The following is a 56,991-nucleotide window of genomic DNA, read 5'->3' as shown; positions in this document are numbered from 1 at the left end:
GCGCGGTCGATCCTTCGGGGACGTACGGCGGGCTGTACCAGTTCGACACCCGGACCTGGCAGAGCCTCGGCGGCAAGGGGCGCCCGCAGGACGCCTCGGCGGCGGAACAGACCTTCCGGGCGAAGAAGCTGTACGTGCGGCGGGGGGCGAGCCCCTGGCCGCACTGCGGGACCCGCTTGCAGGGGTGAGCGTCGGGCGTCCCACGACCGAGCTGCGCCCACCCGTGCCGCTGGGGCGATGGGGGAGGGTGGGCGCGGCGGCACCCCGCAACGCCGGGCCGCGCGAGCCACCCCGGTCCAGCCCCGACGCCGAGCTGGGTGCCGCCCCGGCGGCACGACTGCCCGCGGCTGGGTCCGTACGTCCGCGGCTGGGCCCGCCCGTACCCTTGTCCCGTGAACAGCCCCACCTCCGACGCCCTCCTGGGCCCCGCCGACGTCCGCGAACTCGCGGCAGCGCTCGGTGTGCGTCCCACCAAGCAGCGCGGTCAGAACTTCGTGATCGATGCGAACACGGTCCGCCGCATCGTCCGCACCGCCGGGGTCCGCCCCGACGACACGGTGGTCGAGGTGGGACCGGGACTCGGCTCGCTCACGCTCGCCCTGCTGGAGGCCGCCGACCGGGTCGTCGCCGTCGAGATCGACGACGTCCTCGCCGGCGCGCTGCCCGCCACGGTCGCGGCGCGGATGCCGGACCGGGCCGACCGGTTCGCGCTGGTGAACTCCGACGCCATGCAGGTACGGGAGCTGCCGGGTCCCGCCCCGACCGCGCTGGTCGCGAACCTGCCGTACAACGTGGCCGTGCCGGTCCTGCTGCACATGCTCGACACCTTCCCGAGCATCGAGCGCACCCTCGTCATGGTCCAGGCCGAGGTCGCCGACCGGCTCGCCGCTCCGCCCGGTTCGCGGGTCTACGGCGTCCCGTCGGTCAAGGCGAACTGGTACGCCGAGGTCAAGCGGGCCGGCTCCATCGGCCGCAAGGTCTTCTGGCCCGCCCCGAACGTCGACAGCGGGCTGGTCTCGCTGGTGCGGCGGGCCGAGCCGCTCAAGACCACCGCCTCCCGGCACGAGGTCTTCGCCGTCGTCGACGCCGCGTTCGCGCAGCGGAGGAAGACCCTGCGGGCCGCGCTCGCCGGCTGGGCGGGGTCCGCGGCCGCCGCCGAGGCCGCCCTGGTCGCCGCCGGAGTCTCGCCGCAGGCACGCGGGGAGGCCCTGACGGTGGAGGAGTTCGCCCGGATCGCCGAGAACAGGGCGGACGCCGAGAACAGGGCGGACGCCGGAGACAAGACGGACGCCGCCGACAACGCGGGCAACGCCGACACCGAGGAGCAGGCCGAGCAGTGAGCGTCACCGTGCGGGTCCCCGCCAAGGTCAACGTCCAGCTCGCGGTCGGCGCCGCACGTCCCGACGGCTACCACGACCTGGCCAACGTCTTCCTCGCGGTCGGCCTCTACGACGAGGTGACGGTGACCCCGGCCGACGAACTGCGCGTGACCTGCGCGGGACCGGATGCGGGCCAGGTCCCCCTGGACCGCACGAACCTGGCGGCTCGCGCGGCCGTCGCCCTCGCCGAGCGCCACGGCCTCGATCCCGCCGTGCACCTCCACATCGCCAAGGACATCCCGGTGGCGGGAGGCATGGCGGGCGGCAGCGCGGACGGCGCCGGAGCCCTCGTCGCGTGCGACGCGCTGTGGGGCACGAACGCCTCCCGCGACGAACTCCTCGACATCTGCGCCGAGCTGGGCAGCGACGTGCCGTTCAGCCTGGTCGGCGGGGCGGCCCTCGGCACCGGGCGCGGAGAGGAACTGCGGCTCCTGGAGGTGGGCGGGACCTTCCACTGGGTGTTCGCGATGGCGGAGCGCGGACTGTCCACGCCGGCCGTCTTCCGCGAGTTCGACCGGCTGACGGAAGGGCGGGACGTCCCCGAGCCGGTCGCCTCCCAGCCGCTGCTCGACGCCCTCGCCAAGGGCGACCCCCACGCGCTCGCCGCCGCCGTCTCCAACGACCTCCAGCCCGCGGCCCTCTCCCTCTTCCCGGAACTCGCCGACACCCTCGCGGCCGGGCGGGCCGCCGGCGCCCTGGCCACCCTCGTCTCGGGCTCGGGCCCGACCACGGCGTTCCTCACCCAGGACGCCGAGTCGGCGACGAAGGTGGCTCAGGCCCTGCGCACGTCCGGCACGTGCAGGAGCGTACGGACGACTTCCGGACCGGCCCCGGGGGCGACGATCAGTCGCTGACCCCGGTGGGGTGCGCGTCCCTGGGGGCTCCGCCCCAGACCCCCGGCCCATGCCCACCCACCACCCGGCTCGGTCGGACACAACGTGACCCTCGCCCAGGTGGCGCACCTCTCGACCCACCGAGTCGGTGGTGGGTGGGCGAAGGCCGCGGGGCCTGGGGGCGGAGCCCCCAGGAGACGGGACGGGAAGGGGCGGCGGGGGCGAGAACCGGCGAGAACCCGCCCGGGGATGACCACCCGCCCCGCCGACTACTCTGGAAGGTCGATCGTCCCCCTTGTCAGGAGAGTAATGGCCGTCAATCTGGTCAATGTCGAGAACGTCACCAAGGTGTACGGCACCCGTGCCCTGCTGGACGGCGTCTCGCTCGGCGTCTCCGAGGGCGACCGCATCGGGGTGGTCGGGCGCAACGGCGACGGCAAGACGACGCTGATCCGGATGCTCGCCAAGCTGGAGGACGCCGACACCGGCCGGGTCACGCACTCGGGCGGACTGCGGACCGGGGTGCTGACCCAGCACGACTCCCTGGACCCGACGGCCACCGTCCGCCACGAGGTCATCCGGGACATGGCCGACCACGAGTGGGCCGGGAACGCGAAGATCAGGGACGTCCTCACGGGGCTGTTCGGCGGGCTCGACATGCCGGGGTTCCCGCAGGGGCTCGACACCGTCATCGCCCCGCTCTCCGGCGGTGAGCGGCGCCGCATCGCGCTCGCCAAGCTGCTCATCGAGGAGCAGGACCTGATCGTCCTGGACGAGCCCACCAACCACCTCGACGTGGAGGGCATCGCCTGGCTCGCCCGCCACCTGCGCGAGCGCCGCTCCGCGCTCGTCTGCGTGACCCACGACCGGTGGTTCCTGGACCAGGTCTGCACCCGGATGTGGGACGTGCAGAAGGGCGACGTCTACGAGTACGAGGGCGGCTACTCCGACTACGTCTTCGCGCGCGCCGAGCGTGAGCGCATCGCCGCCACGGAGGAGACCAAGCGGCAGAACCTGGTCCGCAAGGAACTGGCGTGGCTGCGGCGCGGCGCCCCGGCGCGTACGTCCAAGCCGCGCTTCCGCGTGGAGGCGGCCAACGAGCTCATCGCGGACGTGCCGCCGCCCCGCGACAGCAGCGAGCTGATGAAGTTCGCCTCGACGCGGCTCGGCAAGACCGTCTTCGACCTGGAGGACGTGACCGTCCAGGCCGGTCCCAAGGTGCTGCTCAAGCACGTGACCTGGCAGCTCGGCCCGGGCGACCGGATCGGTCTGGTCGGGGTGAACGGCGCCGGGAAGACCTCCCTGCTGCGGGCCATGGCCGAGGCCGCCCTGACGCAGGGCGAGACCCAGCCGGCCGGCGGTCGGATCGCCGTGGGCAGGACCGTCAAGCTCGCCTACCTCTCCCAGGAGGTCGCCGAACTCGACCCGACCTGGCGGGTGGTGCAGGCCGTGCAGCAGGTGCGCGAGCGCGTCGACCTCGGCAAGGGGCGCGAGATGACCGCCGGGCAGCTGTGCGAGACGTTCGGCTTCAACAAGGAGAAGCAGTGGACGCCCGTCGGCGACCTGTCCGGCGGCGAGCGGCGCCGGCTGCAACTGCTGCGTCTGCTCATGGACGAGCCCAACGTCCTCTTCCTCGACGAGCCCACCAACGACCTCGACATCGAGACGCTGACCCAGCTGGAGGACGTACTCGACGGCTGGCCCGGCTCCATGGTCGTCATCTCCCACGACCGGTTCTTCATCGAGCGCACCACCGACCGCGTCTTCGCCCTCCTCGGCGACGCCACCCTGCGGATGCTGCCGCGCGGCATCGACGAGTACCTGGAGCGGCGCCGGCGCATGGAGGAGGTGGCGGCCGCCTCGGTCCCCGCACCGGCCGCCGCCAAGGCCGTACCGGAGAAGAGCGCCGCCGACCAGCGCGTCGCGAAGAAGGAACTCCAGAAGATCGAGCGGCAGTTGGACAAGGTCTCGCAGAAGGAGGCCAGGCTGCACACGCAGATCGCGGACAACGCCACGGACTTCGAGAAGGTGGCCAAACTCGACGCCGAGCTGCGGGACTTGGCCGCCGAGCGGGACGACCTGGAGCTGCGATGGCTGGAACTCGCCGAGGACGCGTGAAGGGCGCGTGAAGGCGCATAACGAGGGCGTCACGGGCCGGTCCTCCCTTGGGAACAGGGGCAGAACCGGCCCGGTGCGTTGTCGGCCCCGAGTGATAGAAAGAGCCGTCTGAGAACTTTCTGAGTACGACTCTGGGTCCATCACGAACCTCAGGGCGTGGCTAAAAATCAGTGACTGAACGGGGGGACGCGCTGATGACTCAGCCGCCCAACCAGCCGCCGCAGGGTGGCTTCGGAGCGCCGCAGGACCAACCACCACAGCAGCAGGGGGGCGGCTTCGGAGCGCCGCCACCGCCACCGCCGCCGCAGGCTCCACCGCAGCCCGGTTACGGCTATCCGCAGCAGCCCGCGCAACCGTCCGGCCCGTACGACCAGTCCGGTCCGTACGGCGGGCAACAGCCGGGCCCCTATGGTCAGCCGGGACCGTACGGCCAGCCGCAGCAGCCGGGACCGTACGGCCAGCCGCAGCCGGGGCCGTACGCGCAGCCGCAGGGGTACGGCTATCCGCCGCAGCCGCAGTTCCCGGGCGCGCCCGGCAATCCGCCGCCCGGTTCCGGCAACCGGTTCAAGGGCAAGACGGCCGTCATCATCGGCGCCGCCGTGGCGGTGCTGCTCGTCGTCGGCGGGACCGTGTTCGCGGTCACCGGCGGCGGTGACGACGGCAAGGAGCCGATCGCCCGGAAGAGCGACGACCCCAAGCCCACCGCCTCCGACTCCCCGGTCAACCCCGGTGACGGCAGCGGTGCCGGCGGTGCGGACCCGGAGAACCTCAACGAGGGCCGGCAGGCCGGCGAGGCCAAGGTGCTCTGGTACAAGGAGGCGCCCGACGCCCCCGGTGACGGCGCCGAGGCCCCCGGCATGTGGATCACCGACAAGACCGCGGTGAAGGCGGCGTACAAGCAGCTCGTCGCGTACAACGTCGGTGATGGCGCCCCCACCTGGGACACGGTCACCTTCCCGCAGAAGATCTGCGCGGTCACCCCGCAGCAGACGTCCGACGACAAGATCGTCGTCGCGTACATGGACGGCGTCAGTGACCGCGCCGAGTGCAACCAGCTCCAGGAGATCGACCTCAACACCGGTGCGAAGGGCTGGACCGGCGAGGTCGCGGACGGCGCGCTGTTCGACAGCACCGCCTCGATCGAGCTCTCCATCACCGGCAAGACCCTGATGGTGGGCCGCTCGCAGTCCGGCACGGCCTACGACGTGACGACCGGCAAGAAGCTCTTCGACAAGAAGCGGTACGGCGACGCCTGTTTCCCGAAGGCGTTCGCGGGCGGCGCCCGGCTGGTCGTCGCCGCGTCCTGCGACGCCGGCCAGGCGACGGAGCACGACGAGGTGCAGGAACTGGATCCCACGACCGGCAAGGTCAGGTGGACCCAGAAGTTCGGCAAGGGCTGGTCCGTCGAGCACACGTACTCCCTCGACCCGCTGGTCATCTACAGCACCAACGACGACAAGGACGCGTGGAACATCTCCGCGGTCACCGCCGCCGGCAAGTTCCGCTCGCAGGTCGCCTTCGACGAGGACTTCGCCCCCGAGTGCGGCTGGGGATTCCTCGGCGGTGACCTCCAGGCCTGCGAGGGTGTGGCCGCCGACGCCGACACGCTCTACCTGCCCACCGAGGCGACCACCGGGGCGAACGAGGTCGTCGCGATCAACCTCGCCGACGGCAAGGAGAAGTGGCGCGTCAAGTCCCCCGCGGACGAGTCGATGCTGCCGCTGAAGGTCGAGGGCGGCAAGCTCATCGCGTATGTGCAGCCGTCGTACGACGCGGGCGGCCGGATCGTGTCGATCCCGACGACCGGCGCCAAGCACACCCCGTCGACGCTGCTGCAGATGCCGACGGGCACCGCGGACATCGAGAGCAGCTTCTACTCGAAGGCCATCGACTGGGTCGACGGACGCTTCTACATCTCGACCACCCGGCTGGCCGGGGACACCGACGAGAAGGAGAAGTTGATGCTCGCCTACGGCAAGTGACTCCTCCCCCTCGGTTCCCCGCCCTCCCGCCGTCCCCGCCGACTCCCGCTCCCGAGGTACTCACGTCATGACCCAACCGCCCCCTCCGCCGCCCAACCAGCCCCCGCAGCAGGACGGTTTCGGCCCGCCGCAGGACCAGCCGCCGCAGCCGGCACAGCCCGCCCAGCCAGGGCAGCCTCAGCAGCCGCCGGGCCAGCCGCAGCCGGGTTACGGCTACCCCCAGCCGCCCCAGCCGCCGCAGACCCCTGAGGGCTACGGCTATCCGCAGGCGACGGCAGCCCAGACCCCGCAGGCCCCGCCGCCGCCCCCCGGCTACGGCTACCCCGGCCAGCAGCCCAACCCGTACGGCCAGCAGCCCAACCCGTACGGGCAGCAGCCCGGTTACGGCTATCCGCAGCAGACCATGCCGCTGCAGCCGCAGCCGGGCCGGCCGGCCGGCGGCGGGCGGAAGTTCAACGCGCAGCTGGCCATCATCGTCGCGGCCGTCGTGGCGATCGCGCTGATCGTCGGCGGCGGTGTCTGGTACGCGTCGACCTCCGGTGACGAGGGCGGCAAGAAGGACGACGCCGCGAGCTCCGGCGGCGGCACCGGCGGCACCGACGACAAGGACGGCGGGAGCACCGGCGGCGGCGACACCGACGGCTCCGGCGGCACCACCGGCACCTCGACCACCCCGGTGGAGAAGGTGCCCGGCAACCCCGCCTCCAAGGTCCTCTTCCAGGTGCCGGCGCCCGAGGTCGGCAAGGACAGCACCATCTCCACGGCCGGTTCCTGGCTCACCGACAAGGTGTACGCCAAGAGCGGCGTCGCCGAGGTCGTCGGCTACGACCCCGACAAGGGCACCAAGCTGTGGACGATCAAGCTCCCCGGCCCGGTGTGCCAGGGCAGCAACCACGTCACCACCGACGGCAGGACGGCGGTCATCTACCAGCCGGAGATGCCGACCAAGGCCGAGCCCTCGCACGGCTGCAGCCAGGTCGCGGGACTCGACCTCGCCGCCGGCAAGAAGCTGTGGACGAAGACCGCCAACTCCGGTGACGAGCCGATCAGCTTCAGCAACGTCACCGTCAGCGCGAACACCGTCGCCGTGGGCAGCTCCAGCGGCGGCGCCGCCTTCGACCTCGGCTCCGGCAAGCAGCTGTGGGCCCCGAAGCCGACCGACACCTGCTACGACGCCGGGTACGGCGGCGGCGCGAAGCTGGTCGCGGTGCGCAGGTGCGGTTCGTACGACGCGCCCGAGCTGCACATCCAGACCCTCGACCCGAAGTCCGGGAAGGTGATCTCCGAGTACAAGATGGCGCAGGGCATCGCCTACGCCAGTGTCGTGTCCACCGACCCGCTGGTGGTGGCCGCCGACATCGGCGAGGCCGCCAAGGACGGCAGCGGCATCTCGGACTTCTTCTCCATCGACAACAAGACCGGCAAGCTGCGCACCCGCATCTCGGCGCCCAGCGACCAGTACGCGGCCAGCTGTGACGGCATCACCAAGATCGAGGAGTGCCACCAGATCGCGGTCGGCAACGACCGGCTCTACCTGCCGACCGAGGAGGACGACGGCGCCGAGAAGTACTCGCGGGCCAACGCGATCGTCGCGATCGACCTCGCCACCGGCAAGCCGACCGGCCAGCGCGCCGACTCGGGCGACGACTACACGATCTCCCCGCTGCGCATGGACGGCACCAACCTGATCGCGTACAAGCGCCCGCCGTACGACAAGGGCGGTCAGATCGTCAGCATCGACGGCGGCTCGTTCAAGGAGACCAAGCTGCTGGAGAACCCGGCCACGGAGTCGGTGCGGGACGTGGAGACCAGCATGTCGCCGGACTACTCGGAGTACCACTACTCGCAGGGCCGCCTGTTCATGTCCGCGATCTTCGCCAGTCAACTGTCGGGATCCGACAAGGAGTATCTGGTGATCGCGTTCGGCGCGAGCTGACCTGCCCGAACCGGCTTCGCGCACGGCCCCGCCCCTGCTCAGGGGTGGGGCCGTGCGCGTACCGCTCATCACCCTCGAATGCATGGAAAACCAGAATTTCCGTCGATCCGGGGCACTTCTCTCCCGGTAGGGGAAGCGCAACGTCGAACAAGCGTGTAGCTTCCGGGGGCATGAAGGGCGGGGGAGCCGGGAGGGGGCTTCTGTCCGTGCGGACCAGTGGGCATCCATAGTGGGGCATCCACAATGCGGATCCATTGGGGGGACTGGGGGGTTGCTCGATGGGAGTGCGGCTCATGGTGGTCGACGACCACCGTTTGCTCGCCGAGGCGCTGGCCTCGGCGCTGAAACTGAGGGGGCACCGGGTGCTCGCCGCGGCGGCGCCCGCCGCCGGCGCGGCGGAACTGGTGATCAGCCGGGCGCCGGAGGTGTGCCTGCTGGGCACGGCGACACCGGCGGAGCCGGGGATGTTCGACCCGGTGGTCCGCATCAAGCGGGAGCGTCCGCAGGTGGCGGTGCTGGTGCTGGGCCCGGTGCCCAGCCCGCGCGGGATCGCGGCGGCGTTCGCGGCGGGGGCCTCCGGCTACGTACGGCATGACGAGCGGATCGAGGGGGTCGAGCGCGCGATCATGAAGGCCCGGGCGGGGGAGGCGGCGGTGGCGCCGCAGCTCCTCCAGGGTGCGTTCAGTGAACTGCTCAACCCGGTGGCCCAGCCGGACGACGAGGGGCAGCGTCTGCTGCAGATGCTGACCCCCAGGGAGGTCGAGGTTCTGGTCCGGGTCGCCGACGGCGAGGACACCCGCCTGATCGCGGCCGGCATGGGCATCGCCCCGTCCACGGCCCGCACGCACGTCCAGCGGGTCCTGATGAAGCTGGGCGTGGGATCGAGGCTGGAGGCGGCCGCGTTGGCGGCGCGCACGGGCCTGCTGGACAGGGCGGGACCGGTGTCCCACTCGTCGCCGGGGGCGGGGGCGGGGGCGGCGGAGTTCTAGACGCCGGGCGCCTTTGAGCGCCTTTCGGCGGGGCGGGGCGTGGGGGGGGGGGGGGGGGGGGGGGGGGGGGGGGGGGGGGGGGGGGGGGGGGGAGGGGGGGGGGGACCCCCCCCCCCCCCCCCCCCCCCCCCCCCCCACCCCCATGTTGACGTTTTTTGTTTGATTGTGATGTTGACTGACCTGGGGACTCGTGTTTCGATGTGTTTGGTTCTGTTTGATGATTGAGTGGCTCGAATAGGGAGTCCGCAGTGAAGAAGACCTCGACCCGACTGGCCGACGGTCGCGAGTTGATCTACTACGACCTGCGCGACGACACCGTGCGGGACGCGGTCGACCGCCGGCCGCTGGATCCGACCGTCACCACGTCCGAGGTCCGCCGTGACGCGCTGCTCGGCGACGAGGTCGCCATCGCCTCGCACCGCCAGGGCCGCATCTACCACCCGCCGGCCGACGAGTGCCCCCTGTGCCCGTCCCAGGGCGACCGGCTGAGCGAGATCCCGGACTCCTCGTACGACGCGGTGGTCTTCGAGAACCGGTTCCCCTCGCTGGCCGGCGACTCGGGCCGCTGCGAGGTGGTCTGCTTCACCTCCGACCACAACGCGTCCTTCGCCGACCTCACCGAGGAGCAGGCCCGCCTGGTCCTGGACGCGTGGACCGACCGCACGTCGGAGCTGTCGCATCTGCCCTCGGTGGAGCAGGTGTTCTGCTTCGAGAACCGTGGCGCGGAGATCGGTGTGACACTGGGCCACCCGCACGGGCAGATATACGCCTACCCCTTCACCACGCCGCGCACCGCGCTCATGCTGCGCTCGGTGGCCGCTCACAAGGAAGCCACCGGCGGCGAGAACCTCTTCGACGCGATTCTGGAGCGCGAACTCGCCGACGCGCGGGTCGTCCTGGAGACCGGGCACTGGCTCGCCTTCGTGCCGTACGCGGCGCACTGGCCGTATGAAGTGCACCTGTACCCGAAGCGCCGGGTGCCGGATCTGCTCGGCCTCGACGAGGAGGCGCGCACAGAGTTCCCCCAGGTGTATCTGGAACTCTTGAGGCGCTTCGACCGGATCTTCGGGGAGGGTGAGCCTCCGACGCCGTACATCGCCGCCTGGCACCAGGCGCCGTTCGGCGCGCTGGAGAACTTCGAGGGCGTCAGCCGTGACGACTTCGCGCTGCACCTCGAGCTTTTCACCATCCGCCGCACGTCCGGCAAGCTGAAGTTCCTCGCGGGGTCCGAGTCCGGCATGAACGTGTTCATCAACGACATCCGGCCGGAGGCCGCGGCCGAGCGACTGCGAGAGGTAGCGAGTTCATGAGCGGTAAGTACCTGGTCACGGGCGGTGCGGGGTACGTCGGCAGCGTGGTCTGTCAGCACCTGCTGGAGGCGGGTCACGAGGTCGTCGTCCTCGACAACCTCTCCACCGGCTTCCGCGAGGGTGTCCCGGCCGGGGCCGCCTTCGTCGAGGGCGACATCCGCGACGCCGCCAAGTGGCTCGACTCCTCCTTCGACGCCGTCCTGCACTTCGCCGCCTCCTCCCAGGTCGGCGAGTCGGTCGTGAAGCCCGAGAAGTACTGGGAGAACAACGTCGGCGGCACCATGGCCCTGCTCGGCGCCATGCGCGAGGCGGGCGTGCACAAGCTCGTGTTCTCCTCCACGGCCGCCACGTACGGCGAGCCGACCGAGGTCCCGATCGTCGAGACGACGCCGACCCAGCCCACCAACCCCTACGGCGCCACGAAACTCGCGGTCGACCACATGATCACGAGTGAGGCGGCGGCCCACGGGCTCGGTGCCGTGTCGCTGCGCTACTTCAACGTGGCGGGCGCGTACGGCGCGTACGGCGAGCGGCACGACCCCGAGTCGCACCTCATCCCGCTCGTCCTCCAGGTCGCGCAGGGCAGGCGCGAGGCGATCTCCGTCTACGGCGACGACTACCCGACGCCGGACGGCACCTGCGTGCGCGACTACATCCACGTGGCGGACCTGGCCGAGGCCCACCTGCTCGCGGTCGAGGCCGCCACCCCCGGCGAACACCTGATCTGCAACCTCGGCAACGGCAACGGCTTCTCCGTCCGCGAGGTCGTCGAGACGGTCCGGCAGGTCACCGGCCACCCGATTCCCGAGATCGTGGCCCCCCGCCGCGGCGGCGACCCGGCGGTCCTGGTGGCGTCGGCCGCCACCGCCCGCGAGAAGCTGGGCTGGAACCCGTCCCGCGCGGACCTCGCGGGGATCGTCGCGGACGCGTGGGAGTTCGCACAGCGGCGCGGAAACTAGCGGCAACGCGGCAACCAGCCGCACCAGTACGTACGGAAAGGTCAGGGGTCAGGGCATGAGCGAGGCTGTCGCAGGGACTGTCGCCGAGCGGTTCGAGGAGCTTTACGGGACCGGGCCCGAGGGGGTGTGGGCGGCGCCGGGCCGGGTCAACCTCATCGGCGAACACACCGACTACAACGACGGCTTCGTCATGCCGTTCGCCCTGCCGCACGTCACCGTCGCCGCGGTGTCCCGGCGCGAGGACGGCGTCCTGCGCCTGCACTCGGCGGACGTCGACGGCGGCGTCGTCGAACTGCGCCTCGACGACCTGTCCCCGGAGTCCGACCGCGGCTGGACGGCGTACCCGGCGGGCGTGGTCTGGGCCCTGCGCGAGGCCGGCCACACGATCACCGGCGCGGACGTCCACCTGACGTCGACGGTGCCGTCCGGTGCGGGCCTGTCCTCGTCGGCGGCGCTGGAGGTCGTGGTGGCGCTCGCCCTGAACGACCTGTACGACCTCGGCCTCAAGGGCTGGCAGCTGGCCCGCCTGTGCCAGCGCGCCGAGAACGTCTACGTGGGCGCTCCCACCGGGATCATGGACCAGACCGCGTCCGCCTGCTGCGAGGCCGGCCACGCCCTGTTCCTCGACACCCGCGACCTCTCCCAGAAGCAGATCCCCTTCGACCTGGCCGCCGAGGGCATGCGCCTGCTGGTCGTCGACACCCAGGTCAAGCACGCCCACAGCGACGGCGAGTACGGCAAGCGCCGCGCCGGCTGCGAGAAGGGCGCCGGCCTGCTGGGCGTGAACGCCCTCAGGGACGTGCCGTACGACGAACTGGACGCGGCCCTTGCCCGCCTCGGCGACGAGGAGGAGGTCCGCCGCCTGGTCCGCCACGTCGTCACCGAGGACGAGCGCGTCGAGCGGGTGGTGTCCCTGCTGGAGTCGGGCGACACCCGCGCGATCGGCCCGGTGCTGGTGGAGGGCCACGCCTCGCTCCGGGACGACTTCCGCATCTCCTGCCCGGAGCTGGACCTGGTGGTGGACACGGCGCTGGGCGCGGGCGCGCTGGGCGCCCGGATGACCGGCGGCGGCTTCGGCGGCTCGGCGATCGTCCTCGCGGAGGCCGCCGACGTCGACACCATCACCAAGGCCGTCCAGGAGGCCTTCGCCGCGGCGGACTTCACCGCCCCGCGGGTGTTCGAGGCGGTGCCGGCGGCGGGGGCGCGCCGGCTCAGCTGAGCCGCTTCGTCAGCGTGTACTCCGTGATCCCCGGCGGATAGCCGGGGATCACGCACACCACCTCGTACCCCTGCTTCTGGTAGAACCGCGGCGCCTGGAAGTCCCAGGTCTCCAGGCGTACGGCGGCACAGCCCCGTTCGCGACGGGCCATCCGCTCCGCCTGCGCGAGCAACGTGGAGCCAAGGCCCGCGCCGCGGTGGCGGTCGTCGACCCACAGGGACGTCACGTGGAGCCAGGTCGCCCACGTGTGGCCGACGAGGCCGCCGGCCAGCCGGTCGGCGTCGTCCAGGATCCAGACGTGCAGCGGGGATTCGCGTTCGTCGGGGGTGCCGCGCAGGGCGCGCAGCACCGGGGAGGCCGCCGTGTTCGCCTCCCGCAGCCGGAACCGGAGAAGATCGCGCCGTTGTCTGTCGACTCCTGTCTCCATACGAAACATGCGGCTCACCATAAACGCGTCGGACAGCCAGTTCTGCAAATTGCCTTCCGCTCCCGCCCCCCGGCCGTACTCTGATGAACAGCACCGGTGGGGGCCGGTGTGCTCAGGGGGCGAGACAGTCGGGTACGACGCCCGAAGTGGGGGTAGCGGTTCTGCACGGCGGCGGCCGTGCGGTGACGGGTGCCCCTGGGCGTCGTATCCGCGCACATGTCGTCGTTCTCCGGACCTTGGGGTATCCCCTGCTCTTCAGGAGCCTGGGGAAGGGGGTTTCGTGGTTCGCATCCGAGTTCTGGTCGTCGATGACCATCGCATTTTCGCCGAGTCACTCGCCGCCGCGCTGGCGGCCGAGCCCGACGTGGACGTGTCCGCGGCGGGCAGCGGTCCCGCCGCGGTACGCAGTCTGGAGCGCGCGGCCGCCGAGGGGCGCCGCTACGACGTGCTGCTGGTCGACGCCGATCTGGGCGGCAACGTGCCCGGCGTCCGGTCCGCGACGCCGGTTCAGGAGGTGGGCGAGGACGGCCTCGTCGACGGGATATCCCTGGTCGTCGGGGTGCGTTCGTCGCAGCCCGCCGTCCGGATCGTCGTGCTCGCCGAGAAGGACGACCCGCGGCGGGCCGCGCTCGCCCTGCAGGCCGGTGCCTCCGGGTGGGTCGCCAAGGACTGCTCGCTGTCCCGGCTGCTGACGGTCATCCGAGGGGTCCTGCGCGAGGAGACGCACCTGCCGCCCGCCCTGCTCACCGGCGTCCTGCGGGAGCTGACGGCCGCGCGCAAGCACCGCACCGAGAGCGAACAGCTGGTGGAGTCCCTCACGCCGAGGGAGCGCGAAGTGCTGCGCTGCATGGTCGCGGGCCTGGGCCGCAAGGCCGTCGCCGAGCGCCTGTTCCTCTCCCCGCACACCGTCCGCACGCACATGCAGAACGTGCTCGGCAAGCTCGGGGTGCACTCCACGCTGGCAGCCGTCGCGCTGGCGCGCCGGGCGGGGGTGGGTCCGGTGGATCTGGGACCTGCCGGGCGGATCATGCCGGAGGAAAGCAGCAGCGCCTGATCAACGCCGGTGTGCGGGCCACCCCCCGCGCCTTTGGCGGGATCCGCCCGGCAGGCCCTCAGCCGGGGATGTTGTCGAACGGGGCGGTCAGCTGGCGTAGCAGACCGGCCAGTTCGCTTCGCTGGGCGCGGGACAGCTCCGCGAGGATCGCCCGCTCCTGGTCCAGGAGTCCGGCCAGGGCCTGGTCCGCTCGGTCACGGCCCTCGGCCGTGAGGCGGACCAGCACTCCGCGCCGGTCGCTGGGGTCGGGCAGCCGCTCGACCAGGCCCTTCTTGGTCAGGCGGTCGATGCGGTTCGTCATCGTGCCCGAGGTGACCAGCGTCTGGGTCAGCAGTTGCCCCGGCGAGAGCTGGTACGGCGTTCCCGCGCGCCTCAGCGCCGTCAGCACGTCGAACTCCCACGGCTCCAGGCTGTGCTCGGCGAAGGCCAGCCGGCGGGCCCGGTCCAGGTGCCGGGCCAGTCTGCTCACCCGGCTCAGTACCTCGAGCGGTTCCACGTCGAGGTCCGGGCGCTCCCGGCGCCATGCTGATACCAGCCGATCGACCTCGTCCTCCATGACGATCAGTGTAGTGGTTGTGTCGATGTGAAGTCTCTTGACGTCAACATTCTTGACGACGAGCTAAATGGGGGTCAGGCTGGGAACCCGTCAGAACGCCACGACGAGGAGGCCCCCATGTCCGCCGCCGCCCCCACCTGGGACCCCGCCCAGTACCTGCGTCACGCCGGCCACCGCGCCCGCCCCTTCGTCGACCTCCTCGCCCGCGTCCCCGACCTCCCCGGTGACCCGCCCCGCATCGCCGACCTCGGCTGCGGTCCCGGCAACGTCACGACCCTGCTCGCCGACCGCTGGCCCGCCGCCCACATCACCGGGTACGACAACTCGCCGCAGATGCTCGACAAGGCGCACGTGGACCACGCCGGGCCCACCCCGGGCGGCGGCCGCCTCGACTTCGCCCACGCCGACGTACGGAACTGGGCGCCTGCCGAGCCGTACGACCTGATCGTCAGCAACGCCACCCTCCAGTGGGTGCCGGGGCACGTGGAACGGTTCCCGGAGTGGGTGGCGGGCCTGAAGGCGGGCGGCACGTTCGCCTTCCAGGTCCCCGGCAACTTCGACGCCCCCAGCCACCGGCTGATGCGCGAACTCGCCCACTCCGCCCGCTGGAAGGACCGCCTCGCCGACACCCTGCGCCACGACGACGCCGTCCTCGCACCCGAGGCCTACCTGAGAAAGCTGACCGGCCTCGGCTGCACGGCCGACGTCTGGGAGACGACGTACGTCCATCTCATGGAGGGCGAGGACCCGGTCCTCGACTGGGTGAAGGGCACCGGCCTGCGCCCCGTCCTGGCAGCGCTCGACGACGACCCGGCGGCACGGGAGGGGTTCGTCGCCGACTACCGGGCGGCCCTGCGCGAGGCCTATCCGTCCGGCGTGCACGGCACGCCCTTCCCCTTCCGCCGCATCTTCGCGGTCGCCCGCAAGGAGGCGTGATGATCACCGCCGTGGACCACGTACAGCTCGCCGCCCCGCCCGGCTCCGAGGAGCGGCTGCGGGCGTACTACGTCGATGTCCTCGGGATGACGGAGCTCCCCGAGCCGCCGGTGCTCGCGGCGCGCGGAGGGTGCTGGTTCCAGGCGGGGGGCGTGCGGCTGCACCTGGGCGTCGAGAACGACTTCCGGGCCGCGAAGAAGGCCCATCCGGGACTGCGGGTGACGGACATCGCGGCGTTTGCGGCCCGGCTGGAGACGCGGGGCGCGACGGTCATCTGGGACGACGACCTGCCTGGTCACCGGCGCTTCTACACCGAGGATCCCGTCGGCAACCGGCTGGAGTTCCTGGAGCCGGTCACAGTTCCTTGAGGGCGTCCAGCGTGATCTCGAGGTCGAGGTCGTAGGGGACGCCGAGCTTGAGCCGGTCGTGGTGGATGCCGGTCAGCGCGTAGGTCTTCGACAGCGGGTCGAGCTCGTAGACGCGCACCACGGGGTGCCGGCTCTCTCCGGCCGTCTCGACCAGCCAGAAGTGGGGGATGCCGGCGGCGGCGTACTTGCGGGGTTTGGTGTCCCGGTCGCGGGCCTCGGAGTCGGGGGAGACGACCTCGACGGCGAGCAGCACGTCGGCGGCCTCGAACCGGGTCTGCTCCAGGCCGGTGACGGCCTCGGCGCGGACGACGGAAACGTCGGGCTCGGGGCCGTTGCGCCGGTCCAGGGCAACGGTCACCTCGCGAAGGACCTTCACCTGCTCCGGAGCCGCGCCCCGCAGCCCGGTCACCAGGAGGTCGATCATGCGGCTGTGGAAAATCCGCTGCGGAGTCACGAAGACAAGGCTCCCGTCGATCAGCTCGGTGTGCGGCGGGAGGTCAGGCAGCGTGAACAGGTCGTCCACGGTGTACCCGTCCTGCGGCGGCACCGGCCAGCGGCAGCCGTGCTCGGCGGTCGGCTCGGCGGTCATGGTTCCTCCCATGGACGGGATTCTCGGCCTGCGGCACCACGGTAGCGGGCGGAATCCGCGGGCATCATCACAAAGAGTGACCGCGTCAGCTCTTCCGGCGCCCTATCAAGTGCGGCTTCGCCTCCAGCCCGTCCAGCCCGTGCCACGCCAGGTTCACGAGATGGGCGGCCACCTCCGCCTTCTTCGGGCGGCGGACGTCCAGCCACCACTGGCCGGTCAGCGCGACCATGCCGACCAGCGCCTGCGCGTACAGCGGGGCCAGCTTGGAGTCGAAGCCGCGGTTCTTGAACTCGCGGCCGAGGATGTCCTCCACCTGGGTGGCGATGTCCGAGATCAGGGACGCGAAGGAACCCGTCGACTGGGGGATGGGGGAGTCACGGACCAGGATCCGGAAACCGTCCGTGTACTCCTCGATGTAGTCCAGGAGCGCGAAAGCCGCCTGCTCGCACAGCTCACGCGGATGACCGGCCGTCAACGAGCTGGTCACCATGTCCAGCAGGCGCCGCATCTCACGGTCGACCACCACCGCGTACAGCCCCTCCTTGCCGCCGAAGTGCTCGTACACCACCGGCTTGGACACCCCGGCCTTCGCCGCGATCTCCTCCACCGACGTGCCCTCGAAACCCTTCGAGGCGAAGAGGGTGCGACCGATCTCCAGCAGCTGCTGGCGACGCTCCGCACCGGTCATCCGGGTGCGACGCGCACGCCGCGGCTTCTCATTGCTCGGGGTGCTGCTGGAGTCGGTCGCCACGGCGTCAATCATGCCGCCTCAGCCGTCTCCCTCTCGCGTCGGGAACCGTCCTCACCCGTGTTCCGGCGGGAATCGATACGCGAGCGTGACGGCCAGCGCACGTCATAGGCCCAGCCGAGCATCTCGAACCAGCGGATGAACCGCGCCGAGGAGTCCAGCTGGCCCCGCTCCACCCCGTGCCGTGCCGACGTCGGGTCGGCGTGGTGCAGGTTGTGCCAGGACTCACCGCACGACAGGACCGCCAGCCACCACACGTTGCCCGAGCGGTCACGCGACTTGAACGGCCGCTTGCCCACCGCGTGGCAGATCGAGTTGATCGACCAGGTGACGTGGTGCAGCAGGGCCACCCGGACCAGCGAACCCCAGAAGAAGCCGGTGAACGCGCCCCACCAGGACATCGTCACCAGACCGCCGATCACCGCGGGCAGGGCCAGCGAGAGGAGCGTCCACATGATGAACTGCCGGGAGATCGTCCGGATCGCCTTGTCCTTGATCAGGTCCGGCGCGTACTTGTCCTGCGGCGTCTGCTCCTCGTCGAACATCCAGCCGATGTGCGCCCACCACAGGCCCTTCATCAGTGCCGGGAGCGTCTCCCCGAAGCGCCACGGCGAATGCGGGTCGCCCTCGGCGTCGGAGAACTTGTGGTGCTTGCGGTGGTCGGCCACCCAACGCACCAACGGTCCCTCGACGGCCATCGAGCCCATGATCGCCAGCGCGATCCGCAGGGGCCTCTTCGCCTTGAAGGAACCGTGGGTGAAGTAGCGGTGGAAACCGATCGTGATGCCGTGGCACCCCAGGTAGTAGAAGAAGACCAGCAGGCCGAGGTCCAGCCAGCTCACGCCCCAGCCCCAGGCCAGAGGCACGGCCGCCAGCAGCGCGAGAAACGGGACGGTGATGAAGAGCAGCAAGGTGATCTGCTCGATCGAGCGCTTCTGCTCGCCACCCAGGGTGGCGGAGGGCGCGGGAGTCTCGTCGGCCGGCTTCGAAGAGCCTTCGATCACGTCGGAGCTTGAGGTCATGCGTGTCCCCTGTGGGGTCTTGGACTGAGGCTGGTGCCGGGCAGCGAGAACCGTGCGGTGCTTCCTACGGTTCCGTAACCTACGGCGTCGTAAGTATGGCAGCGGGCCGCCCTACGGCAAGAGCCCGACATTCTGCGCCTCCGCATGGACACCTATCCTTGGGTCGGTCGGACAGCGCGGTCCGCTCTGATTTTCTTCCCGGATGGTCCGGTCCGTATGCGGCAGCAGCCGCCTGACCGCCATCCGGGTTCCCCTCTCGCACGAGCTTCAACACTGCAAGGAGCCGCACCTGTGAGCAGTGCCGACGACCTGACTAGAAGCACCACGTCGACCAGCAGCGAGCTGCGCGCCGACATCAGGCGCCTGGGTGACCTCCTCGGCGAGACCCTTGTCCGACAGGAGGGTCCCGAGCTGCTCGAACTGGTGGAGAAGGTCCGCCGCCTCACCCGTGAGGACGGCGAAGCCGCCGCCGAGCTGCTGCGTGGCACAGAACTGCAGACCGCGGCCAAGCTGGTCCGTGCCTTCTCCACCTATTTCCACCTGGCCAACGTCACCGAGCAGGTCCACCGCGGCCGGGAACTGCGCGCCAAGCGCGCCGCCGAGGGCAGCCTCCTGGCCCGTACGGCCGACCGCCTCAAGGACGCCGACCCCGAGCACCTGCGCCAGTCGGTCGCCAACCTGAACGTCCGCCCGGTGTTCACCGCGCACCCCACCGAGGCCGCCCGCCGCTCCGTCCTCAACAAGCTGCGGCGGATCGCCGCGCTCCTGGAGACCCCGGTCATCGAGGCCGACCGCCGCCGCTACGACACCCGCCTGGCCGAGAACATCGACCTGGTGTGGCAGACCGACGAGCTGCGCGTCGTACGCCCGGAGCCCGCCGACGAGGCCCGCAACGCCATCTACTACCTGGACGAGCTGCACGCCGGCGCGGTCGGTGACGTCCTGGAGGACCTGACGGCCGAGCTGGAGCGGGTCGGCGTCAAGCTGCCCGACAACACCCGGCCCCTCACCTTCGGCACCTGGATCGGCGGCGACCGCGACGGCAACCCGAACGTCACGCCGCAGGTCACCTGGGACGTCCTGATCCTCCAGCACGAGCACGGCATCAACGACGCCCTGGACATGATCGACGAGCTCCGGGGCTTCCTCTCCAACTCCATCCGCTACACCGGCGCCACCGACGAACTCCTCGACTCCCTCGGCACCGACCTGGAACGCCTCCCGGAGATCAGCCCCCGCTACAAGCGCCTCAACGCCGAGGAGCCCTACCGCCTCAAGGCCACCTGCATCCGGCAGAAGCTGGAGAACACCAAGACCCGCCTGGCCAAGGGCATCCCGCACGAGGAGGGCCGCGACTACCTCGGCACCGCCGAGCTGCTGCACGACCTCACCCTGATCCAGAGCTCCCTCAGGCAACACCGCGGCGGCCTCTTCGCCGACGGCCGCATGGACCGTACGATCCGCACCCTCGGCGCGTTCGGCCTCCAGCTCGCCACCATGGACGTACGCGAACACGCGGACGCCCACCACCACGCCCTCGGCCAGCTCTTCGACCGGCTCGGCGAGGAGTCCTGGCGGTACGCCGACATGCCCCGCGAGTACCGGGCCAAGCTGCTCGCCAAGGAGCTGCGCTCCCGCCGTCCGCTCGGGCCCACCCCGGCGCCCGTGGACGCCGCCGGCGAGAAGACCCTCGGTGTCTTCCAGACCGTGAAGCGGGCCCTGGAGGTCTTCGGACCCGAGGTCATCGAGTCGTACATCATCTCGATGACCCAGGGCGCCGACGACGTGTTCGCGGCGGCGGTGCTGGCCCGCGAGGCCGGCCTGCTCGACCTGCACGCCGGCTGGGCCAGGATCGGCATCGTGCCGCTGCTGGAGACCACCGACGAGCTCAAGGCCGCCGACACGATCCTCGAGGACATGCTCTCCGACCCGTCCTACCGGCGCCTGGTCGCGCTGCGGGGCGACGTCCAGGAGGTCATGCTCGGCTACTCCGACTCCTCGAAGTTCGGCGGCATCACGACCTCGCAGTGGGAGATCCACCGCGCCCAGCGGCGCCTGCGTGACGTGGCGCACCGGTACGGCGTGCGCCTGCGCCTCTTCCACGGCCGCGGCGGCACCGTCGGCCGCGGTGGCGGCCCCTCGCACGACGCGATCCTCGCCCAGCCCTGGGGCACCCTGGAGGGCGAGATCAAGGTGACCGAGCAGGGCGAGGTCATCTCCGACAAGTACCTCGTGCCGTCCCTGGCGAGGGAGAACCTGGAGCTGACCGTCGCGGCCACCCTCCAGGCCTCCGCCCTGCACACCGCCCCCCGCCAGTCCGACGAGGCGCTGGCCCGCTGGGACGCCGCGATGGACGTCGTCTCCGATGCCGCGCACGCCGCGTACCGCAGGCTCGTCGAGGACCCGGACCTGCCGACGTACTTCCTCGCGTCGACGCCGGTGGACCAGCTCGCCGACCTGCACCTCGGCTCGCGGCCCTCCCGCCGCCCCGGCTCGGGCGTCTCCCTCGACGGCCTGCGCGCCATCCCGTGGGTGTTCGGCTGGACCCAGTCCCGGCAGATCGTGCCCGGCTGGTTCGGCGTCGGCTCCGGCCTCAAGGCCCTGCGCGAGGCGGGCCTGGACACCGTGCTCGACGAGATGCACGAGCAGTGGCACTTCTTCCGCAACTTCGTCTCCAACGTCGAGATGACCCTCGCCAAGACGGACCTCAGGATCGCCGCCCACTACGTCGACACCCTCGTCCCGGACGACCTCAAGCACGTCTTCGAGACCATCAGGGCCGAGCACGAACTGACCGTGCGCGAGGTGCTGAAGGTGACCGGGGAGAAGGAACTGCTCGACGCCACCCCGGTGCTGAAGCAGACCTTCAGCATCCGCGACGCCTACCTGGACCCGATCTCCTACCTCCAGGTCACCCTCCTCAAGCGGCAGCGCGACGCGGCGGCCGCGGGCGAGCAGCCCGACCCGCTGCTGTCCCGGGCGCTGCTGCTGACGGTCAACGGCGTGGCGGCGGGCCTGCGCAACACCGGCTGACGGCCCTCCCGGACACAGGACACAAAGGTGCCCCCGGCCTCGTACCCGAGGCCGGGGGCACCTTCATATGTGCGATCAGGCCTTACGGCGACGCAACACCAGGTAACCGCCCCCCGCGACCAGCGCGGCCGCGAGGCCGGACAGCAGGCCGACCGGGGCGCCCGAGCCGGTCTCGGCGAGATCGCCGCCGGTGCCCTGGCCGGACGGGGAGGAGGAGGCCGACGGGCCCGCCGACTCACCGGCGGAGGATCCCGGGCCCGGCGACGCGGACGGGTCGGCCGACTCGCCCGCCGACGAACTCGGCGAGGCAGAGCCGGACGGCGTCGAACCGCCGCCGCCGTCCCCCTCGTCCTCGCAGTCCGTCCAGAACACCTTGTGCTTGGCGGCGCCGTTCTCGCCCTCGAAGTTCCAGAACAGCTTGTAGTGGCCGTCGGGCAGGGACAGGTCGTCCGTACGGCCGTGGCCGTCGGCGTCCAGGGTGATCTCGCCGGACTTCACCGTCTCGCCCTTGACGGCCGTCGGGGCCCACGCCTCGATGTGCCAGTCGACCTCCTGGACGGCGTCGAAGCCGAAGGCGTCGAGATAGAAGGTGCAGACGTGGGGCTCGTTCTTGCGGAGCTCCTCGCCGGTGGTGGCGTCGTGGATCTTCACGGTGCCGTTGTCGCCGGAAGGGGTGGCATGGGCGAGGGGAGCGGCCAGGAAGGCCGCCGCGACGACGGCGGACAGGACGCCGGCGCGAGGGAGGATACGCATGGGGCAGTAGTCCATCTTCGAGATGTGAGCGGGAAGATGTGGAGGGGGCGGCTCAGCTTCCAGCCCCTGCCGTGACCAGGTCAATCACGAACAGGCAACACTCGGTTCCTCCACACGACCTGACAACGGCGAAACCCCTTAGACCGTCACGAACGCGGCCGTCAGCAGCGCGATCCCCGCCCCCGCCATCACCCACGCGACGCGCGTCCGCCGCAGCCCGCCGGCCACCACGACCGAGGCGAGCAGCAGCGCGCCACCCATCGGCACCCACGAGTAGAGGATCCCGGCGGGACCGGAGCGCACCACGTCGTCGCTGCCCGGCTTCACCACCACGGAGTACGTCCGTCCCTTGCGCACGGCGACCGTGTGCTCGATGACCACGCTCCCGCGGGCGGCCGACCCCACCGACGCCGGCGTGTACGGCCCCGTACAGGTGTCCTCGCCGCACCGCGTCACCTCGACCGTGCCGCGCTCCCGCCCCTTGGTGAGCATCACGTGCTGGGCCGTCCCCCAGGACGCCCACACACCGGCGATCAGGATCAGCGCCGCGACCGTACCCATCGCCACGAGCCGCCCGAACCGCAGCGCGGTCACGGAGGCCTGACGGGAGGTGGTGGCAGTGGCAGGCATGGCGGGGATCATTGGCCATGACACTGCGGCCGGTCAACTTCGGCGGGCACCGGGCCCGGAAAAGTCGGCAGTTGTACGTACCTTTCCCCAGCCCTTCTCCCAGGCCCGCCGTCGCCTCAGGAGTTGTACGTCCCCTGCGCCCGCTCCAGTCCGTCGATCACCAGACACTCCACCGCGTCCGCCGCCCGGTCCACGAAGTAGCCCAGCTCCTTGCGCTCCGCCGACGAGAAGTCCTTCAGCACGAAGTCCGCGACCGGCATACGCCCCGGAGGCCGCCCGATCCCGAACCGCACCCGGTGATAGTCCGCACCCATCACCTTCGTCATCGACTTCAGACCGTTGTGCCCGTTGTCCCCGCCACCGAGCTTCAGCCTCAGCACCCCGTAGTCGATGTCCAGCTCGTCATGGACGGCCACGATGTTCGCCACCGGCACCTTGTAGAAGTCCCTGAGCGCGTTCACCGGCCCGCCCGACAGGTTCATGAACGACATCGGCTTGGCCAGCACCACCCGCCGGTTCGCCGGCCCGGGCGGCCCGATCCGCCCCTCCAGGACCTGCGCCTGCGCCTTCCCGGCCCGCTTGAACCGGCCCCCGATCCGCTCCGCGAGCAGATCGGCGACCATGAAGCCGACGTTGTGCCGGTTGGCGGCGTACTCGGGCCCGGGATTACCCAGCCCGACGATCAGCCAAGGGGCGCCTGCATCGGTCGTCACGTGCATGTCTCCTTGATACGCGCCGACCGCCGCCCCCGAGGGGAGCGGCGGCCGGCAGCCGGTATTCCGGGGAGGATCAGGCCTCGGTGGCCTCGGCCTCGCCCTCCGCCGGGGCCTCCTCGGCCTGGGCGGCCAGGATCTGGAGGACGACCGCGTCCTCGTCGGTCACCAGCGTGGTGCCCTCGGGCAGCGGGATGTCCTTGGCGAGGATGGAGTCGCCGGCCTCCAGGCCCGCGATGGAGACGGTGACCGACTCCGGGATGTGCGTGGCCTCGGCCTCGACGTTCAGCGTGCTCAGCACGTGCTCGAGCAGGTAGGCGCCCGGCGCGAGCTCGCCCTCGGTGTGGACGTAGACCTCGACGTTGACCTTCTCGCCGCGCGTCACCAGAAGCAGGTCGACGTGCTCGAGGAAGCCCTTGATCGCGTCGCGCTGCACGGCCTTCGGGATCGCCAGCTGGGTCTTGCCCTCGATGTCCAGCGTGAGCAGGACGTTCGGGGTGCGCAGGGCGAGCTGCAGCTCGTGGCCCGGCAGCGTGATGTGGGCCGGCTCGGCACCGTGACCGTAGACAACGGCGGGAACCTTGCTGTCACGGCGGATACGGCGGGCCGCACCCTTGCCGAACTCGGTACGGGTCTCGGCGGCGAGCTTGACGTCAGCCATGGTCACTCCTCGTAGAACAGTCGGGGAAGGTGGTCACCCGGCCAAACAATCGGCCTGCTACGAAGAGCGCGTCGATAACGGACAGCCGATCCACCGTCGTAGAAAACGGAGAACGGCCTCCCTCGCCGAGCAACTTCAGCAGTCTACTCAGAGAGGGAGGCCGCACCCAAAAGGATCTTCGACGAGAAACCGGGAACGAGCCCGGGGAACCCTTACTGCTCGTCGAACAGGCTCGTCACCGAACCGTCCTCGAACACCTCACGTACCGCGCTCGCGATCGTCGGCGCGATCGACAGCACCTTGATCTTGTCCAGGTCCGCACCCAGCTCACCCGGCGTCGGCAGCGTGTCCGTGAAGATGAACTCGCTCACCCGCGAGTTCTTCAGCCGGTCCGCCGCCGGACCCGACAGCACACCGTGCGTCGCCGTCACGATGACGTCCTCCGCACCGTGCGCGAACAGCGCGTCCGCGGCCGCGCAGATCGTGCCACCGGTGTCGATCATGTCGTCGACCAGCACACACACCCGGCCCTTGACCTCACCCACCACCTCGTGGACGGTCACCTGGTTCGCCACGTCCTTGTCGCGCCGCTTGTGCACGATGGCCAGCGGAGCGCCCAGCCGGTCACACCAGCGGTCGGCGACCCGCACCCGGCCTGCGTCCGGGGACACGACCGTCAGCTTGCCCTTGTCGACCTTCTTGCCCACATAGTCCGCGAGGAGCGGCAGGGCGAACAGATGATCCACCGGCCCGTCGAAGAAGCCCTGGATCTGATCCGTGTGCAGATCCACGGTCAGGATGCGGTGAGCACCGGCCGTCTTCATCATGTCCGCGATCAGACGCGCCGAGATCGGTTCACGCCCGCGGTGCTTCTTGTCCTGCCGCGCGTAACCGTAGAACGGCACGATGACGGTGATGGAGCGGGCCGACGCGCGCTTCAGCGCGTCGATCATGATCAACTGCTCCATGATCCACTTGTTGATCGGAGCCGTGTGGCTCTGGATCAGAAAGCAGTCCGCACCGCGAGCCGACTCCTGATAGCGCACATAGATCTCGCCGTTCGCGAAGTCGAAGGCCTTCGTCGGGACAACCCCGACACCCAGCTGCTGGGCGACCTCCTCGGCAAGCTCGGGGTGGGCGCGGCCGGAGAAGAACATCATCTTCTTCTCGCCGGTCGTCTTGATCCCGGTCACAGCACAGTCTCCTCAGAGGTGTTTCAACTGGGTACCGATAGCTTCTCCGCTGGCTGCGAGAGGCCGTCTCGGCTGGTGGGGCGTGCGGGTATGCACGTATCACGGTACGCCGTGTCCGACGCACCCGTTTCCGGTCAGCCTTCGCTCTCACCCTGCCGGGAGGCCGCCTCGGCCGCCTTCGCAGCCGCGCTCCCCGGACGCTTACGGGCCACCCAACCCTCGATATTCCGCTGCTGACCGCGGGCCACGGCCAGTGAACCGGGCGGCACGTCCTTCGTGATCACGGACCCGGCGGCGGTGTACGCACCGTCCCCGACCGTGACAGGCGCCACAAACATGTTGTCCGAACCGGTACGGCAGTGCGACCCCACGGTCGTGTGGTGCTTGTCCTGCCCGTCGTAGTTCACGAACACGCTCGCCGCACCGATGTTGGTGTGGTCACCGATCGTCGCGTCACCGACATACGAGAGATGCGGGACCTTCGTCCCCTCCCCGATGGAGGAGTTCTTCGTCTCCACGTACGTACCGACCTTCGACTTCGCGCCGAGCCGCGTACCGGGCCGCAGATAGGCGTAGGGCCCCACGGTCGCCTGCGGACCGACCTCCGCCCCGTCCGCGACCGTGTTGTCCACCCGCGCCCCCGCACCCACCCGCGTGTCCCGCAGACGGCTGTTGGGCCCCACCTCGGCACCCTCACCCAGGTGCGTCGAGCCCTGCAGCTGCGTCCCCGGATGCACGATCGCGTCCTGCTCGAAGGTGACCGTGACATCCACCCAGGTCGTGGCCGGATCGACGACGCTCACGCCGGCCAGCATCGCGCCGGTCAGCAGCCGGTCGTTCAGAATCCGCCGCGCCTCGGACAACTGCACCCGGTTGTTGATCCCGGCGATCTCCCGGTGATCACCGGCGACCGAGGCACCCACGCGATGCCCCGCCTCCCGCAGGATCCCGAGAACATCGGTCAGATACTCCTCACCCTGCGAGTTGTCCGTACGGACCTTCCCCAGCGCGTCCGCGAGAAGCTGCCCGTCGAACGCGAACACCCCCGAGTTGATCTCCCGGATCGCCCGCTGCGAGTCGGTGGCGTCCTTGTGCTCGACGATCGCCGTGACGGCCCCGGAGGCGTCGTCCCGCACGATCCGCCCGTAACCGGTCGCGTCCGGCACCTCGGCCGTCAGCACGGTCACCGCGTTGCCGTCGGCGGAGTGCGTGGCGGCGAGCTGCCGCAAGGTCGCACCGGTGAGCAAAGGAGTATCCCCGCACACGACGACCACGGTCCCCTCGACCGGCCCGCCCAGCTCCTCCAACGCCATCCGAACGGCATGCCCCGTACCGTTCTGCTGCGCCTGCACCGCGGTGCGCACCTCGGCGTCGGTCTCCGTCAGATGCGCGGTGACCTTCTCACGGGCGTGGCCCACGACCACGACAAGGTTCTCCGGCTGCAACTCACGCGCGGCGGCGAGCACGTGGCCCACGAGGGACCGGCCACAGATCTCGTGCAGAACCTTGGGTGTGGCCGACTTCATACGGGTGCCCTCACCCGCTGCGAGAACGACGACGGCTGCCGGGCGAATGGCGCTCACGGGGTTGCCCTTCGGCTTTGGATGGGTGGGGGGTCGGACATCCGCAGGATACCGGGGCGTTTCGTGGGGGACATGAGAGTGGGCCCTGACAGTGCTGTCAGGGCCCAGTTTCGAGAGGGGCTCCCGGAGAAGGACTCGAACCCTCATTCAACGGACCAAAACCGTTTGTCCTACCTTTAGACGATCCGGGATTATTGGTGCGCTATGTCCGATTTTGTTGATCGGCTTCGCGCACAGACAACACTATGCCGTACCAAGAGCCCTCGATGCGACGGTACAGCTCTGCGCTGCGGCGCACGGTGACTGCAAGGCAGCCGCGGTAGTCGTCTCCAGTGTTCTTGCGCACCGTCTTCGGGTTGTGCCGCTTGAGGACCGTCTTGCCGAAGGTGCTGCGGTCCGCCTGGACCAGGTCCGCCCAAAACGCCTCGGCTGATTCCACGTCAGCCGACTCGTGGATCATGACGTGGTACCTGAGGCGTTCTCGTTCTACTTCGAGCAAATCGAGCCAGGCCAGGAAGAGCTTGATCATGTTCGGGTCGCTATTGACGAAGATGACGCGCTCACGCCGGGCGTAGGACTTGTCCTTGGTGCCCTCGGCCCAATAGAGGGCGACCCCTGCGATGAACAGATCACGGTCGGACAGCTCACCGATGGCGGTGGCCGCAGCTTGCTTGGTCTCTTGTCGCTCTTCTTCGCGTCTATGCAGAGTTGCTTCCCAGCCCTTCCTGGCGATTGCCGAGGCCTCCTCCGGGGTCCGTTTTCGCTCGGGCTTCGGCAGATCCCGTACCCACAACGAGATCGAACTCTTGGAGCACCCCAGCTCCACCTGGATCTGGTCGTACGTCCAGCCCTGCGGGCGCAGCTCGCGCGCCTTTTCCCGGAGGTCGTCCTTCGCGTTCGGGCGCTTCGTCCACTCCGGGGGCGGTTCGCCTTCCAGGAGGCGGTTGAGGATGTCGTTGTTGTGGACGTGCAGGCGGTCGCGGATCTGGCGTCGGCTGAGGCCGGCCCGTCGCAGCGTGAGCGCCTGCTCCCGGAGTCCCTCGAAGTCCGTGGATGTGCTGTGTGGATGTGCCGTGGGCATACCGTCGGGTGGAATTCGATCTTCCGGGGTCGAACGGTGAGTGATTCAACAGTTCGAGGGATATCGGTCGGTTTCGTTCTCGTCCGATCACGGCATGTGGTGTAGGCCAGTCACGGAAACTCACCGGAAAAGGGGCCCCCGGCGCCCGTAGGCTGGGAGGCATGACCACGACGGGGGAAGAACACACCACGGCCTTGGGAGGGCCGTGGTGGTGGGCCAGGTGGCGCAGTGCGGTGCTGGACGTGGGTCTGGCCGTGGCGTCCGCGGTGGAGTGTGGAGTGGAGGGGGTTCCGTTCGCGCGGGACGCGGGGATTCCGGATGCCGCGGGGATCGTGTTCGGACTGTTGGCCGGTTCGGTGCTGGTGTTGCGGCGGCGGTGGCCGATCGCTGTCGTGCTGGTGTCGATCGCGATCACGCCCGCCCAGATGGGCTTCCTGATGGGCATCGTCGGCCTGTACACGCTGGCGGCGTCCGAGTTGCCGAGGCGGATCATCGGTTCGCTGGCGGGGATGCAGCTGGTGGGGACGTTGATCGTGACGTTCGTGCGGGTCCGGCAGGACATGGTGCGGGGGGATCTGACGCTGGGGGACTGGTTCCTCCCGTTCGCTGCGATCACCGCGTCGTTGGGGCTGACCGCGCCGCCGCTGCTGTTCGGGATGTATGTGGGGGCGCGGCGGCGGCTGATGGAGAGCTTGCGGGAGCGGGCGGACAGTTTGGAACGGGAGCTGCAGTTGCTGGCCGAGCGGGCCGAGGAGCGGGCCGAGTGGGCGCGGAACGAGGAGCGGACGCGGATCGCGCGGGAGATGCACGATGTCGTGGCGCACCGGGTGAGCCTGATGGTCGTGCATGCTGCCGCGCTGCAGGCCGTTGCTCGGAAGGACCCCGAGAAGGCTGTGAAGAATGCCGCGCTTGTGGGGGACATGGGGCGGCAGGCGTTGACCGAGTTGCGGGAGATGCTCGGGGTGTTGCGGACCGGGGACGGCCGGGCGGCCGCCGCGCGGCGCGACGAGGTGCCGTTGGCGGCAGTGGGGGCGGCCGCTGCGGTGGCGGCTTCCCGGGTCGCCGAGGACGAGGGTGCGGGCGACGGGCCCGGGCCCTCGTTGTCCGATCTGGATGTGCTGGTGGGGCAGTCGGCGGCCGCGGGGATGGTGGTCGAGCTGTCGGTGGAGGGGGAGACGCGGCTGTATGCCTCGGACATCGAGCAGACGGCGTTCCGGGTGGTGCAGGAAGCGCTGACGAACGTCCACAAGCATGCGGCGGGGGCGAAGACGCACGTGCGGCTCGCGCATCGGGTGTCGGAGATCGCGATGCAGGTGGAGAACGAGCCGCCGCCGGAGCTGACGTCGGCGTCGTCGGCGCGGTTGCCGTCCGGGGGCAACGGTCTGGTGGGGATGCGGGAGCGGGTCGTGGGGCTGGGCGGGGTGTTCGTGTCGGGGCCGACGGATGCGGGGGGTTTTCGGGTGTCGGCGGTGATTCCGGCCGGGTAGTGCGGTTGGCCGGGTGTCTCAGCCTGCCGTGAGGCGGGTCGGTTCGATGCCGGAGACGAGGGTGGCGAGGGCCTGGTCGAGGTCGGGGCCGAGGTACCAGTCGCCGGTGTGGTCGAGGGCGTAGACGCGGCCGTCGGTGTCGATGGCGAGGATGGCCTGGGTGTCGGTTTCGGCGCCGAGGGGGCAGACCTCGGTGTCGAGGGCGCGGCCGAGGTCGGCGAGGGTGCGGGCCATGTGGAGGCCGTGCAGCGGGTCGAGGTGCAGTCCGGCGGGGGCGATCTGGCGGCCGGGGCCGGTGGGTGTGAGGTGGAGGCCGCCGAATTCGGCCCAGGCCTCGACGGCGGCGGGGAACACGGCGTGCCGGTGTCCGGCGGGTGAGGCGTGTTCCCGCAGGGCGTCGGCCCAGATTTCGGCCTGCTTTATGTCCCAGCGTCCGGGTTGCCAGCCGGCGGCGCGCAGGGCGGCGTCGACGGGTACGGGGAAGCGTGTGGTGGAGGTGCGGTCGGGGTGCATCTTCCCTTGGTTCGTCGAGATCGTCGAGGTCGCGGCTGTCGGGCTGTCGGGAGTCGGGTACGTCCCGTGGTGTCCACCGGGTGACGTCTGTCCGGTGGTTGACGTCCCGGTGATGTACGTGGGGGCGTGCCTGATCGACTCAGTCGCCGGTCGTCGTCGAGTCGACGACGCGGACGCCGAAGTGGGCGCTGAGGGCGGCGCAGGCTCGGCAGGGGGCGGCGAAGCTGCCGTGCAGGGGGTCGCCGTCCTCGCGGATGCGTCTGGCGGTGAGTTTGGCCTGTTTGAGGGCTCTGCGGGCCTCGCCGTTGGTCATCGGTCTGCGGGCCGCGCGTTTGCTGCGGGCGGCGTCGATGGCGGCGATGTGGCGGGAGATCAGCAGGGTTTCGGCGCAGCGGCCGGTGAAGCGGTCGCGCCGGTCGCTGGGGAGGCTGTCGAGGAAGTCCTGGACCAGGGGGTGCAGGGCGGGGGGCTGGTCGCCACGGGCGGCGGTGCCGGTGAGGGTGGCGCCGCGTACGGAGAGTGCGGCGGCGACGGTGGGGAGTATGCCGTCGCGGCGGTGGCGCAGGGTGGGGGCGTGTGGGGTGTCGGTGCTGCTCCAGCCGATGCGGGGATCGCCGGACGTGCCGTTGTGCGGGCCTGCGTGCGGACCTGTGTGCCGGGCGGTCCGGTGGTCGCCGGACGTGCCTGGTCGCGGTCCTGGGTGTGGTCCCGTCTGTGTCGCGTTCATGATCGTCATCCCCTCACGAGCATCCCCCGGACGACACAGAGTGCCAAATGCCGTGGCTGCTGCGGAAGCTGGGGCGGTGCGACACGCCCGGGTTTGGGCGGGCTGTCACGGCGGGGTGACGGCTGGTCACGGAAGCGGAGGGGTGCTGACCGGTGCCCGGTGACCGGTCTTGTCGTACCGCATAGGCTGTCGGCACCGCGATCCGCGCGGTCGACGCGTGGAGACGGACGAGACAGTCGTTACGGGGCGTAGTGGCCGATGGTGGTCGTTACGGGTCGTACCAGAGTGCCGCAGGGGGCAACCGCCATGACGACAGGTCGGCTCGGGCAGCAAGCCGCGCCGCCGAACGCGGCCTACGCCGGGCAGGTCGTGCATTTCCCGGATCCGGTTCGGGCGGCCCGTCACCCGAGAGGGGTACGGGTGGACGAGCACGGCTACCCCGACTTCTCGCCCTACGCGCGTGCGGTCGCGGAGATCGCCGATCCGCCGGAGGGTTTCGGGGTCGACGAGTTGCGGCTGACGGACTACGTGTCGGCGAACGCGGCCCTGGCGGCCACGGGGCACGAGTTGTGGGACACGGTGCCCGCGGTGGCGACGCCGCACGGCTGGACGTGGCATCACGCGGCGAGCTCGCGGCGGCTGGAGCTGGTGCCGGTCGACGTGAAGGCGCTGCTGCGGCATCACGGCGGTATCGCGACGGCGGCGGTGGACCAGAACAAGAGGGGGACGCGGCCGCTTCAGGAGACGCGTCCCGCGCACTTCGGGCTGCCGAAGTCGGGTGTGGCGGTGACGGAGTCGCAGGTGCTGGGCGTCGAGGAGGACCTCGGGTACCGGCTGCCGGGCGCGTACCGGTCGTTTTTGAAGGCGGCGGGCGGGTGTGCGCCGGTGGGCGCGGCGCTGGACGCCGAGTTGGGTCTGCTGATCGACCAGCCGTTCTTCACGGTGCGGGACGAGGCGGCGGTCAACGACCTCGTGTACGTCAACAAGTGCCTGCGTGACCATCTGACCAAGGACTATCTGGCGGTCGGTTTCGTGCAGGGCGGCTTGCTGGCGGTGAGGGTGAAGGGCGAGCGGGCCGGTTCGGTGTGGTTCTGCGCGTACGACGACGCCCGGGACGTGGATCCTTCGTTGCCGCCGGCGGAGCGGGTGGAGAGGTTGCTGCTGCCGTGCGGTGACGACTTCGACGCGTTCTTGTCGCGGCTGGCGGGCAATCCGCCGGAGTTGGAGACGGTGGCGAACCTGATGGTGGACGGCGGGTTCGCGCGGTCTGTTCCCGTCTCGTCGGTGGGGGAGTGAGCTGGACGATGGTGACGTTTGCGCAGGCGCAGGAGCGCGCCGAAGAGTGGATCAACGGGGATGTGCCGCCGTACCAGCATCGTGAGGTGCGGGTACGGGAGTTCGACCTCGGGTTCGTGGTGTGGGCCGAGGACCGTGCGGACGGGCCGCGTTCGGACGGCGGCGCTCAGCGGCTGGTCATCGCCCGGGACAGCGGGGAGGCCACGCTGTGGCCCTCGCTGGCGGTGGGTGAGGTGATCCGCCGGTACGAGGAGGAGTACGGCCGTGCGGATGCCGTCGCGGATGCGGTGCCGGCTCCCGCGGCCCGGGTCGATTTGAACCAGACGTCGTTCTTGCTGACTCCGCCGGAGTGGTTGCAGGAGGCGGCGGACAAGTTGGGGATTCCGGACCGGCGGGGTGCTGCGGCTTCCGGGGGTGCCGGGGGTTCCGGTTCCGGTGCGGAGCCCGCTTCCGGTCCGGCCGCCGCTTCCGCGGGGGCCGGTGCCGGTGGTGCGTCCCGGGGCGGTGAGGCGCTTCCTCAGACGCAGGGTGGACCTTCCGGTGTGCCCGCCGGGGCGACGCCCTGGGCCGGGACCGACACCAACGGGGACGGCGGTGAGGACCGTTCGGTGCCGTTGCCCGCGACCGTGTTCGCGCCGCCGTTGAGCGGCGCCGACGACGAGGACGCGTCGCCGGACGCCAAGACGGCGCTGATCTCGGGCGGCAGCGGGCTTCCGCCGACGGCGTTCGCGCCGGCGGTCGACGATCCGAACGCGCCGGGTGCGCAGGGCGGCCCGCCGGGGGCCGGTGCTCCGGGTGGGCCGACCGGTCCGGGTGCGCGGTCGTCGTACGGGTATCCGCAGGCTGGGGGTGGGCCGGGTGGGCCGGGCGTGCCTCCGGGGACGCCGCCTCCGCCGCCCGCGCCGTCGTCGTACGGCTACCCGCAGGCTGGGGGCGGACCGGGTGTGCCTCCCGGGGCGACGCCTCCGCCTGCGCCGGGTGCGCCGTCGTCGTACGGCTATCCGCAGGGGACCGGGGGTGGCGCCGGGGCTGCCCAGCCTCCCGCCGCCGGCGCCGGTGCTCCGGGCGGGCGGTCGCTCGCGCCGAACGCCGGGGACATCGCCGACGCCGCGACGAGCAAGGCGGCGCCTCCGCCGCGCCGCGCCGGGGCCAACCCGCCGCCTCCGCCGGGTGCCCCGGGGACGCCGGGCGCGCGTCCGGGTGGTCCGCCCGCGCCGACCGGGCCGGGTGCGCCGGGTGCGCCGGCGGGCGGGTACGTGCCGACGCAGATGGTGTCGGCGCTCGGCCCCGACGGTCCTCAGGGACCTGCCGGCGGGCCGGGAGCTCCGCAGGCTCCGGGGGCGCCGAACCCGCCCGGTGCTCCGAACCCGCCCGGCGGTACGCCTCCGGGCGAGGTCCACCATGCCGCGACGATGTTTGCCGATCCGGGGCGGACGGGTCCTGGCGGGCCTGCGCCGCAGCCTCCGGGAGCTCCTGGGGCGCCCGGCGCTCCTGGCGCGCCTCAGCCCCCTGGCGCGCCGGGCATGCCTCGCGCGCCTCAGCCGCCTGGCGCCCCCGGTGCACCCGGTGCGCAGGGCTCATCCGGCGGTGCGCGAGGTGCCGTGCACCACGCGGAGACCATGTTGGCCGGGCCCCCGGTGGGCGGACCCGGCGTGCCTCCGCCGCCGCCTCCGCCTGCCCCCGGCGCGCCCGGCGCAGTTCCTGGCGCCCCGCAGCCGATGCCTCCCGGTGCGATGCCGCCTCCCGGTGCGATGCGGCCGCCTGGTGGCATGCCGCCGCCCGGTGCGATGCCGCCGCCCGGGCAGCCCGTGCCGGGGCAGCCGGCGGCGTACGGCTATCCGCAGCAGCAGGGGCAGCCGACCGTCGGGCCCGGCTATCAGGCCGTCCTGCGGTACCGCGCGCAGGACGGTTCCGAGCAGCAGCTGATCCGGCGTTCGGCGCCGGGGACCCCGCATCCGGAGTGGCAGATCTTCCACGAGCTGCGGGCGATGAACGTGCCGCCGGACCAGGTGCTGGAGCTGCACACGGAGTTGGAGTCCTGTGAGCTGCCGGGTGCGTACTGCGCGCGGATGATCCGGGAGCAGTGGCCGCAGGCGAGGATCGCGAGCATCGCCCCGTACGGCACGGATCACGCGAGCCGGCAGCAGGGCATGCAGCAACTCATAGAGCACCAGGGCGAGTTGCACCAGGTCGCCGACGGGCCCGCCCGCCCGGCCCCGATCCGGGCGCCGTTGCCGCAGGTGCAGCCCGCGCCGCCGATTCCGCCGGAGGGTGTGGCGCAGGAGGTGGCGGGCGCGTTCGGGCCGGGGGTGTTCCGGTTCGAGCAGGCCGCCGTGTCCCGGCAGGGCGTGCCGCCGGTCGTGGCGCACTCGCTGGTGGTCGCGGGGCTGCCGATGGACATGGGTCCGTTCTTCTGGGCGCAGGCCCAGCCGGGGCGGCCGGTGCCGACGCTGGCGGAGCTGGCGGCCGAGCGCGGGGTGCAGCCGGCCTCGGACGCGGGCTCGTACCTCGTCATGGGCAGCGACTTCGGCCGGGCGGTCTGCGTGCAGTACGGCACGGCGAACATCGTGGCGGTGCCCGTGGAGGCGGGGCCGGGCGGTGCGCCCGTACCGCCGCAGTTCGTGAACACGGGGCTGCCCGAGTTCCAGCGGTGCCTGGCGCTGCTCGGCCGGATGTGGCGGCTCCGGTTCGGGCTGAACCAGGAGCAGGCGGGACGCTGGACCGTCGACTTCCAGGCCCAGCTCGCCGCGCTCGATCCGGCGGCGCTCGGTTCGCCGGAGAGCTGGTGGTCGGTGCTGCTGGAGCAGATGTGGGACGGGCTGCTGTGAGGCGCCCCGGCTGAGCGAGACGCGCTCCGCGCGGTGAGGGCCGGACCCGGTCGTGTGATCGGGTCCGGCCCTCACGCGTGCGCGGGCTGAGCGGGGAGCGGGGAGGACGGAGCCGGAGGGACTCGGGGCCTGGGAACGTGACGCTCGCGCGGAGTGTCGCGTTATGAACACTTCCGTCCGATATATCAAGATGGCCGCGAAATCATCATGTCGCATCCGTTCGTGTCGGTTCGGGTCCGTTCGGCGGAGAGGGGTTCCAGGATGAGCAGCGCTTCGGTCGCGCCACATGGATTCATGGCTGTCATGGCTGTACGGGGGCGCGGCTACCGTCCCGAACAGGTCGACGCGTACGCCGGCGCCCTCTCCCGGGACCGTGACGCCGCCTGGGAGCGCGCCGCCCGTCTCACCGTCCTCGCCAGGGAGATGGAGACGGAGGCGGCGCTGCTGCGGGAGACCGTGGCGGAGCTGGCTCCGCAGACGTACGAGGCGCTCGGGGAGCGTGCGCGGCGGCTCTTCGAGCTCGGCCAGGAGGAGGCCGGCGCCGTACGGGAGGGCGCGCGGCAGGAGGCGCAGCGCCTTGTGACGGAGGCGCGGGAGTACGCGGACGCCGTGCGCGAGGCCGCGCAGGCGCACGCCGACACCGTACGGGCCGAGGCCGACGAATGCGCCCGGCAGCGCCTGCTCGCGGCGCGCGCCGAGGCCGACGACATCCGCGTCGGTGCCCGGCGCGAGGTGAAGGAGGGCCGCGGGGAGGCCCTTGCGGCGTTGCGCGAGGTACGGCAGCGCACCACCGCGATGCTCGACGAGCAGGCCAAGGAGCTTGCCGGGCGTTGGGCGGAGGCGGAGCGGGAGGCGGAGGAGCGGGCGGCCGCGCTGGACGCGCGCACCGCCGAGCTGGTGGCACGGGCCGAGGCCGTCCTGTCGGAGGCGAAGCAGGCGTTCGCCGACGCGGAGGCGTCGGCGCGGCAGCGGCAGGAGGAGGCGCAGGCGCGGGCGGCCGAGGTGGTCGCGGAGGCGCGGGCGCGGGAGGAGCGGATCGCCAGGGAGACGGAGCGGGTGCTGCGGGAGCACGGGGAGCGGTGGGACGACGTGCGGGCGCAGATGGATCACGTACGGAACAGTCTGACGGCGCTTACGGGGCAGGCGGCGACGGAGTGACGTGGGCGGGCAGGGAGCCAGTGGCGGGAGCGGCGATGAAGTGACGGGGGGCAGCAGGGGAGTGGCGGAAGGCTGCGATGAGCGGGCGGGGGCGGCGGGCGGGTGAAGGGGCGCCCCGCGCTGAGCGCTGAGCGGGCGCCCCTCACGGTCGTCAGCTCTCCTTCCGCACCGCCCCGGCCAGAATCCAGCCCTCCACCGCTTCGTACTGCCTCCTGTGCTCCTCCGCCTTCCCCCTTCCCGAAGCGACCGTCCCCAGCCACCCGAGGGCGAAGCCCGCCGGGATCGACACCAGGCCCGTCGTCGTGAACGGAAACCAGTTGAAGTCGGCCTCGGGGAAGGCGGAGGCGGGGGAACCGGAGACCAGATTCGTGCCCGGCATCAGCACCAGCACCACCAGCGTGCCGCCGATGAGCGTGCAGAGCAGGCCGGTCCGGGTGTAGCGGCGCCAGAAGAGGCTGTAGACGAGGGCGGGGGCGATGGCGGAGGCGCCGATGCAGAAGGACAGGGTCACCAGGGGCTGCAGGCTGCGGTGTTGGACGAGCGTGGCCAGCACGATCGCCGCCACGCCGACCGCCAGGGCCGACAGCCGCGCCAGCATCATTTCGCGGCGCTCGGACATCTCGTGCACGCGGGCCGCGAACACGTCGTGGGCGAGGGAGTTGGCGCAGGCGAGGATCATGCCGGCGACCGAGGCGAGCAGGGTGAGGAAGATCGCCGTGGTGACGGTGGTGAAGAGCAGCGTCTCCGCCGTGGAGACGTCCGCGCCGAACGCCGCCCGGGAGGCCAGCAGGTACGCCGTGTTGCCCTGCGGGTCCGCCTGCGCGATCGCCGCCCGGCCGATCAGCGCCGTCGCGCCGAACCCGACGACCGTGATGACCAGGACGAACAGCACCACCGAGGACACCGCCCAGGACATCGAACGGCGTACCTGACGGGCGCTGGAGGCGGTGTACATGCGCATGGTGATGTGCGGCAGGCAGCCGCCGCCGAGGACCACGGCCAGCTGGGCGCTGATCATGTCGAGGCCGGGATGCGGACTGCCCGCGAACTGCAGCCCCGACTGCAGGAAGGTGGACCCCACGCCGCTCTGCTCCGCCGCCGTGTCGAACAGCGCGCCCGGGTCCCAGCCGAACTTGTTCATGACCAGTACGGAGACCACCGCGCCCGACCCGAGCAGCATCACGATCTTCATGATCTGGATGAGGGCGGTGCCCTTCATGCCGCCGATCGCCGCGTAGCTGATCATCATGGCGCCCAGCCCGATGATGCAGCCGGTCTTCAGCGAGTCGCCGGAGAAGCCGAGGATGAAGGCGAGGAGTTGGCCGGTCCCGGCCAACTGGACCAGCATCAGCGGCAGCAGCGCGGCGATGGTCACCACACACGCGGCCATCCGGGCACCCCGCCCCGGCATCCGCCGCGCCAGCGCGTCTCCCATGGTGAAGCGTCCCGCGTTGCGCAGGGGTTCGGCCAGCAGGAACATCAGCAGCATCAGCGACAGCGCCGTACTGAGGGCGAGGACGACGCCGTCGTACCCGTACAGCGCGATCACGCCACCCGTGCCGAGCACGGTCGCGGCGGAGATGTAGTCACCCGCGATCGCGAGGCCGTTGCGCATCGGGGACAGGGAGCTGTAGCCGGTGTAGAACTCGTCGAGGTCGTCCCGGTCGGGCCCGGTCATCACGCACAGCAGGAGCGTGATGGTGGCGACGGTCGAGAACGCCACCAGGGACATCGCCTGCGCGGAATCGGTGAATCCCGTCATCGCAGCGCCGCCCCCTCCCGCTTGGCGTTCACTTCGGACTCCTTGCGGATGCGGTCCGCGATCGGATCGACGTACCGGCGGGCCGTGTGCTCGTACAGGCCGACCGCCAGCCAGGTGACGGGCAGTTGGATCAGGGCGAGCAGCAGTCCGGTGGGCAGTCCGTCGGCGACCGTGCTCGTCATGAAGCCCGGTGCGAACGCCGACAGGATCAGGAAGTGCGTGAAGTATCCGAGCGCGGTGATCGTGGCGGTACGCCGCTGCCAGCGGTAGGCGCTGCGCAGGATCCGCAGGTCGCTGTGGTGCCCGAGGGCGGCATGCCGCCGGGCCCGCTGTCCGGCCGGTTCGGGCGGGAGGGGTGGTTGCCACGGATAGGTGGCGTACGACGGTGACGCGTCGTGTGGTGGGTGCTGATACGGGTACGACGGTGACGGGTCGTAGGACATCCCGGTGCTCCTTGCGCGGCTCAGGAGTTTGGGGGGTGGGCTGAGCGGAGCCACGCACGCTACTCGTAGGTAGGCGTGGACGCGAGGGTTTGGCCAAACTGATTGGTCGGTACGCGCTTACTCCGCTGACCTGGGGTGTTACCCGGATTAACTCCGATTTTTGAAGGAGGCGGTGGGGGATTCAGGGCGAGGCTGAGACGGAAGCGGGTGCGGTTCTCGTGGGCGGCGTGCGGGCAAAGCCCGGTCCGTGGCCGAGAGGTGCGAGGTGTCAGAGGTGTGCGAGCCGGTAGGCGATGCCGGGGCGGCCGCCCGCCGTGGTCTCGCCCTCGGCGGTGAAGCCGTTGCGTTCCAGGACGGTTCTGGATGCCGGGTTGTCGAGGGAGGCGCCCGCTGTGAGCGAGGTCAACCCGTACGTCGTCGCGGCCAGGCGGCATACCGCTGCCACCGCCGCCGTGGCCACACCCCGGCCCGCGGCGGACTCGGCCACCCGGTAGCCCAGCACGGCCGAGCCGTCCTCCGTCACGTCCACGAGGTTGACCCGGCCGATCAGCTCGCCTTCCGCGTCCAGGATCACGTGGAAATGGCAGACACCCGTTTCCTGCTCGGCGAGCAACGCCTTGAGGCGGGCGGCGAATTCGGCGAAGTACGTGTCGCCGCGATCCGATATGAAGCGGGCGAAATAGGCGCGGTTGGTGCGCTCGAAGGACAGGAGGGCGTCCGCGTGGTCGGGGCGCAGTCGTTCCAGCTTCACCATGGGGGCAGGGTAGGGGGGCGTGGCGTTCTCCGGCATCTCTATAAACTCCGGCGCATGGGGGATGAGCAGGTTTTCTGGGGGATCGCCGGTCTCGTGACGGGGTCTCTCTGCCTGGTGCAGGCCGTCACGGCGTGGCGTACGTACCGCCTCTACACGCGGGGCCGGTGGATCGAGGCGGACGTGGTCGACGTGCGTGAGGAGCGGTAGCGGGGCGGCGACTCGAATTTCTATCCCGTCGTGGCTTTCACGACTGCGGACGGCCAGGCCGTCACCGTCGAGTCTCCTTCCCCGAAGTCGGGGCCCCCTGGAGCGATTTCCTTCCCGGACGGCAAGGTCCGCGTTCTCTACGACCTGGTCAGACCCCGGCGGATGGTGCTCTTCCGACATCGCGGGAACAAACTGGCCAAGTCGCTCGTCAACGCTCTCGCGTTGGCCGCCGCCACCGGGTACGTGTGCGTCGAGTTCGTCCTCTGACCGCTGGATTCGTCCGCCACGCGATCTCGTGCAGACGCCCTCGGCTTCCGCGACCGGGCCGGACGGAGACGCAACCGGAGCATCGGTATGCGCTCGCCGTGCTCGGGCTGCCCGCCCCGGTGCCGTTCGTCGGTGTCGCGCTGTTCGCGGCCGACGGCCTGAGGCGCCGGACGGGCGTCCACGCCGAGGCGACGCGCGAGCTGGACCGGATCGCCGACGCGCACAAGGCGTGACCCGGCAGCCCCCGCGTCGCTCACTGTTCCGTCAGTACCGGAAACCGCCGTGGCGCCAGCACCAGCAGCACCATGAAGGCGATCGCCGCCGCACCCGCCGCCCCCAGGTACACGGCGTGCACCGCGTCCGCGATCGCGTGCCGGGTCGCCTCGGGCGCCGGACCGGCGTCCAGCGCCCGGGTCACGGAGTCCAGGTCGCTCGCGCCGCCGAGCCGGGCGGCCAGTACGCCGTTGGCGACCGCGCCGAAGAGGGCCGCGCCGAGGGTCTGGCCGGTCTGGCGGCAGAAGAGGACGGAGGCCGTGGCGGTGCCGCGTTCCGCCCAGTCGACCGTCGACTGGACGCCGACGAGCAGCGGGAGCTGGAACAGCCCCAGCGCACAGCCCAGCAGCAGCATCAGCAGCGCCGGCTGCCACGCCTCGCCCGGGTACGGCAGGAACGGGAACGTGAACAGGATCAGCGCGGCCGTGCCGATGCCGAGCATCGCGGTGTTGCGGAAGCCGATGCGCCGGTAGACGTGCTGGCTGAGCGCGGCCGACACCGGCCAGCTCAACGTCCATACGGAGAGCACGAATCCGGCGGTCACCGGCGCCAGGCCGAGGACGGACTGGGCGTACGTCGGCAGGAAGACGGTCGGCGCCACCATCAGCAGGCCCAGCGCGCCGAAGGCCAGGTTGACCGCGGCGATCGTCCGGCGCCGCCACACCCACCCGGGGATGATCGGCTCGGCCGCCCGGCGTTCCACCAGCACCACGACCGCCACCAGCGCGAGTCCCGTACCGAACATGGCCAGCGAGGGGGCCGACAGCCAGGGCCAGGCCACCCCGCCCTGTACCAGCGCGGTGAGCAGGACGCCGCCGCACGCGAACACCGCGAGCGCGCCCGCCCAGTCGACACGCGCGCGCGTGGCCGCCCGGGTCTCCTCCTCAGGTCGTACGTCCCGCTGCGGCTCGTGGAGGTGGCGGACGATCAGCCACAGGGCGACCGCGCCGATCGGCAGGTTCACCAGGAAGATCCACCGCCAGTCCGCGTACGCCGCCAGGACGCCGCCCACGCCGGGTCCCGCGACCGCGGACACCGCCCAGACCGTGGACAGCCTGGCCTGGATCTTCGGGCGGTCCTTGAGGGGGTACAGGTCGGCGGCGAGCGTCTGGACCGTGCCCTGCAACGCCCCTCCGCCCAGGCCCTGCACGATCCGGAAGGCGATCAGCGCGCCCATGTTCCAGGCCACGGCACACAGCAGGGAGCCGAGCAGGAACAGGACCGCCCCCGCGATCAGCACCGGCTTGCGGCCGAAGGTGTCGGAGAGCTTGCCGTAGAGGGGGAGAGTGACGGTGACGGCGAGCAGATAGCCGGAGAACAGCCAGGAGAAGACCGAGAAACCGCCGAGGTCGCCGACGATCTGCGGTACGGCGGTGGAGACGATGGTGGAGTCCAGTGCCGCCAGTGCCATCGCCAGCATCAGGGCGGCGACCACGGCACCGCGCCGGTCGGGTGAGGTGGGCCGCACGGCCTGCCGTATCGCGGGTTGCGGGTCGCCCACGCGAAGTCCTTTCCCGGTGCACCTATCTGCCGTCGGACAGCTTCCCATCCGACGCGGACATCGCGGGAGGCCCCACGCGCATCGAAGGAGGCCCGGCGCGCATCGCGGGAGGGCTTGACCCTGACGCCGCGTGAGGGTGGAGCCTGACTGGGCCGCAGGGTGGAGCGGACCCCGAGAACGCATCCACCCGGCGGTGGACTGCCCCTAGGGGTACCTCCGTACTACGGCTGGGGGAGGGTTCGTACCGTCGGAGGAGGAGATGGGGCGGGGGCTGTCCTTAACCTGGCTTTACGCCGCTGGGGAGCGGCCGGGGGGCGGCGGTGAGCGGCCAGGAAGGGAGCGGGGGAGCGGTCGGGTGTGGTTCACCGACCCTCCGGGGGTGGGGTTTTCCCCCGCACAAGACGGGGCCCGGCACCAGCGCGCCGGACCCTCTCCGGGCGCCAGACTCATCGACGTACCCATTCGAACGGCTCATCCGCTGAGCACCTGCTGATCGACAGATTCATCTGCTGACCGATATAGGAGATATACCGTGACATCGGCTGTGACCATCACCAGGCACGGGGGCACTGGCGGGCGTACGGCCGTTGCCGCGCGGGCGCGGCAGGTCGTGAAGGCGTACGGGTCCGGAGAGACCCGCGTCGTCGCGCTCGACCACGTCGACGTGGACATCGCCCGCGGTCAGTTCACCGCGATCATGGGCCCCTCGGGGTCCGGCAAGTCCACCTTGATGCACTGCCTCGCCGGGCTCGACACCGTGACGTCCGGGCAGATCTACCTGGACGAGACCGAGATCACCGGGCTGAAGGACAAGAAGCTCACGCAGTTGCGCCGGGACCGGATCGGGTTCATCTTCCAGGCGTTCAACCTGCTGCCGACGCTGAACGCGCTCGAGAACATCACGCTGCCCATGGACATCGCGGGCCGCAAGCCCGACAAGGCGTGGCTGGGACGGGTAGTCGACACCGTCGGGCTCTCCGACCGGCTCAAGCACCGGCCCACCCAGCTCTCCGGCGGTCAGCAGCAGCGCGTGGCCGTGGCCCGCGCCCTGGCCGCCCGGCCCGAGATCATCTTCGGTGACGAGCCGACCGGAAACCTCGACTCGCGGGCCGGCGCCGAGGTGCTGAACTTCCTGCGCCGGTCGGTGGACGAGCTGGGCCAGACCATCGTGATGGTCACGCACGACCCGGTGGCGGCGTCGTACGCGGACCGCGTGCTGTACCTCGCCGACGGCCGGATCGTCGACGAGATGTACAAGCCGACCGCGGAGACCGTCCTGGACCGCATGAAGGACTTCGACGCCCGGGGGCGCACGTCATGACCGTCCTGAAGACCTCGATGCGCAACTTCTTCGCGCACAAGGGACGCATGGCCCTGTCGGCCGTCGCGGTCCTGCTGTCGGTGGCGTTCGTGTGCGGCACGCTCGTCTTCACCGACACCATGAACACGACGTTCGACAAGCTGTTCGCGACGACCGCTTCCGACGTCACGGTCTCCCCGAAGGAGGCCAAGAGCGACGACACCCCGCAGAACGGCAAGCCCGAGTCGCTGCCGGCCTCCACGCTGGAGCAGGTGAGGAAGGCGGAGGGCGTCAAGTCGGTAGAGGGCGCGGTCAGTTCGATGAACGTGACCGTCGTCGACAGCGAGAACGAGAACATGGGCTCCAGCAACGGCGCCCCGACGATCGCCGGCAACTGGACGCAGAACGACCTGCGGTCGATGGAGATCACCTCCGGGCACGCCCCGCGCGGGCCGACCGAGCTGATGGTCGACGCCGACACCGCCGACAAGCACGACCTCAAGCTCGGCGACGAACTGCGCACGATCTCCGTCGCCGGTGACTTCACCGCGAAGATCGTCGGTGTCGCCACCTTCAAGGTGACCAACCCCGGTGCCTCGATCGTCTTCTTCGACACCGCGACCGCACAGCGCGAACTCCTCGGCGCCACCGGCCGGTTCACCCAGCTCAACGTCACGGCCGCGGCCGGCGTCAGCGACACGCGGCTCAAGCAGAACGTCGCTCAGGCGCTGGACGGCACGTTCAAGCTCCAGACGGCCAAGGAGAACGCCGACGAGAACCGCAAGGACGTCGGCGAGTTCATGAACGTCATCAAGTACGCCATGCTCGGCTTCGCCGGGATCGCGTTCCTGGTGGGCATCTTCCTGATCATCAACACGTTCTCGATGCTGGTTGCCCAGCGCACCCGCGAGATCGGTCTGATGCGGGCCGTCGGATCCTCCCGCGGACAGGTCAACCGGTCCGTGCTGGTCGAGGCGACGCTGCTGGGCGTCGTGGGATCCATCCTGGGCGTCGGGGCCGGCGTCGGTATCGCCATCGGCCTGATGAAGCTCATGTCGGCGGCCGGCATGAACCTCTCCACCGACGACCTGACCATCAAGGCGACCACCCCGATCGCCGGAGTCCTGCTCGGTGTCGTGGTCACCGTCCTCGCCGCCTACCTCCCCGCCCGCCGAGCCGGGAAGGTCTCCCCCATGGCCGCGCTGCGCGACGCAGGCACACCGGCCGACGGCAGGGCCGGCCTGGTGCGCGGACTGATCGGGCTCGTGCTGACGGGTGCGGGCGGGTTCGCCCTCTACGTGGCCGGCACCGCCGACAAGGCGAGCGACGGTTCGCTGATGCTGGGCGCCGGCGTGGTGCTCTCGCTGATCGGCTTCGTCATCATCGGTCCGCTGCTGGCCGGCGGGGTCGTCCGGGTGATCAGCGCGGTGCTGCTGCGGCCCTTCGGCCCGGTGGGACGCATGGCCGAACGCAACGCCCTGCGCAACCCGCGCCGTACCGGTGCCACGGGCGCCGCCCTGATGATCGGCCTGGCCCTGGTGGCCTGCCTGTCGGTGGTCGGCTCCTCGATGGTCGCCTCGGCGACGAGCGAGCTGGACAAGTCGGTCGGCGCGGACTTCATCGTCCAGGGCAACCAGCGGATCGTCCCGCAGGCCCAGAAGGCGATGGAGCAGAGCCCCGGCCTGGCCCACGTCACCAGCTACAAGGAACTCAACGCCACACTCACCTCGCCCGACGGCAAGACCGACGACTCCGGCGTCACCGCCGCGGACCCGTCCTACGCCGAGGACCTGCGCCGCGCGACCACGGCGGGCACCCTGACGGCCGCCTACGGCAAGGACGCCATGTCGGTCGGCTCGGACTACGCCAAGGCACACGGCGTGCGGGTCGGCGACACCATCGACGTCGCCTTCAAGGGCGGCGAGACGGCGAAGCTGAAGGTCGCGGCCATCACGAGCGACGACAGCGCCCTCGACCAGGGTGCGCGCTACATCAGCATCGAGACGATGCGGAAGTACGTCCCGGCCGACCAGGTCCCGCCGAACACGATCATGTTCGCCAAGGCGAAGGAAGGGCAGACGGAGCAGGCGTACGCGGCCCTGAAGAAGGCGCTGCACGACTACCCGCAGTACCAGGTCCGCGACCAGACCGACTACAAGCAGGAACTGAAGGACCAGGTCGGCCAGCTCCTGAACATGGTCTACGGCCTGCTCGCCCTGGCGATCATCGTGGCGGTCCTGGGTGTGGTGAACACCCTGGCGCTGTCGGTCGTCGAGCGGACGCGCGAGATCGGCCTGATGCGGGCCATCGGCCTCTCGCGGCGCCAGCTGCGGCGGATGATCCGCATGGAGTCGGTGGTGATCGCCCTGTTCGGCGCGCTGCTCGGCCTGGGGCTGGGCATGGGCTGGGGCGCCACCGCCCAGAAGCTCCTCGCCCTGGAGGGCCTCAACGTCCTCGAGATCCCCTGGCCGACGATCATCGGCGTCTTCATCGGCTCGGCCTTCGTGGGCCTGTTCGCGGCGCTGATCCCGGCGTTCCGGGCGGGGCGGATGAACGTACTGGCCGCGATCGCGACCGAGTAGCCACCGCGGACGGGGAAGGCCCGGCGCCGAGAAGTCACGGGGGACTTCTCGGCGCCGGGTTCTTGTTGTTTTCCAGGTTCCCCTTTTGACGTACCGCGTCGGGTGGCGGGTGGGCATAGGCCGGGCGTCCAGGGGGCGGAGCCCCCTGGTAGGCCCACACAGGCGCCGGGTGACAGGTAACGCACGTTATCCACAGCTCCCGCACCCGCCCGCGCAGCGACGTACGCTGGAGACCCCCGGCCGGTCCCCGCGTCGGGCCCTTCGCGTTGCCCACCCCCCGGACGAAAGCCGCCCCCGAATGAGCCTGCACGGTCTGCTCGACGCCGTAGTCAAGGACCCCGCCCTCGCGGAAGCGATCACCGCGGCCGCAGACGGCAACCGCATGCACGTCGACCTGGTCGGCCCGCCCGCCGCCCGCCCCTTCGCGGTCGCCGCGCTCGCCCGCGAGGCAGGCCGCCCCGTGCTGGCGGTGACGGCGACCGGACGCGAGGCGGAGGACCTGGCGGCGGCCCTGCGCTCGCTGCTCCCGCCCGAGGGCGTCGTGGAGTACCCGTCCTGGGAGACGCTTCCGCACGAGCGCCTGAGCCCCCGCAGCGACACCGTGGGCCGCCGCCTCGCCGTGCTGCGGCGCCTCGCCCACCCCCGCCCCGACGACCCCGAGACCGGCCCGGTCTCCGTGGTCGTCGCGCCCGTACGGTCCGTGCTCCAGCCGCAGGTCAAGGGCCTCGGCGATCTGGAGCCGGTGGCCCTGCGGACCGGCCAGACCGCCGACCTGAACGAGATCGTCCAGGCCCTCGCCGCCGCCGCGTACGCGCGCGTGGAGCTCGTCGAGAAGCGCGGCGAGTTCGCCGTACGAGGCGGCATCCTCGACGTGTTCCCGCCCACCGAGGAACACCCCCTGCGCGTGGAGTTCTGGGGCGACGACGTCGAGGAGATCCGCTACTTCAAGGTCGCCGACCAGCGCTCCCTCGAAGTCGCCGAGCACGGTCTGTGGGCGCCGCCCTGCCGTGAACTTCTGTTGACGGAAGACGTCCGCACGCGTGCGCGTGCCCTCGCCGAGGAGCACCCGGAGCTGGGTGAGCTGCTTGGGAAGATCGCCGAGGGGATCGCCGTAGAGGGAATGGAGTCCTTGGCTCCGGTTCTGGTCGACGACATGGAGCTGCTGCTCGACGTCCTGCCCAAGGGCTCCATGGCGGTCGTCTGCGATCCCGAGCGGGTACGCACGCGTGCCGCCGATCTCGTGGCGACCTCGCAGGAGTTCCTTCAGGCGTCCTGGGCGGCCACCGCCGGCGGCGGCGAGGCACCCATCGACGTCGACGCGGCGTCCCTGTGGGCCATCGCGGACGTCCGGGACCGGGCGCGCGAGCTGGACATGATGTGGTGGTCGGTGTCGCCGTTCGCGGCGGACGACGAACTGGACGCGAACACGCTGAAGCTCGGCATGCACGCGCCCGAGACGTACCGCGGGGACACCGCGAAGGCGCTGGCCGACACCAAGGGCTGGCTCGCCGAGGGCTGGCGCACGGCGTACGTGACCGAGGCGCACGGCCCGGCGGCCCGTACCGTCGAGGTGCTCGGCGGGGAGGGCATCGCGGCCCGCCTGGACGCGGACCTCGCCGCCCTCAGTCCCTCCGTCGTGCACGTGGCGTGCGGCTCGATCGACTACGGCTTCGTCGACCCGGGGCTGAAGCTCGCCGTGCTGACGGAGACCGACCTCACCGGGCAGAAGGCGGCCGGCAAGGACGGCGTCCGGATGCCCGCCCGGCGCCGCAAGTCCATCGACCCGCTCACCCTGGAGGCGGGCGACTACATCGTCCACGAGCAGCACGGCGTGGGCCGCTACATCGAGATGGTGCAGCGGACCGTGCAGGCCGCGACCCGCGAGTACCTGGTGGTGGAGTACGCCCCCGCCAAGCGCGGCCAGCCCGGCGACCGCCTCTACATCCCCACCGACCAGCTCGAGCAGATCACCAAGTACGTCGGCGGCGAGGCCCCCACCCTGCACCGCCTGGGCGGCGCCGACTGGACGAAGACCAAGGCGCGCGCGAAGAAGGCGGTCAAGGAGATCGCCGCCGACCTGATCAGGCTGTACAGCGCGCGGATGGCCGCGCCCGGTTACGCCTTCGCCCCGGACACCCCCTGGCAGCGCGAGCTGGAGGACGCCTTCCCGTACGCGGAGACGCCCGACCAGCTCACCACCATCGCCGAGGTCAAGGAGGACATGGAGAAGACCGTCCCCATGGACCGCCTGGTCTGTGGCGACGTCGGCTACGGCAAGACGGAGATCGCGGTCCGCGCCGCCTTCAAGGCCGTCCAGGACGGCAAGCAGGTCGCCGTGCTCGTCCCCACCACCCTGCTCGTACAGCAGCACTTCGGGACGTTCGGCGAGCGCTACTCGCAGTTCCCGGTGAACGTGCGCGCCCTGTCCCGCTTCCAGACCGACACCGAGGCCAAGGCGGTCCTGGAGGGCCTGCGCGAGGGCTCGGTGGACGTCGTCATCGGCACCCACCGCCTGTTCTCCGCCGAGACCAAGTTCAAGGACCTGGGCCTGGTCATCGTCGACGAGGAGCAGCGCTTCGGCGTCGAGCACAAGGAGCAGCTGAAGAAGCTGCGCGCGAACGTCGACGTCCTGACGATGTCCGCGACCCCCATCCCGCGCACCCTGGAGATGGCGGTCACGGGCATCCGCGAGATGTCGACGATCACCACGCCCCCCGAGGAGCGCCACCCGGTCCTCACCTTCGTCGGCCCCTACGAGGAGAAGCAGATCGGCGCCGCCATCCGCCGCGAACTGCTGCGCGAGGGCCAGGTCTTCTACATCCACAACCGCGTCGAGTCGATCGACCGGGCCGCGGCCCGGCTCCGGGAGATCGTCCCCGAGGCGCGCATCGCGATCGCCCACGGCCAGATGTCGGAGCAGGCCCTGGAGCAGGTGGTCGTCGACTTCTGGGAGAAGAAGTTCGACGTCCTGGTGTCGACCACGATCGTCGAGTCCGGCATCGACATCTCCAACGCCAACACCCTGATCGTGGAGCGCGGCGACAACTTCGGCCTCTCCCAGCTCCACCAGCTGCGCGGCCGGGTGGGCCGCGGCCGCGAGCGCGGCTACGCCTACTTCCTCTACCCGCCGGAGAAGCCCCTCACGGAGACCGCCCACGAGCGCCTGGCGACCATCGCCCAGCACACCGAGATGGGTGCGGGCATGTACGTGGCCATGAAGGACCTGGAGATCCGAGGCGCCGGCAACCTCCTCGGCGGCGAACAGTCCGGCCACATCGCGGGCGTCGGCTTCGACCTCTACGTCCGCATGGTCGGCGAGGCCGTCGCGGACTACCGCGCCTCCATGGAGGGCGGCGTCGAGGAGGAGGCACCCCTCGAGGTCAAGATCGAGCTCCCGGTCGACGCGCACGTCCCGCACGACTACGCCCCCGGCGAGCGCCTGCGCCTCCAGGCGTACCGGGCGATCGCCTCGGTCAACACCGAGGAGGACATCAAGGCCGTACGCGAGGAACTCGTCGACCGTTACGGCAAGTTGCCGGAGCCGGTGGAGAACCTGCTGCTCGTGGCGGGACTGCGCATGCTCGCGCGCGCCTGTGGTGTCGGCGAGGTCGTCCTGCAGGCCAACAACATCCGTTTCGCACCGGTGGAGTTGCGGGAGTCCCAGGAACTGCGCGTCAAGCGGCTGTACCCGGGGACCGTCATCAAGCCGGCGGCACACCAGGTGCTGGTGCCGCGGCCGAAGACCGCCAAGGTGGGCGGGAAGCCGCTGGTCGGGCGGGAGCTGCTCGGCTGGGTCGGGGAGTTCCTGACGTCGATTCTGGGGTCGTAGGCCCTGTCGGGGCCGCCCTTGGAGCGGGCCTCAGGGGAAGCGGGCCTCAGGGGAAGCGGGCCTCAGACGGAACGGAACAGCGTGGTCGCCAGCGTCCGGAACACCTCCTCGGGGTCCCGGTCGCCGACCGCGCCGTCCAGGTTGTGGCCCAGGAGCAGCGTGGCGAAGCCGTGGGCCAGGGACCAGGCGGCGACGCCGGCGAGGCGGGCGTCGACGCCGAAGTCCTCGGCGCGTACGGCGGAGACCGCCTCGCGCAGGGCGTCGGCGGCGAGGGCGCGCCCTGTGGTCAGTTCGAGGTCGTCGCCGCGCAGCAGTTCAGGCCTGAACATCACCTGGAAGTGCGCGGGGTGTTCGCGCGCGAAGCGCACGTAGCGGACGCCCGCGTCCTTCAGGTCCGCGGCCTGGTTGAGGGTGGCCGCGAGCAGTCCGAAGCCCTCGGCCGCGATCGCCGTGAGCAGTCCGGTGCGGTCCTTGAAGTGGTGGGCGGGCGCCGCGTGGGAGACGCCGGCGCGGCGGGCGAGGTCACGCAGGCTCAGCGCGGAGGGGCCGTCGGCGGCGATGACGTCGAGCGCGGCGGTGAGGATGGCGCGGCGCAGGTCGCCGTGGTGGTACCGGCGGGGGGCTTCGTCTGTCTTCTTCGGTTCGGCGGGGCTCATGGGCAGCAGCGTACGCTCGATCTAGGCGTTGACAAGTTCGGATGGGTCCGGCAATCTTGTCAGTGTCAAGTTGTGCTGGTGGCTGGGGTGCGTCGAGGAGGTACGTCATGGGGGAGTACGACGGCGGGATCGGTGCCGGTGGTGTGGAGCTGACCCGTGTGCGTCAGCTCTGGCACCTGCTGGAGCCGCTGCACGCGGTGCTGTACTACGCGCCGGAGGTCTTCGCGCAGGCCGCGGCGCTCGGGCACGACACGAAGGAGCGTTGGCCGACCTACTTCCCGTACCGCGCGGCCCCGTTGGGTGCGGTGGGCGCCGAGCGGGTGACGTCCGCCTTCTACAGCTTCAGCCCGAGCATGGTCGCCGAGCACGTCGACTCGGCGTGGTCGGTGGCGAGCCCCGCGGCGATGCTGGAGGCGCGGATGCGGGGAATCGACGGGGCGTACCGCGCGATATTCGGCGACCGGACGGACAGTGCCGAACTGGCGGAGGCCGCCGCCCTCGCCCGGCGCGCCGCCGAGGCGGCCAACACCGCCGGCCGGCCCCTCGCCGCGGCCAACGCGGCACTGGAGTGGCCCGAGGCCCCGCACCTCCAGCTGTGGCACGCGGCCACGATCCTGCGCGAGCACCGCGGCGACGGCCACATCGCGGCCCTGCTGGTCGCCGGCCTCGACCCCGTCGAGTCCCTCGTGTCCTTCGCCGCGATAGGCGCCGCGAGCGTCGAGCGTTTCGAGAGCCGTGGCTGGAGCGCCGCGCAATGGGCCGCCGCACGCGACCGCTTGTCCGCCCGCGGCCTGCTCGACGAGGACGGTATAGCGACCGAGGCGGGTCGCGAACTGCGGCGCCGCGTCGAACAGGACACCGACCGACTCGCCGCTGCCCCCTGGCGGTCCCTCGGGCAGGAAGGGGTCGACCGCCTGGCCGACCTGCTCGGCGACTTCTGGGTCGCGATGCTGTCGTCCGGACTGCTGCCCTCGGAGACGACGTTGGGGATCGGAAGGGTGTGAATCTCGCGGGAAGCCGGGAGTTCCCCGCGCAGGGCGGGCCCGGTGAACGCCCGACCCGCCCTGCCGGCTCCCGGCTGACAGGGAGCCGCCCGCGGTAGGTGGGTCTCCGCGGGCGGCCTCTGTCGCCTGGTGGTTCGTTGAGCCCAGACCGGATCGCTGTGCCCGGCGGCGGACTTCATGACTTCGGTGAGTCTCCGGCCTACGGCTGTTCGGGCCTGTCACGATCCATACCGAGCTGGCCTTCGACCCGGCGCTGCGCTTCGTCGACCTGGCTCTCGTACTTGTTGCCCGACTTCTCGTTGGCTTTCCGTTCCGCGGCGTCGGACATGTCCTTGCCCTTGCTGCCCTTCGCCTGGTTCCTGAACTTGTCGAAGATGCCCATCCAGAGCTCCTTCCGGAGGTGACTCGCAATCGACGATACGCCCGACTTATTCGTGATGCTCATTTTGGCCCCATATGGTCTGGACCTCTCGGCGGCTACGGTGAGACCGGCATACCCCGCCCGTGCGGTGGCGGGGACCGGGAAGGCGAGGGGAGGGGCGCGGCATGACGCGTCTGAGGGGCGGGGCGAAAGCCGCCGTCGGGACCGGACTGGCGGTGTTCGCCGCCATGGCTCTCGTCGCGGGGTGCGAAGGCCTGGAGGAGGGTGGCTCTTCGACGGGCAGCGGTGCCGCGGCACCGGCACAGGACGGCCGTGCCGTCAGTCCGTTGAAGAACCCGGACGGCACCAAGCCGGGCCTCGCTCCGTTGACGAGCGAGACCGACGAGGCCGCCGCGCGCAAGCTCATCGAGACGCTGCGGACGAAGGGGCGCGGACCCCAGACGGGCTACGACCGCGATGAGTTCGGCTATGCGTGGATGGACACGGCCGACGGAGTTCCGCTGGCCCGCAACGGCTGCGACACCCGCAACGACCTACTGCAGCGCGACGGCCAGAGCCTGCGCTTCCGCTCCGGTTCCGACTGTGTGGTCATCGCGATGACGCTGCACGACCCGTACACCGGTACGACCATCCAGTGGCGCAAGCAGAAGGCCACCGAGGTGCAGATAGACCACGTCGTCCCGCTGTCCTACAGCTGGCAGATGGGGGCCGCGCGCTGGTCGGAGGACAAGCGTGAGCAACTGGCCAACGACCCGCTCAATCTGATGCCGGCCGAGGGCCGCGCCAACTCGTCCAAGGGTGACTCCGGACCCGCGTCCTGGCTCCCGCCCAACAAGCAGATCCGGTGCGCCTACGCGGTCCGCTTCACCCAGGTCGCCCTCAAGTACGAACTGGCGGTGACCGCGCCCGACCGGCAGATGATGCTGGACCAGTGCGAGGGATGAGGAGAGGGCGAGAGGAGAGGGCGAGGGCGAGAGGAGAGGGGCGGGGAGACGGGACGGGGTGAGGGCGGGCCGCCCGAGCCTCGGCTCCGGCGGCCCTGGCGCCGGTGTTCAGGCCCCGCGCTTGAACTGCTGGTTGGTGCCGGTGCCGCAGGTCCACTGGATGAGCTTGGCGTTGTCGGCGGTGGACTTGTCCGCCACGTCGAGGCACTTGCCGCTGAGGCGTGAGACGAGGCGGACCCATCCGTCGCCGGCGTCCTGGAGCTGCCACTGCTGGTTGGTGCCGGTGCCGCAGGTCCACTGGATGACCGGGTTGCCGTTGGCGGTGGAGTTGTTGGCCACGTCCAGGCACTTGCCGCTGTGCCGGGCGGCCAGCTGGACGTATCCGCTGCCCATGTCCTTGAACCACCAGGCCTGGTTCATGCCGCCGTTGCAGGTGTACTGGGTGATCTGGGTGCCGTCGTCCAGGGACCTGCTGGGCACGTCGAGGCATTTGTTGCTGTGGCGTGCGGTGACCGTCTGCCAGGGACCGCCGACGCCGTCGACCTTGCCGGCCGCGGTGTCGATGTTGATCTGGGCGAACCAGTCCATGGTCATGGTGGTGTCGGTGGGGAACTCCAGCGGCAGCCAGACGTACTGCGAGGCGTTGACGTTCTGGCCGAAGGAGTTGCCCCAGCGGTCGCCCAGGTAGAGGTACTCGGTGCCCGTCCTGCCCTGCACGGGCAGGACGAACGTGGTCTGGGAGCCGTAGCCGGTGGAGTCTCCGACGTTCTGCAGGTTGCTCCAGGTGCCGGTGATGCTGGAGGCGGTCGCGTACATCTGCTGGTTGGGCCGCCAGCCGGTGGCGCCGGAGGTGAGCAGGAAGTAGACGCCGTTGCGCTTGAACAGGGCGGGGGCCTCGCGCAGTTGGCCGGCCCAGAGCAGCTGCACCCGGGTCTCGACGGTGAGGTAGTCGGGGCTGAGGCGGTAGATGTGCAGGTCGCGGTTCTCGCGGGCGGCCGAGATCATGTAGCCGGTGCCGTCGTCGTCCGTGTAGACGGTGATGTCACGGGACATGTGGCCCAGCGGGCGGAAGCTGCCCTGCCAGGCGTAGTCGCCGTCGACGGTGTCGGAGACGGCGACGGCGGCGCGGGCCTGGGTGTAGTCGGTGGCCAGTTCCTTGTGCATCCACATGACGAACTTGCCGGTGGACGCGTTGTACATGACCTTGGGGCGCTCGATGTTGGCCGAGGCGAGCTCCGGGTCGGTGGCCTGGGTCAGGACGTGGCGCCGGAACTCCCAGGTCTTCAGGTCGGTCGAGCGGTAGGCGGAGACGTACCGGAAGGAGTTGTCCTCGTTGCGGTTCTCACCGAACCAGTAGGAGAAGGAGCCGACCTTGATCACACCGCCGCCGTGGGCGTGCACCACGGCTCCGGTGGGATCGGTGAACTGGGTTCCGTTGGAGATCGTGACGGTCGCCGCCTGCGCGGTGCCGGCCAGGAGGGCCTGGGGAACGAGGCTGAGGAGCACGGCGAGTACGAGTAGCCAGGCACGGCGCATCGAGGGTTTTTCCCTTTCACTCGGCTGCCCTGACGGTCCCGCGAAGGGAAACAAGACAGACCACAACCAAACAAAATTCGGCTGAATCGAACGATGGCGCACATCAGACTGCCTGCTACGGAAGTGCGTCAAGAGTTTCGACACAGATCGGCCCGCAGGGGCGATGTCGGGCGGAGGTGCGCAGGCCCGTTCTGTCCGCCCTATTGACTTCAATTCGGGCGTGTCACTACTCTCGCGCAGAATTTCGAACCTCGTTCGATATGACGAACGTATCTGCGTGTCTGACGTATCGGATGTATCGAACGTGTCGAATGTGGCGTGTGCGACGGAGGACACCCTATGCACGACCGATCCCCCAGACGTGGCAGACCCCTGGCGGCTGCCCTGTCCAGCTCGATCCTGGCGGTGGCACTGCTGGCCGGAGGGCCCGGGGCGGGTACCGCTCAGGCGGCCGACGACCCCAACGCGGTGGCTCTCGACAAGGACGCGATCCTCGCTGCCAACCAGCTCGACGAGCCGCAGTGGTACAAGGACAACATCCCGTTCCTGGACACCCCCGACAACACCATCGACGAGGTCTACTACTACCGGTGGAGCACCTACAAGCGCGCGCTCCGCTACACCGTGCCGGGCACCGGGTACGTGTCGACCGAGTACGACGTGCCGATCGGCTACGCCGGGAACCCGTACACCGCGCTCCCGGACGCCACCGGCTACCACCTCCTGGACGGGCGCTGGCTGCACAACCGCGACTACGCCGGTGACTACCTGGACTTCTGGCTGCGCGGGGCGGGCAACTCGGGCGCGCGGAACTACAGCGAGTGGATCACCAGCGCCGCGTACCAGCGCTTCCTGGTCACCGGTGACGCGACCGGGATCAAGGCCGAACTCCCGCAGCTCATCGCGCTGTACAAGAGGTGGGACTCGAACTTCACCGGCGACATCACGGTGAACGGCACGGCCTCCACCAGCGACCTGTACCACCAGACCCCGCTGTCCGACGCCACGGAGTACACCGAGACGTCGATGCACAGCAGCAACTGGTTCAGCGGCGGCCCCGGCTACCGGCCCACGATCAACGCGTACATGTTCGGTGCCGCCCAGGCGATCAGCAAGATCGCCACCATGACCGGGGACAGCGCGACCGCGACCGAGTACACCGACAAGGCCGCCTCGCTCAAGGCCGGGGTGCAGAACTCGCTCTGGGACCCGCAGCGCCAGTTCTTCATGCAGGTCTACAACACGAACAGCACCAACGGCACCCTGAAGCAGACCAGGACGACCTGGCGCGAGGCGATGGGCTTCGCCCCCTGGGCGTTCAACCTGCCCGACGCCCAGTACTCCTCGGCGTGGAAGTACCTGACGGATCCGAAGCGGTTCGGGGCGGCCTTCGGACCCACGACGCTGGAGCGGGTGCACGACTTCGAGGCCGAGCAGGCCGTCGTCACGCATGCGAACACCCACGACGCGTCGACGGCCTCCAACGGCAAGTACGTCGGACAGATCGACTTCGCCGACAGCGAGGTCACCTTCACCGTGGACGCGCCCGGTGACGGTACGTATCCGGTGACGGTCCACTACGCCAACGGCACCTCGACCACCTCGAACCACAAGGTCGTCGTGAACGGCGACACCGCCAACCCGGTCACCGTCAGCTACGCCCCCACCGGCAGCTGGGGCCAGTTCTCGGAGTCGAAGTCCGTCACCGTGCAGGTCCCGATGAAGGCCGGCGCCAACACGCTGAAGTTCACCAAGGGAACGGGTTTCGCCGAGCTCGACCGGATCGCGGCGAACCCCTACTTCAACTACCAGGCGATCCCCGCCACCCAGAAGCGCGACGACGCCAACTGCTGCCACTGGAACGGCCCGAGCTGGCCGTTCCAGACGAGCCAGATCCTGACCGGCATGGCGAACCTGCTCCAGGACTACCCGGCCCAGAACCACGTCACCAAGCAGAACTACCAGACCATGCTCTCCCAGTTCGCCGGCCTCCAGCACAAGGACGGCAAGCCCTACATCGCCGAAGCCGCCAACGGTGACACCGGCGACTGGATCTACGACGGCTTCAACTTCAGCGAGCACTACAACCACTCCAGCTTCAACGACCTGGTGCTCTCCGGCCTGCTGGGCATCAAGCCCCAGGCGGGCAACACGCTGGTCCTGAAGCCGCTGATCCCGTCCGGCTGGGACTACTTCGCGGCGGAGAACGTGCCCTACCACGGGCACACCCTCTCGATCCGCTGGGACCGGGACGGCACGCACTACGGCAAGGGCACCGGCCTGCAGGTCTTCCAGGACGGTGTACGCATCCACCAGTCCGCGACGGCCGGCAACACCACCGTGAACGTGGCCGCACCCGTCACCCCGGCGCAGCCCCCGCGGATGATGAACGTGGCGGCCAACCCGCTGACCGCCGAGCAGGACTGGCTCGGCCGCACGGTCACGCAGCCCTACCCGAAGGCGTTCGCCTCCTACACCAACACCGTCTCCAACGGTCCGCACTGCCACAGCGGCCAGACCTGCAAGCCCACCACCTTCGACGCCCCGCTGCGGGCCACCGACGGCTGGATCCGCTACGACAAGATCCCCGACAACCGGTGGACCAACTCGGGCTCCCCGAACGCCACCGATCACCTCGGAGTCGACTTCGGCGCCCCACGCAAGATCAACGAGGTGAAGTTCTACACCTACGACGACGGCGCGAACATCCGCGTTCCGGCGAGCTACACCGTCCAGTACCTGAAGGACGGCGCGTGGACGTCCGTACCCAGCCAGGTCAAGAGCCCGGCCACCCCCAGAGCGAACAACGCGAACGAGGTGACCTTCCCGACGATCACGACCTCCCAGTTCCGGGTCGTCCTCACCCCGCAGGCCGGCAAGTTCGTCGGCGTCACCGAGCTGGAGTCCTGGTACCCGGAGACACCGGCGGTGCGGATCGTCAACAAGAACAGCAACCTCGAACTCGGCATCGCGGGCTCCTCGATCGCCGCCGGAGGCGCTGTCCAGCAGCAGACGGCCAACACCACGGCCAACCACCGATGGACGGTCGTCCCCGCCGAGAACGGCTACTACAAGATCTTCAACACCAACAGCGGCCAGGTCCTCGGCATCAAGGACGCCTCCAAGACGGCCGGTGCCACCGCGCTGCAATGGGGCGACACCCTCACCGCCGACCATCTGTGGTCCGTGGTGGACGCCGGCAACGGCTACTGCAAGCTCGTCAACAAGAACAGCGGCATGGTCCTGGGCATCGAGGGGATGTCCACCTCGTCCGGGGCCGCGGCCCTGCAGTGGGACGACACCGGTACCGCCGACCATCTGTGGCGGCTCGTCACCGACGACGGCGCCACACCGTTCAACCCCTAGCCGGTCGGTCTTAGGGGTCCTTTCACTATGCCCGTCCGGGTCGCGCGGCCTGGCACCGCACCTCGCCGCGTTGCCGAAACGCCCACGTGGCTCCTCCCCCACGC

49 protein-coding genes and 1 tRNA gene (1 of these 50 only partly in view) are annotated in these 56,991 nt (G+C 70.6%); 27 read left to right on the top strand and 23 right to left on the bottom strand.

Translation table 11 applies throughout. The annotated features are described in order from the left end of the window. From ACZ5XS_RS30775 to galK, 10 genes are all read left to right on the top strand, one after another. Positions 1-188, top strand: partial view of a ubiquitin-like domain-containing protein gene (locus ACZ5XS_RS30775; protein ID WP_468656794.1) — the final stretch only. Its footprint begins 1,123 nt before the window's first position; the window shows 188 of its 1,311 coding nt (coding positions 1,124-1,311); its start codon lies off the left edge, out of view; it ends in the stop codon at positions 186-188. A 204-nt stretch (positions 189-392) separates the two neighbouring features. Beyond that, the gene (gene rsmA, locus ACZ5XS_RS30770; RefSeq protein WP_468656792.1) at positions 393-1,340 is read left to right on the top strand and encodes a 16S rRNA (adenine(1518)-N(6)/adenine(1519)-N(6))-dimethyltransferase RsmA; all 948 of its coding nucleotides are present in this window, start codon (positions 393-395) and stop codon (positions 1,338-1,340) included. Then, positions 1,337-2,233: a 4-(cytidine 5'-diphospho)-2-C-methyl-D-erythritol kinase gene (locus tag ACZ5XS_RS30765; RefSeq protein ID WP_468656790.1), complete on the top strand. Its 897-nt coding sequence runs from the start codon at positions 1,337-1,339 to the stop codon at positions 2,231-2,233. Before rsmA ends, ACZ5XS_RS30765 begins: the two co-directional genes overlap by 4 nt. A 288-nt stretch (positions 2,234-2,521) precedes the next feature. After that, positions 2,522-4,330: an ABC-F family ATP-binding cassette domain-containing protein gene (locus ACZ5XS_RS30760; protein ID WP_468656788.1), complete on the top strand. Its 1,809-nt coding sequence runs from the start codon at positions 2,522-2,524 to the stop codon at positions 4,328-4,330. A gap of 194 nt (positions 4,331-4,524) precedes the next feature. Beyond that, a complete protein-coding gene (locus tag ACZ5XS_RS30755; RefSeq protein ID WP_468656786.1) occupies positions 4,525-6,312 on the top strand; it encodes an outer membrane protein assembly factor BamB family protein in 1,788 nt (595 codons plus the stop codon). A gap of 67 nt (positions 6,313-6,379) precedes the next feature. Further along, positions 6,380-8,248 (top strand): outer membrane protein assembly factor BamB family protein, encoded by a 1,869-nt coding sequence (locus ACZ5XS_RS30750; protein WP_468656784.1) that lies wholly within the window; start codon positions 6,380-6,382, stop codon positions 8,246-8,248. A gap of 278 nt (positions 8,249-8,526) precedes the next feature. Beyond that, entirely contained in the window at positions 8,527-9,237 is a 711-nt protein-coding gene (locus ACZ5XS_RS30745) for a helix-turn-helix transcriptional regulator (protein WP_468656782.1), read from the top strand. Positions 9,238-9,485: 248 nt separating this feature from the next. Beyond that, positions 9,486-10,547, top strand: coding sequence for a galactose-1-phosphate uridylyltransferase (galT, locus tag ACZ5XS_RS30740; RefSeq protein ID WP_468656780.1), 1,062 nt, complete (start codon positions 9,486-9,488; stop codon positions 10,545-10,547). Then, on the top strand, positions 10,544-11,506 hold the full coding sequence (gene galE / locus ACZ5XS_RS30735) for a UDP-glucose 4-epimerase GalE (RefSeq protein WP_468656778.1): 963 nt from the start codon (positions 10,544-10,546) through the stop codon (positions 11,504-11,506). The genes galT and galE overlap by 4 nt, the downstream gene beginning before the upstream one ends. 55 nt (positions 11,507-11,561) lie before the next feature. Continuing rightward, positions 11,562-12,725 (top strand): galactokinase, encoded by a 1,164-nt coding sequence (galK, locus tag ACZ5XS_RS30730; protein ID WP_468656776.1) that lies wholly within the window; start codon positions 11,562-11,564, stop codon positions 12,723-12,725. On the opposite strand, the gene ACZ5XS_RS30725 is transcribed toward galK, so the two are convergent. Further along, entirely contained in the window at positions 12,718-13,173 is a 456-nt protein-coding gene (locus ACZ5XS_RS30725) for a GNAT family N-acetyltransferase (RefSeq protein WP_468656774.1), read from the bottom strand. The two genes, galK and ACZ5XS_RS30725, sit on opposite strands and share 8 nt — an antisense overlap. Positions 13,174-13,432: 259 nt before the next feature. On the opposite strand from ACZ5XS_RS30725, the gene ACZ5XS_RS30720 reads away from it, so the two are divergent. Next, positions 13,433-14,206 carry a LuxR C-terminal-related transcriptional regulator gene (locus ACZ5XS_RS30720; RefSeq protein WP_217242435.1) on the top strand — a complete coding sequence of 258 codons (774 nt, stop codon included), beginning with the start codon at positions 13,433-13,435 and terminating at the stop codon, positions 14,204-14,206. Positions 14,207-14,264: 58 nt separating this feature from the next. Here ACZ5XS_RS30720 and ACZ5XS_RS30715 read toward each other — a convergent pair whose 3' ends face one another. Then, positions 14,265-14,762: a MarR family winged helix-turn-helix transcriptional regulator gene (locus ACZ5XS_RS30715; RefSeq protein ID WP_217242434.1), complete on the bottom strand. Its 498-nt coding sequence runs from the start codon at positions 14,760-14,762 to the stop codon at positions 14,265-14,267. 117 nt (positions 14,763-14,879) lie between these two features. Here ACZ5XS_RS30715 and ACZ5XS_RS30710 point away from each other — a divergent pair, with 117 nt between their 5' ends. After that, on the top strand, positions 14,880-15,698 hold the full coding sequence (locus ACZ5XS_RS30710) for a trans-aconitate 2-methyltransferase (RefSeq protein ID WP_468656772.1): 819 nt from the start codon (positions 14,880-14,882) through the stop codon (positions 15,696-15,698). Next, positions 15,698-16,066: a VOC family protein gene (locus tag ACZ5XS_RS30705; protein WP_468656770.1), complete on the top strand. Its 369-nt coding sequence runs from the start codon at positions 15,698-15,700 to the stop codon at positions 16,064-16,066. Before ACZ5XS_RS30710 ends, ACZ5XS_RS30705 begins: the two co-directional genes overlap by 1 nt. Here ACZ5XS_RS30705 and ACZ5XS_RS30700 read toward each other — a convergent pair. The 3 genes from ACZ5XS_RS30700 to ACZ5XS_RS30690 form a co-directional block, all read right to left on the bottom strand. Continuing rightward, a complete protein-coding gene (locus tag ACZ5XS_RS30700) occupies positions 16,053-16,655 on the bottom strand; it encodes a Uma2 family endonuclease (protein ID WP_468656768.1) in 603 nt (200 codons plus the stop codon). The genes ACZ5XS_RS30705 and ACZ5XS_RS30700 overlap by 14 nt on opposite strands. A gap of 85 nt (positions 16,656-16,740) precedes the next feature. Next, positions 16,741-17,418, bottom strand: a complete 678-nt coding sequence (locus ACZ5XS_RS30695; protein WP_468656766.1) for a TetR family transcriptional regulator — start codon at positions 17,416-17,418, stop codon at positions 16,741-16,743. Continuing rightward, complete coding sequence (locus tag ACZ5XS_RS30690; protein WP_468656764.1) at positions 17,415-18,425, bottom strand: acyl-CoA desaturase; 1,011 nt, start codon at positions 18,423-18,425, stop codon at positions 17,415-17,417. Before ACZ5XS_RS30690 ends, ACZ5XS_RS30695 begins: the two co-directional genes overlap by 4 nt. A gap of 291 nt (positions 18,426-18,716) precedes the next feature. Here ACZ5XS_RS30690 and ppc point away from each other — a divergent pair, with 291 nt between their 5' ends. After that, positions 18,717-21,458, top strand: coding sequence for a phosphoenolpyruvate carboxylase (ppc, locus tag ACZ5XS_RS30685; RefSeq protein WP_468656762.1), 2,742 nt, complete (start codon positions 18,717-18,719; stop codon positions 21,456-21,458). A gap of 75 nt (positions 21,459-21,533) precedes the next feature. On the opposite strand, the gene ACZ5XS_RS30680 is transcribed toward ppc, so the two are convergent. The 8 genes from ACZ5XS_RS30680 to ACZ5XS_RS30645 all read right to left on the bottom strand — a co-directional run bounded on the left by ACZ5XS_RS30680 (position 21,534) and on the right by ACZ5XS_RS30645 (position 28,072). Beyond that, entirely contained in the window at positions 21,534-22,211 is a 678-nt protein-coding gene (locus tag ACZ5XS_RS30680) for an LPXTG cell wall anchor domain-containing protein (protein ID WP_468656760.1), read from the bottom strand. A gap of 138 nt (positions 22,212-22,349) precedes the next feature. Further along, entirely contained in the window at positions 22,350-22,853 is a 504-nt protein-coding gene (locus ACZ5XS_RS30675; RefSeq protein ID WP_468656758.1) for a hypothetical protein, read from the bottom strand. 104 nt (positions 22,854-22,957) lie between these two features. Next, positions 22,958-23,560, bottom strand: a complete 603-nt coding sequence (pth, locus tag ACZ5XS_RS30670; protein ID WP_468656756.1) for an aminoacyl-tRNA hydrolase — start codon at positions 23,558-23,560, stop codon at positions 22,958-22,960. A 70-nt stretch (positions 23,561-23,630) separates the two neighbouring features. Beyond that, the gene (locus ACZ5XS_RS30665) at positions 23,631-24,215 is read right to left on the bottom strand and encodes a 50S ribosomal protein L25/general stress protein Ctc (protein WP_468656754.1); all 585 of its coding nucleotides are present in this window, start codon (positions 24,213-24,215) and stop codon (positions 23,631-23,633) included. Between the two features lie 212 nt (positions 24,216-24,427). Further along, positions 24,428-25,408, bottom strand: coding sequence for a ribose-phosphate diphosphokinase (locus ACZ5XS_RS30660; protein ID WP_217242425.1), 981 nt, complete (start codon positions 25,406-25,408; stop codon positions 24,428-24,430). A gap of 134 nt (positions 25,409-25,542) precedes the next feature. Further along, positions 25,543-26,991, bottom strand: coding sequence for a bifunctional UDP-N-acetylglucosamine diphosphorylase/glucosamine-1-phosphate N-acetyltransferase GlmU (gene glmU, locus ACZ5XS_RS30655; RefSeq protein WP_468656752.1), 1,449 nt, complete (start codon positions 26,989-26,991; stop codon positions 25,543-25,545). 120 nt (positions 26,992-27,111) lie between these two features. After that, positions 27,112-27,182: transfer RNA gene (locus ACZ5XS_RS30650), tRNA-Gln, on the bottom strand. Positions 27,183-27,193: 11 nt separating this feature from the next. Then, positions 27,194-28,072 (bottom strand): hypothetical protein, encoded by an 879-nt coding sequence (locus ACZ5XS_RS30645; RefSeq protein ID WP_468656751.1) that lies wholly within the window; start codon positions 28,070-28,072, stop codon positions 27,194-27,196. Positions 28,073-28,233: 161 nt separating this feature from the next. Here ACZ5XS_RS30645 and ACZ5XS_RS30640 point away from each other — a divergent pair, with 161 nt between their 5' ends. Further along, on the top strand, positions 28,234-29,559 hold the full coding sequence (locus ACZ5XS_RS30640) for a sensor histidine kinase (RefSeq protein ID WP_468656749.1): 1,326 nt from the start codon (positions 28,234-28,236) through the stop codon (positions 29,557-29,559). A gap of 18 nt (positions 29,560-29,577) precedes the next feature. Here ACZ5XS_RS30640 and ACZ5XS_RS30635 read toward each other — a convergent pair whose 3' ends face one another. Continuing rightward, positions 29,578-30,072, bottom strand: a complete 495-nt coding sequence (locus tag ACZ5XS_RS30635) for an SUKH-3 domain-containing protein (protein ID WP_468656747.1) — start codon at positions 30,070-30,072, stop codon at positions 29,578-29,580. Positions 30,073-30,211: 139 nt separating this feature from the next. Continuing rightward, positions 30,212-30,808 carry a YwqJ-related putative deaminase gene (locus ACZ5XS_RS30630; protein ID WP_468656745.1) on the bottom strand — a complete coding sequence of 199 codons (597 nt, stop codon included), beginning with the start codon at positions 30,806-30,808 and terminating at the stop codon, positions 30,212-30,214. A gap of 297 nt (positions 30,809-31,105) precedes the next feature. Here ACZ5XS_RS30630 and ACZ5XS_RS30625 point away from each other — a divergent pair, with 297 nt between their 5' ends. Further along, complete coding sequence (locus ACZ5XS_RS30625) at positions 31,106-32,095, top strand: SMI1/KNR4 family protein (protein ID WP_468656743.1); 990 nt, start codon at positions 31,106-31,108, stop codon at positions 32,093-32,095. A 166-nt stretch (positions 32,096-32,261) separates the two neighbouring features. On the opposite strand, the gene ACZ5XS_RS30620 is transcribed toward ACZ5XS_RS30625, so the two are convergent. Then, positions 32,262-32,468: a hypothetical protein gene (locus ACZ5XS_RS30620; RefSeq protein WP_468656915.1), complete on the bottom strand. Its 207-nt coding sequence runs from the start codon at positions 32,466-32,468 to the stop codon at positions 32,262-32,264. Position 32,469: 1 nt separating this feature from the next. Here ACZ5XS_RS30620 and ACZ5XS_RS30615 point away from each other — a divergent pair, with 1 nt between their 5' ends. Both ACZ5XS_RS30615 and ACZ5XS_RS30610 read left to right on the top strand, forming a co-directional pair. Further along, positions 32,470-34,923, top strand: coding sequence for an SUKH-4 family immunity protein (locus ACZ5XS_RS30615; protein WP_468656907.1), 2,454 nt, complete (start codon positions 32,470-32,472; stop codon positions 34,921-34,923). A 261-nt stretch (positions 34,924-35,184) separates the two neighbouring features. Further along, on the top strand, positions 35,185-36,081 hold the full coding sequence (locus ACZ5XS_RS30610; protein WP_468656741.1) for a cellulose-binding protein: 897 nt from the start codon (positions 35,185-35,187) through the stop codon (positions 36,079-36,081). 151 nt (positions 36,082-36,232) lie between these two features. On the opposite strand, the gene ACZ5XS_RS30605 is transcribed toward ACZ5XS_RS30610, so the two are convergent. The 3 genes from ACZ5XS_RS30605 to ACZ5XS_RS30595 all read right to left on the bottom strand — a co-directional run bounded on the left by ACZ5XS_RS30605 (position 36,233) and on the right by ACZ5XS_RS30595 (position 39,040). After that, positions 36,233-37,843 (bottom strand): sodium/solute symporter, encoded by a 1,611-nt coding sequence (locus ACZ5XS_RS30605; RefSeq protein WP_468656739.1) that lies wholly within the window; start codon positions 37,841-37,843, stop codon positions 36,233-36,235. Further along, the gene (locus tag ACZ5XS_RS30600) at positions 37,840-38,286 is read right to left on the bottom strand and encodes a DUF485 domain-containing protein (protein ID WP_468656737.1); all 447 of its coding nucleotides are present in this window, start codon (positions 38,284-38,286) and stop codon (positions 37,840-37,842) included. The genes ACZ5XS_RS30605 and ACZ5XS_RS30600 overlap by 4 nt, the downstream gene beginning before the upstream one ends. A gap of 268 nt (positions 38,287-38,554) precedes the next feature. Beyond that, a complete protein-coding gene (locus tag ACZ5XS_RS30595; protein ID WP_468656735.1) occupies positions 38,555-39,040 on the bottom strand; it encodes a GNAT family N-acetyltransferase in 486 nt (161 codons plus the stop codon). Positions 39,041-39,094: 54 nt separating this feature from the next. Here ACZ5XS_RS30595 and ACZ5XS_RS30590 point away from each other — a divergent pair, with 54 nt between their 5' ends. The 3 genes from ACZ5XS_RS30590 to ACZ5XS_RS30580 all read left to right on the top strand — a co-directional run bounded on the left by ACZ5XS_RS30590 (position 39,095) and on the right by ACZ5XS_RS30580 (position 39,747). Further along, complete coding sequence (locus ACZ5XS_RS30590; protein WP_468656733.1) at positions 39,095-39,247, top strand: hypothetical protein; 153 nt, start codon at positions 39,095-39,097, stop codon at positions 39,245-39,247. Positions 39,248-39,277: 30 nt separating this feature from the next. Continuing rightward, positions 39,278-39,514, top strand: a complete 237-nt coding sequence (locus ACZ5XS_RS30585) for a hypothetical protein (protein ID WP_468656731.1) — start codon at positions 39,278-39,280, stop codon at positions 39,512-39,514. A gap of 98 nt (positions 39,515-39,612) precedes the next feature. Then, positions 39,613-39,747, top strand: a complete 135-nt coding sequence (locus tag ACZ5XS_RS30580; RefSeq protein ID WP_468656729.1) for a hypothetical protein — start codon at positions 39,613-39,615, stop codon at positions 39,745-39,747. A gap of 20 nt (positions 39,748-39,767) precedes the next feature. Here ACZ5XS_RS30580 and ACZ5XS_RS30575 read toward each other — a convergent pair whose 3' ends face one another. Then, positions 39,768-41,336 (bottom strand): MFS transporter, encoded by a 1,569-nt coding sequence (locus tag ACZ5XS_RS30575; RefSeq protein ID WP_468656727.1) that lies wholly within the window; start codon positions 41,334-41,336, stop codon positions 39,768-39,770. A 484-nt stretch (positions 41,337-41,820) separates the two neighbouring features. Here ACZ5XS_RS30575 and ACZ5XS_RS30570 point away from each other — a divergent pair, with 484 nt between their 5' ends. From ACZ5XS_RS30570 to mfd, 3 genes are all read left to right on the top strand, one after another. Next, positions 41,821-42,609: an ABC transporter ATP-binding protein gene (locus tag ACZ5XS_RS30570; protein ID WP_468656726.1), complete on the top strand. Its 789-nt coding sequence runs from the start codon at positions 41,821-41,823 to the stop codon at positions 42,607-42,609. Next, a complete protein-coding gene (locus tag ACZ5XS_RS30565; protein WP_468656725.1) occupies positions 42,606-45,170 on the top strand; it encodes an ABC transporter permease in 2,565 nt (854 codons plus the stop codon). The genes ACZ5XS_RS30570 and ACZ5XS_RS30565 overlap by 4 nt, the downstream gene beginning before the upstream one ends. Before the next feature lie 298 nt (positions 45,171-45,468). After that, positions 45,469-48,999 carry a transcription-repair coupling factor gene (mfd, locus tag ACZ5XS_RS30560; protein WP_468656724.1) on the top strand — a complete coding sequence of 1,177 codons (3,531 nt, stop codon included), beginning with the start codon at positions 45,469-45,471 and terminating at the stop codon, positions 48,997-48,999. A 62-nt stretch (positions 49,000-49,061) separates the two neighbouring features. Here mfd and ACZ5XS_RS30555 read toward each other — a convergent pair whose 3' ends face one another. Next, positions 49,062-49,655 carry a TetR/AcrR family transcriptional regulator gene (locus ACZ5XS_RS30555; RefSeq protein ID WP_468656722.1) on the bottom strand — a complete coding sequence of 198 codons (594 nt, stop codon included), beginning with the start codon at positions 49,653-49,655 and terminating at the stop codon, positions 49,062-49,064. A gap of 107 nt (positions 49,656-49,762) precedes the next feature. On the opposite strand from ACZ5XS_RS30555, the gene ACZ5XS_RS30550 reads away from it, so the two are divergent. After that, positions 49,763-50,659 (top strand): SCO6745 family protein, encoded by an 897-nt coding sequence (locus tag ACZ5XS_RS30550; protein ID WP_468656720.1) that lies wholly within the window; start codon positions 49,763-49,765, stop codon positions 50,657-50,659. Positions 50,660-50,858: 199 nt separating this feature from the next. Here ACZ5XS_RS30550 and ACZ5XS_RS30545 read toward each other — a convergent pair whose 3' ends face one another. Continuing rightward, complete coding sequence (locus ACZ5XS_RS30545) at positions 50,859-51,041, bottom strand: antitoxin (protein WP_217242406.1); 183 nt, start codon at positions 51,039-51,041, stop codon at positions 50,859-50,861. 164 nt (positions 51,042-51,205) lie between these two features. On the opposite strand from ACZ5XS_RS30545, the gene ACZ5XS_RS30540 reads away from it, so the two are divergent. Beyond that, the gene (locus ACZ5XS_RS30540; RefSeq protein ID WP_468656717.1) at positions 51,206-51,985 is read left to right on the top strand and encodes an HNH endonuclease family protein; all 780 of its coding nucleotides are present in this window, start codon (positions 51,206-51,208) and stop codon (positions 51,983-51,985) included. Positions 51,986-52,093: 108 nt separating this feature from the next. Here ACZ5XS_RS30540 and ACZ5XS_RS30535 read toward each other — a convergent pair whose 3' ends face one another. Next, positions 52,094-53,521, bottom strand: coding sequence for an RICIN domain-containing protein (locus ACZ5XS_RS30535; RefSeq protein ID WP_468656715.1), 1,428 nt, complete (start codon positions 53,519-53,521; stop codon positions 52,094-52,096). A 339-nt stretch (positions 53,522-53,860) separates the two neighbouring features. Between ACZ5XS_RS30535 and ACZ5XS_RS30530 the strand changes: the two genes are divergently transcribed. Next, positions 53,861-56,887: an MGH1-like glycoside hydrolase domain-containing protein gene (locus ACZ5XS_RS30530; RefSeq protein ID WP_468656713.1), complete on the top strand. Its 3,027-nt coding sequence runs from the start codon at positions 53,861-53,863 to the stop codon at positions 56,885-56,887. The last annotated feature ends 104 nt before the right edge of the window (positions 56,888-56,991 follow it).

Source organism: Streptomyces sp. NPDC033131, assembly GCF_055578365.1.
Note: the sequence above shows the minus strand (reverse complement) of the source record. Positions and strands in the feature narration are given on the sequence as shown.

Bases quoted from the DNA above. Each gene is read 5' to 3' on its own strand.
- ACZ5XS_RS30760 (WP_468656788.1), top strand. From the start codon at position 2,522: ATGGCCGTCAATCTGGTCAATGTCGAGAACGTCACCAAGGTGTACGGC.
- galE (WP_468656778.1), top strand. From the start codon at position 10,544: ATGAGCGGTAAGTACCTGGTCACGGGCGGTGCGGGGTACGTCGGCAGC.
- ACZ5XS_RS30705 (WP_468656770.1), top strand. From the start codon at position 15,698: ATGATCACCGCCGTGGACCACGTACAGCTCGCCGCCCCGCCCGGCTCC.
- ACZ5XS_RS30680 (WP_468656760.1), bottom strand. From the start codon at position 22,211: ATGCGTATCCTCCCTCGCGCCGGCGTCCTGTCCGCCGTCGTCGCGGCG.
- ACZ5XS_RS30600 (WP_468656737.1), bottom strand. From the start codon at position 38,286: ATGTCCTACGACCCGTCACCGTCGTACCCGTATCAGCACCCACCACAC.
- ACZ5XS_RS30635 (WP_468656747.1), bottom strand. From the start codon at position 30,072: ATGCACCCCGACCGCACCTCCACCACACGCTTCCCCGTACCCGTCGAC.
- ACZ5XS_RS30745 (WP_468656782.1), top strand. From the start codon at position 8,527: ATGGGAGTGCGGCTCATGGTGGTCGACGACCACCGTTTGCTCGCCGAG.
- ACZ5XS_RS30565 (WP_468656725.1), top strand. From the start codon at position 42,606: ATGACCGTCCTGAAGACCTCGATGCGCAACTTCTTCGCGCACAAGGGA.
- mfd (WP_468656724.1), top strand. From the start codon at position 45,469: ATGAGCCTGCACGGTCTGCTCGACGCCGTAGTCAAGGACCCCGCCCTC.
- ACZ5XS_RS30595 (WP_468656735.1), bottom strand. From the start codon at position 39,040: ATGGTGAAGCTGGAACGACTGCGCCCCGACCACGCGGACGCCCTCCTG.
- galK (WP_468656776.1), top strand. From the start codon at position 11,562: ATGAGCGAGGCTGTCGCAGGGACTGTCGCCGAGCGGTTCGAGGAGCTT.
- ACZ5XS_RS30605 (WP_468656739.1), bottom strand. From the start codon at position 37,843: ATGACGGGATTCACCGATTCCGCGCAGGCGATGTCCCTGGTGGCGTTC.
- ACZ5XS_RS30710 (WP_468656772.1), top strand. From the start codon at position 14,880: ATGTCCGCCGCCGCCCCCACCTGGGACCCCGCCCAGTACCTGCGTCAC.
- ACZ5XS_RS30755 (WP_468656786.1), top strand. From the start codon at position 4,525: ATGACTCAGCCGCCCAACCAGCCGCCGCAGGGTGGCTTCGGAGCGCCG.
- ACZ5XS_RS30750 (WP_468656784.1), top strand. From the start codon at position 6,380: ATGACCCAACCGCCCCCTCCGCCGCCCAACCAGCCCCCGCAGCAGGAC.
- ACZ5XS_RS30645 (WP_468656751.1), bottom strand. From the start codon at position 28,072: ATGCCCACGGCACATCCACACAGCACATCCACGGACTTCGAGGGACTC.
- ACZ5XS_RS30700 (WP_468656768.1), bottom strand. From the start codon at position 16,655: ATGACCGCCGAGCCGACCGCCGAGCACGGCTGCCGCTGGCCGGTGCCG.
- ACZ5XS_RS30610 (WP_468656741.1), top strand. From the start codon at position 35,185: ATGAGCAGCGCTTCGGTCGCGCCACATGGATTCATGGCTGTCATGGCT.
- ACZ5XS_RS30550 (WP_468656720.1), top strand. From the start codon at position 49,763: ATGGGGGAGTACGACGGCGGGATCGGTGCCGGTGGTGTGGAGCTGACC.
- ACZ5XS_RS30665 (WP_468656754.1), bottom strand. From the start codon at position 24,215: ATGGCTGACGTCAAGCTCGCCGCCGAGACCCGTACCGAGTTCGGCAAG.
- ACZ5XS_RS30640 (WP_468656749.1), top strand. From the start codon at position 28,234: ATGACCACGACGGGGGAAGAACACACCACGGCCTTGGGAGGGCCGTGG.
- ACZ5XS_RS30545 (WP_217242406.1), bottom strand. From the start codon at position 51,041: ATGGGCATCTTCGACAAGTTCAGGAACCAGGCGAAGGGCAGCAAGGGC.
- ACZ5XS_RS30675 (WP_468656758.1), bottom strand. From the start codon at position 22,853: ATGATCCCCGCCATGCCTGCCACTGCCACCACCTCCCGTCAGGCCTCC.
- ACZ5XS_RS30575 (WP_468656727.1), bottom strand. From the start codon at position 41,336: ATGGGAAGCTGTCCGACGGCAGATAGGTGCACCGGGAAAGGACTTCGC.
- ACZ5XS_RS30715 (WP_217242434.1), bottom strand. From the start codon at position 14,762: ATGGAGGACGAGGTCGATCGGCTGGTATCAGCATGGCGCCGGGAGCGC.
- ACZ5XS_RS30540 (WP_468656717.1), top strand. From the start codon at position 51,206: ATGACGCGTCTGAGGGGCGGGGCGAAAGCCGCCGTCGGGACCGGACTG.
- ACZ5XS_RS30630 (WP_468656745.1), bottom strand. From the start codon at position 30,808: ATGACGATCATGAACGCGACACAGACGGGACCACACCCAGGACCGCGA.
- ACZ5XS_RS30590 (WP_468656733.1), top strand. From the start codon at position 39,095: ATGGGGGATGAGCAGGTTTTCTGGGGGATCGCCGGTCTCGTGACGGGG.
- ACZ5XS_RS30695 (WP_468656766.1), bottom strand. From the start codon at position 17,418: ATGATTGACGCCGTGGCGACCGACTCCAGCAGCACCCCGAGCAATGAG.
- pth (WP_468656756.1), bottom strand. From the start codon at position 23,560: ATGCACGTGACGACCGATGCAGGCGCCCCTTGGCTGATCGTCGGGCTG.
- ACZ5XS_RS30530 (WP_468656713.1), top strand. From the start codon at position 53,861: ATGCACGACCGATCCCCCAGACGTGGCAGACCCCTGGCGGCTGCCCTG.
- ACZ5XS_RS30535 (WP_468656715.1), bottom strand. From the start codon at position 53,521: ATGCGCCGTGCCTGGCTACTCGTACTCGCCGTGCTCCTCAGCCTCGTT.
- ACZ5XS_RS30555 (WP_468656722.1), bottom strand. From the start codon at position 49,655: ATGAGCCCCGCCGAACCGAAGAAGACAGACGAAGCCCCCCGCCGGTAC.
- ACZ5XS_RS30725 (WP_468656774.1), bottom strand. From the start codon at position 13,173: ATGGTGAGCCGCATGTTTCGTATGGAGACAGGAGTCGACAGACAACGG.
- ACZ5XS_RS30690 (WP_468656764.1), bottom strand. From the start codon at position 18,425: ATGACCTCAAGCTCCGACGTGATCGAAGGCTCTTCGAAGCCGGCCGAC.
- ACZ5XS_RS30625 (WP_468656743.1), top strand. From the start codon at position 31,106: ATGACGACAGGTCGGCTCGGGCAGCAAGCCGCGCCGCCGAACGCGGCC.